At 72.6% G+C, this 54,114-nt stretch carries 57 protein-coding genes; 38 read left to right on the top strand and 19 right to left on the bottom strand.

Annotation, left to right across the window (positions count from 1 at the left end; genetic code table 11):
• The first annotated feature begins 215 nt into the window (after positions 1-215).
• Positions 216-674, top strand: coding sequence for an iron-sulfur cluster assembly scaffold protein (locus E1J50_RS06165; protein WP_132251463.1), 459 nt, complete (start codon positions 216-218; stop codon positions 672-674).
• Between the two features lie 5 nt (positions 675-679).
• Positions 680-1,033 carry a membrane protein insertion efficiency factor YidD gene (gene yidD / locus E1J50_RS06160; RefSeq protein ID WP_132251460.1) on the top strand — a complete coding sequence of 118 codons (354 nt, stop codon included), beginning with the start codon at positions 680-682 and terminating at the stop codon, positions 1,031-1,033.
• Here yidD and E1J50_RS06155 read toward each other — a convergent pair.
• Positions 1,005-1,493, bottom strand: a complete 489-nt coding sequence (locus E1J50_RS06155) for a PIN domain-containing protein (RefSeq protein WP_132251458.1) — start codon at positions 1,491-1,493, stop codon at positions 1,005-1,007. The two genes, yidD and E1J50_RS06155, sit on opposite strands and share 29 nt — an antisense overlap.
• Positions 1,494-1,496: 3 nt before the next feature.
• Complete coding sequence (locus E1J50_RS06150; RefSeq protein ID WP_132251455.1) at positions 1,497-1,766, bottom strand: UPF0175 family protein; 270 nt, start codon at positions 1,764-1,766, stop codon at positions 1,497-1,499.
• Positions 1,767-1,971: 205 nt separating this feature from the next.
• Here E1J50_RS06150 and thrS point away from each other — a divergent pair, with 205 nt between their 5' ends.
• Genes thrS through E1J50_RS06135 form a run of 3 tightly spaced genes read left to right on the top strand, consistent with a single transcriptional unit; the run spans position 1,972 to position 4,721 of the window.
• Entirely contained in the window at positions 1,972-3,999 is a 2,028-nt protein-coding gene (thrS, locus tag E1J50_RS06145) for a threonine--tRNA ligase (RefSeq protein ID WP_132251453.1), read from the top strand.
• Positions 4,000-4,047: 48 nt separating this feature from the next.
• Complete coding sequence (locus E1J50_RS06140) at positions 4,048-4,302, top strand: type II toxin-antitoxin system RelE family toxin (protein ID WP_132251451.1); 255 nt, start codon at positions 4,048-4,050, stop codon at positions 4,300-4,302.
• A gap of 44 nt (positions 4,303-4,346) precedes the next feature.
• Positions 4,347-4,721 carry a helix-turn-helix domain-containing protein gene (locus E1J50_RS06135; RefSeq protein ID WP_132251449.1) on the top strand — a complete coding sequence of 125 codons (375 nt, stop codon included), beginning with the start codon at positions 4,347-4,349 and terminating at the stop codon, positions 4,719-4,721.
• Positions 4,722-4,730: 9 nt separating this feature from the next.
• On the opposite strand, the gene E1J50_RS06130 is transcribed toward E1J50_RS06135, so the two are convergent.
• On the bottom strand, positions 4,731-6,125 hold the full coding sequence (locus E1J50_RS06130) for an aminotransferase-like domain-containing protein (protein WP_132251447.1): 1,395 nt from the start codon (positions 6,123-6,125) through the stop codon (positions 4,731-4,733).
• A gap of 108 nt (positions 6,126-6,233) precedes the next feature.
• Here E1J50_RS06130 and E1J50_RS28315 point away from each other — a divergent pair, with 108 nt between their 5' ends.
• Positions 6,234-6,368, top strand: coding sequence for a hypothetical protein (locus tag E1J50_RS28315; protein WP_281024547.1), 135 nt, complete (start codon positions 6,234-6,236; stop codon positions 6,366-6,368).
• Between the two features lie 199 nt (positions 6,369-6,567).
• Positions 6,568-7,548, top strand: coding sequence for a DMT family transporter (locus tag E1J50_RS06125; protein ID WP_132251445.1), 981 nt, complete (start codon positions 6,568-6,570; stop codon positions 7,546-7,548).
• Here E1J50_RS06125 and E1J50_RS06120 read toward each other — a convergent pair.
• Positions 7,496-8,401, bottom strand: a complete 906-nt coding sequence (locus tag E1J50_RS06120) for a hypothetical protein (protein WP_132251443.1) — start codon at positions 8,399-8,401, stop codon at positions 7,496-7,498. The two genes, E1J50_RS06125 and E1J50_RS06120, sit on opposite strands and share 53 nt — an antisense overlap.
• Before the next feature lie 194 nt (positions 8,402-8,595).
• On the opposite strand from E1J50_RS06120, the gene E1J50_RS06115 reads away from it, so the two are divergent.
• From E1J50_RS06115 to E1J50_RS06090, 6 genes are all read left to right on the top strand, one after another.
• Complete coding sequence (locus tag E1J50_RS06115) at positions 8,596-9,195, top strand: nitroreductase family protein (RefSeq protein ID WP_132251441.1); 600 nt, start codon at positions 8,596-8,598, stop codon at positions 9,193-9,195.
• A gap of 50 nt (positions 9,196-9,245) precedes the next feature.
• Complete coding sequence (locus E1J50_RS06110) at positions 9,246-9,668, top strand: DUF1801 domain-containing protein (RefSeq protein ID WP_132251439.1); 423 nt, start codon at positions 9,246-9,248, stop codon at positions 9,666-9,668.
• 96 nt (positions 9,669-9,764) lie between these two features.
• A complete protein-coding gene (locus tag E1J50_RS06105; protein ID WP_132251437.1) occupies positions 9,765-10,715 on the top strand; it encodes a diguanylate cyclase domain-containing protein in 951 nt (316 codons plus the stop codon).
• A gap of 57 nt (positions 10,716-10,772) precedes the next feature.
• The gene (locus tag E1J50_RS06100; RefSeq protein WP_132251435.1) at positions 10,773-11,375 is read left to right on the top strand and encodes a flavin reductase family protein; all 603 of its coding nucleotides are present in this window, start codon (positions 10,773-10,775) and stop codon (positions 11,373-11,375) included.
• A gap of 282 nt (positions 11,376-11,657) precedes the next feature.
• Entirely contained in the window at positions 11,658-12,806 is a 1,149-nt protein-coding gene (locus E1J50_RS06095) for a lytic transglycosylase domain-containing protein (RefSeq protein ID WP_132251433.1), read from the top strand.
• On the top strand, positions 12,803-14,419 hold the full coding sequence (locus E1J50_RS06090; protein WP_132251431.1) for a DUF2336 domain-containing protein: 1,617 nt from the start codon (positions 12,803-12,805) through the stop codon (positions 14,417-14,419). Before E1J50_RS06095 ends, E1J50_RS06090 begins: the two co-directional genes overlap by 4 nt.
• Positions 14,420-14,428: 9 nt before the next feature.
• Here the strand turns inward: E1J50_RS06090 and E1J50_RS06085 are convergent, their stop codons facing one another.
• Positions 14,429-15,199 (bottom strand): NAD kinase, encoded by a 771-nt coding sequence (locus tag E1J50_RS06085; protein WP_132251429.1) that lies wholly within the window; start codon positions 15,197-15,199, stop codon positions 14,429-14,431.
• 77 nt (positions 15,200-15,276) lie between these two features.
• Here E1J50_RS06085 and cutA point away from each other — a divergent pair, with 77 nt between their 5' ends.
• Entirely contained in the window at positions 15,277-15,606 is a 330-nt protein-coding gene (gene cutA / locus E1J50_RS06080; protein ID WP_132251427.1) for a divalent-cation tolerance protein CutA, read from the top strand.
• 5 nt (positions 15,607-15,611) lie between these two features.
• On the opposite strand, the gene E1J50_RS06075 is transcribed toward cutA, so the two are convergent.
• The 10 genes from E1J50_RS06075 to croR form a co-directional block, all read right to left on the bottom strand.
• The gene (locus E1J50_RS06075; protein WP_132251425.1) at positions 15,612-16,580 is read right to left on the bottom strand and encodes an MBL fold metallo-hydrolase; all 969 of its coding nucleotides are present in this window, start codon (positions 16,578-16,580) and stop codon (positions 15,612-15,614) included.
• A gap of 108 nt (positions 16,581-16,688) precedes the next feature.
• A complete protein-coding gene (locus tag E1J50_RS06070; protein WP_207919155.1) occupies positions 16,689-17,822 on the bottom strand; it encodes a glycosyltransferase family 2 protein in 1,134 nt (377 codons plus the stop codon).
• On the bottom strand, positions 17,819-18,574 hold the full coding sequence (locus E1J50_RS06065; RefSeq protein WP_132251506.1) for a lysophospholipid acyltransferase family protein: 756 nt from the start codon (positions 18,572-18,574) through the stop codon (positions 17,819-17,821). The genes E1J50_RS06070 and E1J50_RS06065 overlap by 4 nt, the downstream gene beginning before the upstream one ends.
• A gap of 156 nt (positions 18,575-18,730) precedes the next feature.
• On the bottom strand, positions 18,731-20,257 hold the full coding sequence (locus E1J50_RS06060; protein WP_132251423.1) for a phytoene desaturase family protein: 1,527 nt from the start codon (positions 20,255-20,257) through the stop codon (positions 18,731-18,733).
• Positions 20,258-20,356: 99 nt separating this feature from the next.
• On the bottom strand, positions 20,357-21,562 hold the full coding sequence (locus E1J50_RS06055) for an ABC transporter permease (RefSeq protein WP_132251421.1): 1,206 nt from the start codon (positions 21,560-21,562) through the stop codon (positions 20,357-20,359).
• Positions 21,559-22,587 carry an ABC transporter ATP-binding protein gene (locus E1J50_RS06050; protein ID WP_132251419.1) on the bottom strand — a complete coding sequence of 343 codons (1,029 nt, stop codon included), beginning with the start codon at positions 22,585-22,587 and terminating at the stop codon, positions 21,559-21,561. The genes E1J50_RS06055 and E1J50_RS06050 overlap by 4 nt, the downstream gene beginning before the upstream one ends.
• A gap of 8 nt (positions 22,588-22,595) precedes the next feature.
• Positions 22,596-23,021, bottom strand: coding sequence for a DUF2141 domain-containing protein (locus E1J50_RS06045; RefSeq protein ID WP_132251417.1), 426 nt, complete (start codon positions 23,019-23,021; stop codon positions 22,596-22,598).
• Positions 23,018-24,610 (bottom strand): phytoene desaturase family protein, encoded by a 1,593-nt coding sequence (gene crtI, locus E1J50_RS06040; protein ID WP_132251415.1) that lies wholly within the window; start codon positions 24,608-24,610, stop codon positions 23,018-23,020. Before crtI ends, E1J50_RS06045 begins: the two co-directional genes overlap by 4 nt.
• Positions 24,611-24,740: 130 nt before the next feature.
• The gene (locus E1J50_RS06035) at positions 24,741-25,520 is read right to left on the bottom strand and encodes a TrmH family RNA methyltransferase (RefSeq protein WP_425374913.1); all 780 of its coding nucleotides are present in this window, start codon (positions 25,518-25,520) and stop codon (positions 24,741-24,743) included.
• A gap of 139 nt (positions 25,521-25,659) precedes the next feature.
• Entirely contained in the window at positions 25,660-26,136 is a 477-nt protein-coding gene (gene croR, locus E1J50_RS06030; RefSeq protein WP_132251411.1) for a 3-hydroxybutyryl-CoA dehydratase, read from the bottom strand.
• A gap of 203 nt (positions 26,137-26,339) precedes the next feature.
• On the opposite strand from croR, the gene E1J50_RS06025 reads away from it, so the two are divergent.
• From E1J50_RS06025 to E1J50_RS06015, 3 genes are all read left to right on the top strand, one after another.
• Positions 26,340-26,942 (top strand): cation efflux transmembrane domain-containing protein, encoded by a 603-nt coding sequence (locus E1J50_RS06025; RefSeq protein WP_132251409.1) that lies wholly within the window; start codon positions 26,340-26,342, stop codon positions 26,940-26,942.
• Positions 26,943-26,959: 17 nt separating this feature from the next.
• Positions 26,960-27,805, top strand: a complete 846-nt coding sequence (locus E1J50_RS06020) for a metallophosphoesterase (protein ID WP_132251502.1) — start codon at positions 26,960-26,962, stop codon at positions 27,803-27,805.
• A gap of 71 nt (positions 27,806-27,876) precedes the next feature.
• The gene (locus tag E1J50_RS06015; protein ID WP_132251407.1) at positions 27,877-28,098 is read left to right on the top strand and encodes a hypothetical protein; all 222 of its coding nucleotides are present in this window, start codon (positions 27,877-27,879) and stop codon (positions 28,096-28,098) included.
• A 7-nt stretch (positions 28,099-28,105) separates the two neighbouring features.
• Here E1J50_RS06015 and E1J50_RS06010 read toward each other — a convergent pair whose 3' ends face one another.
• Positions 28,106-28,483, bottom strand: a complete 378-nt coding sequence (locus E1J50_RS06010; protein ID WP_132251405.1) for a 4a-hydroxytetrahydrobiopterin dehydratase — start codon at positions 28,481-28,483, stop codon at positions 28,106-28,108.
• Positions 28,484-28,782: 299 nt separating this feature from the next.
• On the opposite strand from E1J50_RS06010, the gene E1J50_RS06005 reads away from it, so the two are divergent.
• From E1J50_RS06005 to E1J50_RS05995, 3 genes are all read left to right on the top strand, one after another.
• Positions 28,783-29,775, top strand: coding sequence for an ABC transporter substrate-binding protein (locus E1J50_RS06005; RefSeq protein WP_132251403.1), 993 nt, complete (start codon positions 28,783-28,785; stop codon positions 29,773-29,775).
• Positions 29,776-29,859: 84 nt separating this feature from the next.
• Positions 29,860-30,594 carry an ABC transporter permease gene (locus E1J50_RS06000; RefSeq protein ID WP_132251401.1) on the top strand — a complete coding sequence of 245 codons (735 nt, stop codon included), beginning with the start codon at positions 29,860-29,862 and terminating at the stop codon, positions 30,592-30,594.
• The gene (locus E1J50_RS05995) at positions 30,575-31,333 is read left to right on the top strand and encodes an ABC transporter ATP-binding protein (protein ID WP_132251399.1); all 759 of its coding nucleotides are present in this window, start codon (positions 30,575-30,577) and stop codon (positions 31,331-31,333) included. Before E1J50_RS06000 ends, E1J50_RS05995 begins: the two co-directional genes overlap by 20 nt.
• A 6-nt stretch (positions 31,334-31,339) precedes the next feature.
• Here the strand turns inward: E1J50_RS05995 and E1J50_RS05990 are convergent, their stop codons facing one another.
• Together E1J50_RS05990 and E1J50_RS05985 are read right to left on the bottom strand one after the other, a co-directional pair.
• A complete protein-coding gene (locus E1J50_RS05990) occupies positions 31,340-33,256 on the bottom strand; it encodes a hypothetical protein (protein ID WP_132251396.1) in 1,917 nt (638 codons plus the stop codon).
• Between the two features lie 162 nt (positions 33,257-33,418).
• Positions 33,419-33,745, bottom strand: coding sequence for a HesB/IscA family protein (locus E1J50_RS05985; protein WP_132251394.1), 327 nt, complete (start codon positions 33,743-33,745; stop codon positions 33,419-33,421).
• A 162-nt stretch (positions 33,746-33,907) separates the two neighbouring features.
• On the opposite strand from E1J50_RS05985, the gene E1J50_RS05980 reads away from it, so the two are divergent.
• From E1J50_RS05980 to E1J50_RS05925, 12 genes are all read left to right on the top strand, one after another.
• Positions 33,908-35,155 (top strand): deoxyguanosinetriphosphate triphosphohydrolase, encoded by a 1,248-nt coding sequence (locus E1J50_RS05980; protein WP_132251392.1) that lies wholly within the window; start codon positions 33,908-33,910, stop codon positions 35,153-35,155.
• 2 nt (positions 35,156-35,157) lie between these two features.
• Positions 35,158-35,598 (top strand): acyl-CoA thioesterase, encoded by a 441-nt coding sequence (locus tag E1J50_RS05975; protein ID WP_132251389.1) that lies wholly within the window; start codon positions 35,158-35,160, stop codon positions 35,596-35,598.
• Positions 35,599-35,702: 104 nt separating this feature from the next.
• Positions 35,703-37,460: an arginine--tRNA ligase gene (gene argS, locus E1J50_RS05970; RefSeq protein WP_132251387.1), complete on the top strand. Its 1,758-nt coding sequence runs from the start codon at positions 35,703-35,705 to the stop codon at positions 37,458-37,460.
• Between the two features lie 30 nt (positions 37,461-37,490).
• Positions 37,491-38,930 carry an SPOR domain-containing protein gene (locus tag E1J50_RS05965; RefSeq protein ID WP_132251385.1) on the top strand — a complete coding sequence of 480 codons (1,440 nt, stop codon included), beginning with the start codon at positions 37,491-37,493 and terminating at the stop codon, positions 38,928-38,930.
• 199 nt (positions 38,931-39,129) lie between these two features.
• The gene (nagZ, locus tag E1J50_RS05960; RefSeq protein ID WP_132251383.1) at positions 39,130-40,137 is read left to right on the top strand and encodes a beta-N-acetylhexosaminidase; all 1,008 of its coding nucleotides are present in this window, start codon (positions 39,130-39,132) and stop codon (positions 40,135-40,137) included.
• A 133-nt stretch (positions 40,138-40,270) separates the two neighbouring features.
• Positions 40,271-40,564, top strand: coding sequence for a twin-arginine translocase TatA/TatE family subunit (locus E1J50_RS05955; protein WP_132251381.1), 294 nt, complete (start codon positions 40,271-40,273; stop codon positions 40,562-40,564).
• A gap of 125 nt (positions 40,565-40,689) precedes the next feature.
• Positions 40,690-41,163, top strand: coding sequence for a Sec-independent protein translocase protein TatB (gene tatB, locus E1J50_RS05950; RefSeq protein WP_132251379.1), 474 nt, complete (start codon positions 40,690-40,692; stop codon positions 41,161-41,163).
• Between the two features lie 3 nt (positions 41,164-41,166).
• On the top strand, positions 41,167-41,967 hold the full coding sequence (gene tatC, locus E1J50_RS05945) for a twin-arginine translocase subunit TatC (RefSeq protein WP_132251377.1): 801 nt from the start codon (positions 41,167-41,169) through the stop codon (positions 41,965-41,967).
• A gap of 117 nt (positions 41,968-42,084) precedes the next feature.
• Positions 42,085-43,368 carry a serine--tRNA ligase gene (gene serS, locus E1J50_RS05940; protein WP_132251375.1) on the top strand — a complete coding sequence of 428 codons (1,284 nt, stop codon included), beginning with the start codon at positions 42,085-42,087 and terminating at the stop codon, positions 43,366-43,368.
• On the top strand, positions 43,368-44,132 hold the full coding sequence (gene surE, locus E1J50_RS05935) for a 5'/3'-nucleotidase SurE (RefSeq protein WP_132251373.1): 765 nt from the start codon (positions 43,368-43,370) through the stop codon (positions 44,130-44,132). The genes serS and surE overlap by 1 nt, the downstream gene beginning before the upstream one ends.
• 74 nt (positions 44,133-44,206) lie before the next feature.
• A complete protein-coding gene (locus E1J50_RS05930; protein ID WP_132251371.1) occupies positions 44,207-44,884 on the top strand; it encodes a protein-L-isoaspartate O-methyltransferase family protein in 678 nt (225 codons plus the stop codon).
• Between the two features lie 255 nt (positions 44,885-45,139).
• Complete coding sequence (locus E1J50_RS05925; RefSeq protein ID WP_425374912.1) at positions 45,140-46,618, top strand: peptidoglycan DD-metalloendopeptidase family protein; 1,479 nt, start codon at positions 45,140-45,142, stop codon at positions 46,616-46,618.
• A gap of 70 nt (positions 46,619-46,688) precedes the next feature.
• On the opposite strand, the gene E1J50_RS05920 is transcribed toward E1J50_RS05925, so the two are convergent.
• Positions 46,689-47,564, bottom strand: coding sequence for an ATP-binding protein (locus E1J50_RS05920; RefSeq protein ID WP_132251367.1), 876 nt, complete (start codon positions 47,562-47,564; stop codon positions 46,689-46,691).
• Between the two features lie 251 nt (positions 47,565-47,815).
• On the opposite strand from E1J50_RS05920, the gene yajC reads away from it, so the two are divergent.
• The 6 genes from yajC (at position 47,816) to E1J50_RS05890 (ending at position 54,061) form a co-directional block, all read left to right on the top strand.
• A complete protein-coding gene (yajC, locus tag E1J50_RS05915) occupies positions 47,816-48,151 on the top strand; it encodes a preprotein translocase subunit YajC (RefSeq protein WP_132251365.1) in 336 nt (111 codons plus the stop codon).
• Between the two features lie 64 nt (positions 48,152-48,215).
• Positions 48,216-49,823 carry a protein translocase subunit SecD gene (gene secD / locus E1J50_RS05910; RefSeq protein WP_132251363.1) on the top strand — a complete coding sequence of 536 codons (1,608 nt, stop codon included), beginning with the start codon at positions 48,216-48,218 and terminating at the stop codon, positions 49,821-49,823.
• Between the two features lie 124 nt (positions 49,824-49,947).
• Complete coding sequence (gene secF, locus E1J50_RS05905; RefSeq protein ID WP_132251361.1) at positions 49,948-50,892, top strand: protein translocase subunit SecF; 945 nt, start codon at positions 49,948-49,950, stop codon at positions 50,890-50,892.
• Between the two features lie 15 nt (positions 50,893-50,907).
• On the top strand, positions 50,908-51,297 hold the full coding sequence (locus tag E1J50_RS05900; protein WP_132251359.1) for an Mth938-like domain-containing protein: 390 nt from the start codon (positions 50,908-50,910) through the stop codon (positions 51,295-51,297).
• A 10-nt stretch (positions 51,298-51,307) separates the two neighbouring features.
• Positions 51,308-52,189, top strand: a complete 882-nt coding sequence (locus tag E1J50_RS05895; protein WP_132251357.1) for a phytoene/squalene synthase family protein — start codon at positions 51,308-51,310, stop codon at positions 52,187-52,189.
• Between the two features lie 153 nt (positions 52,190-52,342).
• Positions 52,343-54,061 carry an L-lactate permease gene (locus E1J50_RS05890; protein WP_405029797.1) on the top strand — a complete coding sequence of 573 codons (1,719 nt, stop codon included), beginning with the start codon at positions 52,343-52,345 and terminating at the stop codon, positions 54,059-54,061.
• Positions 54,062-54,114 lie beyond the last annotated feature (53 nt).

Genomic DNA, 54,114 nt, shown 5'->3' with positions numbered 1-54,114 from the left:
CCAAACCAGCGCCCTGAGGGAGAACGGGTTCCGAAGCCGTGGGCGCGACCCGGGTCGACGGAGCCGCCTCCTCGCGAAACGGCACGATTGCGCCTATATCGTCGTTCTCGCCCGATCGCGCAATGCGCGGGCCGCGCATCTGACCACCGAGGCGAGCGTCCGCTCCCGCACGTTCCCGTCGCGGGCTCCGCGCAGCCCGGCAGGACCCCGCTCCCATGCTCGACGACATCTACAACCGCCGCATCCTCGAACTCGCCGCCGACATTCCCCGGCTCGGGCGCCTCGAATCGCCGGACGCGACGGCGAGCGCCCACTCGAAGCTCTGCGGCTCGACCGTGACGGTCGACCTCGCCCTCGCCCCCGACGGCACGGTGGCCGACTTCGCCCACGAGGTGCGGGCCTGCGCGCTCGGCCAGGCCTCCTCCTCGCTGATGGCCCGGCACGTGGTCGGCGCCAGCCCGGACGAGCTGCGGGCGATTCGCGCCACCATGCGCGCCATGCTCAAGGAGAACGGCCCCGTGCCCTCGGGCGCCTGGGCGGACCTCGCGGTGCTGGAGCCCGTGCGCGACTTCAAGGCGCGCCACGCCTCGACGCTCCTGACCTTCGACGCGGTGGTCGACGCCCTCGACCAGATCGCCGCCCGGGGGGCGGCCTCGCGCGAGGCGGCGGAGTAGGGCAGGTGCTGCGCCGCCTCGCCCATCTCGCGATCCGGGGCTACCAGCTCACCCTGTCGGGCCTCGCCGGCCGCCAATGCCGCCACTGGCCCTCCTGCTCGGCCTACACCGACGAGGCGATCCAGCGCCACGGGCTCTGGGCCGGGGGCTGGATGGGCCTGTCCCGGATCTGCCGCTGCGGCCCCTTCGGCACCCACGGCATCGACCTCGTGCCGGAGGCCCTGCCGCCGCGGGCCCGCCCCTGGACCCCCTGGGCCTACGGCCGCTGGCGCGGCGTCAACGCGCCCCCGTCGCCCTTCGCCTGCGAGGCGGTGGAGGAGGGGCCGGCCGTCACCCGACGCGCTGCCGGTGCCGGGTGAGCAGAGCATCCAGAAGCTCGGGGCGGCAGCGGAAATGAGTGGCGCGCAGACGCGCGACGGCCTCGGGCAGATCCATCAGGCCGCGGCCGCCCGCGAGTTCGATGAGGCCGAGCGTCCCGACGACCGCGAAGCCTTCGGCCCGGGCTGCCGCGACGCCGGCCCGATCGTCCATGATGATGAGGTCCGCGCAGAGGCTCCGTCCGAGGAGGATCGCCTCGCGTTCGCCTTCATCCAACGCCGGCAGGGCCGGCTCCTCGCCGACAGCCGCGTCCGGATGCACGCGGAGCCAGGGGGGCGCCGACGCGAGCCAGGCACGGACCATGTCGGGCGTTTCCGGCCGGTCGAGCTCCCGACGGACCGTCTCCGGCACGAGGACCGTGTCGAACAGGCTTGGCAGGATATCGATCCGGCCGATCAGGACGAGGTAGTTGAGCGGGCTCGTGTCGGCGACGACCGGCACCGCCTAAACTAAGCCGGCCCGCTCGAGGTCGCGCCGATCCTGCTCCAGGTCCTCGATTCCGTAATCGAGGAACACGCCGTGAGCCTTGAGGAAGCCGTCGAGGCCGTAGCGGGTCTCGATCCCGAGCATCCGGCGCAGTTCGGGCGCGGTCAGGCGGCCGGCCCTGAACTCTTCGAGGCCGAAGGCTTCGAGGGCACGCCGCGACAGTTGGCGCGCGTCGGATTCGGTCAGCTTCCGGGCGAGGTCGTCCGGGATCGGAAGAGTGATGTTCACGCCGTGCGCGCCGTTCCTTGTGGTGATGTCAGCATAGCACGGCGCCACGCCCCTGCGGAGGCTGCGCGACGGCGGAAACAGCGACCCTCTGCTTTTCCTGTCCCGCGAAATCGGTCTACACCCCCTCCGCCGCGCCACGCGCCGCCCATCACAACCCCCGCTTACCTGCCTCGTTCGCAGGAGTGAGCCAAGGAGACGCGACCCGATGCCCGTCCTGACCTTTCCCGATGGCAACACGCGCGCCTATGACGGCGCGGTGACCGGCCGCAGCGTCGTCGAGGGCATCGCCAAGTCGCTCGCCAAGCGCACCGTCGCCATGGCCCTCGATGGAGCCGTGCGCGACCTCGACGACAGCATCGAGGCCGACGCCCGGATCGAGTTCCTCGACCGAACCGATCCCCGCGCCCTGGAGCTGATCCGGCACGATTGCGCCCACGTCCTCGCCGAGGCCGTGCAGGCGCTCTGGCCGGAGACGCAGGTCACGATCGGCCCCGTCATCGAGAACGGCTTCTACTACGATTTCGCGCGGGCCGAGCCCTTCACGCCGGAGGACTTCCCGAAGATCGAGGCCAAGATGCGTGAGATCATCGCGCGCGACGCCCCCTTCACCAAGGAGGTCTGGACGCGCGACGACGTGCGCGCGCTCTTCGCCGACAGGGGCGAGGCCTTCAAGGTCGAGCTCGTCGACGCGATCCCGCCGGGCGAGGACCTGAAGGTCTACCGCCAGGGCGCGTGGTTCGACCTCTGCCGCGGCCCCCACATGACCTCGACCGGCAAGGTCGGGGCCGCCTTCAAGCTGATGAAGGTCGCGGGCGCCTACTGGCGGGGCGATTCGAACAACCCGATGCTGACGCGCATCTACGGCACCGCCTGGGCCTCGCAGGCCGATCTCGACGCCTACCTGCACCGGCTGGAGGAGGCCGAGCGGCGCGACCATCGCCGCCTGGGGCGCGAGATGGACCTGTTCCACTTCCAGGAGGAGGGGCCGGGCGTCGTCTTCTGGCACCCGAAGGGCTGGACGATCTTCCAGGAGCTGATCGCCTACATGCGCCGCCGCCTCAAGGGCGACTATTCGGAGGTGAACGCCCCCCAGATCCTCGACAAGGCGCTGTGGGAGACCTCGGGCCACTGGGGCTGGTACCGGGAGAACATGTTCGCGGCCCAATCCGCCGGCGAGGAGGCCGAGGACAAGCGCTGGTTCGCGCTCAAGCCCATGAACTGCCCGGGCCACGTGCAGATCTTCAAGCACGGCCTGAAATCCTACCGCGATCTGCCTCTGCGCATGGCGGAATTCGGCGTCGTGCACCGCTACGAGCCCTCCGGCGCCATGCACGGGCTGATGCGGGTGCGCGGCTTCACGCAGGACGACGCGCACATCTTCTGCACCGAGGACCAGCTCGCCGCCGAGTGCCTGAAGATCAACGACCTGATCCTCTCGACCTACGCGGATTTCGGCTTCGACGAGATCGTCGTGAAGCTCTCGACGCGCCCCGAGAAGCGGGTCGGCTCGGACGCGCTCTGGGACCACGCGGAAGCCGTGATGACGCGCGTCCTCGCCCAGATCGAGGAGCAGTCGGGCGGGCGCATCAGGACGTCGGTCAACCCGGGCGAGGGCGCCTTCTACGGGCCGAAATTCGAGTACGTGCTGCGCGACGCGATCGGCCGCGACTGGCAGTGCGGGACGACGCAGGTGGATTTCAACCTGCCCGAGCGGTTCGGCGCCTTCTACGTCGACGCCGACAGCCAGAAGAAGATTCCGGTGATGATCCACCGCGCCATCTGCGGCTCGATGGAGCGCTTCACCGGCATCCTGATCGAGCATTTCGCCGGCCATTTCCCGCTCTGGCTCGCGCCCGTGCAGGTGGTGGTCGCCACCATCACCGGCGAGGCCGACCCTTACGCGGCCGAGGTGGTGCGGGTGCTGGAGCGGGCGGGACTCCGGGTCGCGGCGGATCTGCGCAACGAGAAGATCAACTACAAGGTCCGCGAGCACTCGCTCGCCAAGGTGCCGGTGCTGCTGGCGCTCGGCCGGCGCGAGGCGGAGGAGCGCACGGTCTCGATCCGGCGCCTCGGCAGCCAGCAGACCCGCACCCTGCCCCTCGACGAGGCGCTGGCCGCGCTCGCCCGCGAGGCGACCTCGCCGGACCTCGCCCGGGCGGACGCCGTGGCCGAGACGCATCCGAGCACGGAGGCGGTGCTCGATTCCCACCATGGGGTGCAGCCGGCGCCGTAGAGCGAAGCGCTTGAGCCGAATATAGCGAAATGCTATATTCGGCTCGTCATGAGGGACATCACGTACAGCAGGGATGCCCTCAGGACGCTGCTGCGCCTGCCGGCGAACACCGCGGCCCTGATCCGATCGAAGATCGCGCTCTACGCCGCGGATTCCGGCGCGCTCGGCAACAACGTGAAGGCCTTGAAGGGGCAACCCGGCATCCGCCGGCTGCGCGTCGGCGACGGGCGCGTGATCCTGAGCGAGGACGGTGCCGTCGTCGCGATCATCCGGATCGCCGCGCGCGGAAATGCCTACGATTGAGGCTGCCGGGGCGGCGTTTCGCGCGGGCTAGGGAGGGTGGGCGCATGGGCGCGCAGGTGATCGTGAGTCCCTCGGGCGAACGCCTCGTGGTTCTGCCCGAGGCGGAGTACGCCGCCCTCGTCGAGGCCGCCGAGGACGCGGCCGACGGAGCCGCCGTCGAGACCTTCCGGCAGCGCCTCGCCCGGGGCGAGGAGGAGCTGGTGCCGGCTTCCGTGGTCGAACGCCTGCTCGCGGGCGAGAACCGCATCCGGGTCTGGCGCGAGCATCGCGGCCTCGGCGTCGGTGCCCTGGCGGAGCGGGCCGGGATCGCGCAGGCCTATCTCTCCCAGATCGAGGCGGGCCGGCGCGAGGGCCGGCTCGACACCCTGCGCCGGATCGCCGACGCCCTGTCGGTGACGCTCGACGATATCGCCGGCTGAGGGCCCGCCTCACCCCATCGCCCGGGCCAGCACCTCGAACACGCGCCGGTCGCCGCACTGGGCCACGTTGAAGCGCAGGCGGTCGGCGGCATCGCCCGAGGCGCTGAAGACGGGACCCGGCGCCAGCACCACGCCGGCCTGGAGCGCCCGCCGGGCCATCTCGGCCGCGTCGAGGCCGCCGGGCAGGCGGGCCCAGAGGAACATGCCCGCGGCCGGCACGTGCGGCACCGAGATCCCGAGCGCGGACAGCCGCTTCAGCGCCGCGCCCCGCGCCTCGGCGAGGCGGGCGCGCATCCCGTCGAGGTAGCGGCGGTAGGAGCCGTCGCTGAGGGTGCGGTGGACGAGGTCCGCCGCGAGGTTGCCGTTGCCGAGGCTCACCGCGAGCTTGAGGTCGACGAGCCGCTCGACCCAGTCCGGCCGCAGGGCGATCACGCCGGTCCGGGCCGCCGCCGACAGGGTCTTCGAGAAGCCGCCGATATGGATCACCCGCTCCAGCCCGTCGAAGCCGGCGAGCCGCGGGCCGGGCTCCGGCTCGAAATCGGCGTAGATGTCGTCCTCGACGATCAGGGTGTCGTGCGCCTCGGCGAGCTTGAGCACCCGGTGCACGGTGGCGGGGCCGACCGTGGCGCCCGTCGGATTGTGGAGGCCGGAATTCGTCAGGTAGAAGCGCGGCCGGTGCTCGGCGAGCGCGCGGGCGAGCGCCGTGAGGTCCGGCCCATTCGCCCCGAAGGGCACGCCGACGACGCGGACGCGGTGCGCCCGCAGCAGGGCGTGGAAGTTGAAGTAGCAGGGGTCGTCGACGAGCACGGCGTCGCCCGGCTCGACGAGGAAGCGGCAGATCAGGTCGAGGGCCTGGGTCGCCGAATCGGTCAGCACGAGCGCGTCCGGATGGGCCGGGATGCCCCGGTCGTTGAGCCGCCGGGCGACGAGCCCGCGCAAGCCCGCGTGCCCGAGCGGCGTGTCGTAGGAGGCGAGCCGATCGCCCGCGTCGCGGGCGAGCTGGCGCAGCGCCCGGCGCAGGCTCCCGTCCGGCATCCACTCGGCCGGCAGCCAGCCGCAGCCGGGCTTCAAGAGGGCGGGGCCGGTCTCCAGGGATTGCCGAGCGATCCAGAGCGGGTCCACCGCCCGGTCGAGCCGCGGCCCGATCGCCGCGAGGCTCAGGGGCTCGGGCCGGCCCGCGACGTAGAAGCCGGAGCCCGGCCGCGAGACGATGGCGCCTTCGGCACCCAGCCGCTCGTAGGCCTCCACGACGGTGGATTTCGAGACGCCCATCGTCTCGGCGAAGGCGCGGATCGAGGGCAGGCGGGCGCCCGGGCCGAGCACGCGGCCGGCGATCCGCCCCTCGATCGCCGCCATCACGGCGCCGACCCGGGTCCCGTCGATGTTCAGGCTTGCGTCCGCCATCCGTACTGCTCGCCATTCAGGACAGTTCGGTCCGATTGTACTGCTACCGTCCCTGTCGCGGAAGCCCGCGCCGACGCATCCTGCCCGAATGACGGTAAGGAGGCCGCGATGGCGGAGAGATGCTGCGACACGCCGCGGAGGCAAAGCCCGGAGGGGCGGGGCCTCGCGGGGAGGCTCAACGACCTCGCACTCGTGGCGGGCGCGCTCGGCCTCGCCCTGATCCTGATCCTTGTCGGCGCCTGAGCCCCTCCGGAGAGGGCGCACCCCTCACCCCGTCCCTCTCCCGAACGGGAGAGGGGGGCCGCGCACCCCGTCCTCTCCCGAACGGGAGAGGGGGCCCGCGCATCCCGTCCCTCTCCCGAACGGGAGAGGGGGCCCGCGCATCCTGCCCGATCCTACCCCCGGCCCCTCTCGCCAGGCCCCAAGAAGAATCCCCACTCCGATGTCCCAGAAGGCCACCACCCCTCGCACGGGCTCGCCCCGCGCCCTCGCGGACGGGCTGATCGGCGTCGCGATCTTCAGCGGCTCGCTGCCCGCGACCCGGCTCGCCATCGCCGATCTCGATCCCCTGTTCCTCACGGCCGCCCGCGCGGCGATCGCCGGAATCCTGGCCGCGGCGGCGCTCCTCCTGCTCCGGCAGAGCCGGCCCGGCCGCGCCGACCTCGCCGGCCTCGCCCTCGTCGCCCTCGGGGTGGTGATCGGCTTTCCCCTGCTCACCGCGCTGGCGCTGGCCCATGTCACGGCCGCGCATGCGGCGATCTTCGTCGGGCTGCTGCCGCTCGCCACCGCCCTGTTCGGCGCGTGGCGGGCGGGGGAGCGGCCGGCGCCGCTCTTCTGGCTGTTCTCCGGCCTCGGCAGCGCGGCCACGGTCGCCTTCGCGGCGAAGGGGGGTGCGGCGCCCTCCCTTGCCGGGGACGGGCTGATGCTCGCCGCGATCCTCGTCTGCGGCCTCGGCTACGCGGAGGGCGGGGTGCTGGCCCGGCGGCTCGGCGGCTGGCAGGTCATCGCCTGGGCCGCGCTCCTGTCGCTGCCCCTCACCCTGCCGCTGGCGCTGCTCTGGCGGCCCGCCGATCCCGGCGCGGTCGGGGCGCCGGCCTGGGCGGCGCTCGCCTACGTGGCGCTGTTCAGCATGCTGATCGGCTTCGTGTTTTGGTACCGGGCGCTGGCGCGGGGCGGCATCGCGGCGGTGAGCCAGCTGCAATTGCTGCAGCCCTTCCTCGGGCTCGGCCTCGCGGCCCTCCTCCTCGGCGAGGCGGTCGAGGAGCGGATGCTGGTCGCGGCCGCCGCGGTCGCCGCCTGCGTCGCGGGCGCCCGGCTCTTCGCCCGGCCCGGCGCGCCGCGCCTCAGGGACCGGCCCGGCGCGGCGCGCCTCAGGATTTGGCCAGAACCTCGACGTCCCGGTCCATCCCGCTCTCGACCTTGAACTCGCGGGTGTAGACCTGCCCGTCGTGGCGGGCGATCAGCACGTAGTCGCCCTCGGCGAGCGTGACCTGCGGGAAGGCGCCGATCGCCTCGCGGATCGTGTCGCCGCCCGGCGTCAGCACGCTGAAGGCGGTGCCGGCGAAGGCCTCGGCGCCCGCGCTCGCCACGAGCTTCAGGGTCACGGTGGCGGCCCGGTGGTTGAGGGTCGCGTCGGTGACGCGGCCGTTCTCGACCTTGAGGTCGGCCCGCTGGATCGCGTTCGATTCGCCGTAGGTCGAGACCACGTGGTAGGTGCCCTCGGGCAGGCGCAGCAGCTCGCCCGCCTTGACGCCGCTGCGCACGAGGCGCCCCTCCGAGTTCGTCCCGATCGGCACGAATACCGAGAAGGCGATCTGCCCCGGCGGGATCCGGGTGTCGCCGATGGCGCCGGAGAGCTTGAGCGCGCCCGCATTCACCCTGAGCCGCTCGGATTGCGGCTGGCCGGACATCACCACCTTCTTCGAGGCGCTGGCGAAGCCGTAGGTGACGGTGACGACGTAGGCGCCCGCCGGGAGGCGCAGGCTCGGCTCGGCCTCGCTCGAGCGGGCGACGATGGCCGGCTTCACGCCGTCGCTGCGGTCCTCGTAGACCCGCCAGGCGAGACCGGAGGCGAGCTTGCGCTCGCCGCCCCCGAGCACCGCCGAGAGCGCCAGCGCCGCCTCCTCGCCGCCGATCGACGGGCTCGGCAGGCCGGGCTCGGTGATCGAGGGGGAGGGCAGGTTCGGGCCGAGGCCGGGGCCGAACGGGCTCTGCGCCTGCGCAGGGACCGGCAGGAGCGCCGCCGCGACCGCGAGCCAGACCGTCCGACGCACCATTCCACCCACTCCCACATCCCGGGCCGGCCCGGGCACGCCGTCCGCGCCGATTGCCAAACGGCCGCGCGAAGGCCAGTTAGGGCTGCCTTGAACGCCGACCGTGGCGGCGTGATGGCCAGCCCGGACTCTCGCACGCCGCCGGCGCGGCCGTCGATGCCCCTGGCCGCCCCCCTTCACGCCCGTGATGAATGCCCATGCCCGAAACCTTGCCCGAAACCTTGCCCGAAACCTCGCCCGCAACCTTGGCCTTCCTCGGCGCCCGCCGCTCCGTCCCGCCGATCCGCCTCGAAGGGCCGGGACCGGACGCGGGGAGCCTCGACGCGATCCTGCGGATCGCCTCGCGGGTGCCCGACCACGGCAAGCTCGCACCCTGGCGCTTCATCGTCATCGAGGGGGAGGCGCGCGAGCGGATCGGCGCGGTGATCGAGGCGGCCTACCGGGCCGACCACCCGGAGGCGGAGGCCGACCGCCTCGCGCTGGAGCGCGGGCGCCTCGCCCAGGCCCCCCTCGTCGTCGCCGTGGTCTCCCGCGCCGGCCCCCACGCCAAGATCCCGGAATGGGAGCAGGTGCTCTCGGCGGGAGCGGCCACCATGAACCTCTGCCTCGCGGCCAACGCCTCGGGCTTCGCCACCGCCTGGCTCACCGAGTGGTACGCCTACGACCGACGGGTGCTCGACGCGCTCGGCCTCGACCCGCGCGAGCGCCTCGCCGGCTTCGTGCATGTCGGCCGCTCGACCGAGCGCCCGGCCGACCGGCCCCGGCCGGACCTCGCCGAGATCGTCACGCGGCTCTGAAGGGCGGCCGAACCCGGCGCGACGGAGCGTGAACCGAGCGGGGGAACCGGATGAACGAGGCTCGGACCGGGCTCGGGGCGGACGATCCCGCCCCCTTGATCGACGCGCGCATCGCCGCCCTCGGCGATTGGCGGGGCCCGCGGCTCGCCCGGATCCGGCACTGGATCCGGCAGGCCGACCCCGCGATCGCCGAGGCCGTGAAGTGGCGAAAGCCCTCGAACGCCATGCTGGGGGTGCCCGTCTGGGAGCGGGCCGGGCTCCTCTGCACCGGCGAGACCTACAAGACCTCCCTGAAGCTCACCTTCGCGAAGGGCGCCGCGCTCCCCGACCCGTCGGGCCTGTTCAATGCCGGCCTGGACGGCGGCACCCGGCGGGCCATCGACATCCGCGAGGCGGATGCGCTGGACGAGGCGGCCTTCACGGCCCTGATCCGCGCGGCCGTGGCGCTCAACCTGTCACGGGCGGGCGGCTAGGGCCGTCTTCCTCTCCGGCAACCGGCGCTTAACGGGGCGCGCGTAGCCTCCCCCACCACACAACCGGCCCACCGGCCGCCAGGATGGGATCACGGGATGGGGCAGGATCCGGTCTCCGCCGTGGCGCTCAGCCCGGACCCGCTCCGGGCGCGGCTGCACGCCGAGGCCGCGCGGCTCGCCCGGCTCGGCGCCTGGGAATGCGACCTCGCCACCGAGCGGCTGACCTGGACGGAGGGCGTCTACGACCTGTTCGGCCTGGGGGCGGGCGCGCCCCTGCGGCGGCCCGAGATCGTCGGGCTCTACGAGGAGGCCTCGCGGGGCGCGATGGAGCGCCTGCGCGCCGAGGCGATCCGGACGGGGCGGGGCTTCGTGCTCGACGCCCTGATCCGCCCGCGGCGGGGCGAGGAGCGCTGGATCCGGATCGGGGCCGAGCTCGCCCGCGACGCCGAGGGCCGCCCCGAGCGCCTCTACGGCTACAAGCAGGACGTCACCGCCGAGCGGGAGGCGCTGGAGCGGCTGCGGCACCGGGCCGAGCGCGACCACCTGACCGGGCTCGCCAACCGCGCGGCGTTCGACGCGCGCTGCCGGGCGGCGGCCGCGGGCCCGGATCGCGGCGTCGCCGGCCTCGTCCTGATCGACCTCGACCGCTTCAAGGCGATCAACGACGGGCTCGGCCACGCGGCCGGGGATGCCTGCCTGCGCGCCGCTTCGGAGCGGCTGCGCCACGCCTTCGCCGACGCCGCGCTCGTCGCGCGGATCGGCGGGGACGAGTTCGCCGTGCTGCTGCGCGCGCCGCTCGGCCGGCGCCGGATCCTGCGGATGCTCGCCCGCGCCTCCGCCGCCCTGTGCCGGCCCGTCCCCTGGAACGGGACGGCCCTCGCGGTCAGCGCCTCGATCGGGGCGCGGATCCTCGATCCGGGGCGGGACCGGGCGCCCGGCGCGGAGCTGTTCGCCGAGGCCGACGCCGCCCTCTACGCGGCCAAGGCCGCGGGCCGCAACGCGGTGCGGATCTTCGGCGAGGCCGAGATCCGCGCCGCCTCGGGCTGACGGCGGGCGCGCGGCGGCCTATCTGAGCGTCGGACGATCCCGCGACGCGGCGAGCCCATGCATTACGATTCCGAGACCCGCACCCTGCCGCACAACCCGCTGAAGGCGCTCGTGGCGCCGCGGCCGATCGGCTGGATCAGCGCCATGAGCCGCGAGGGCGCGCTCAACCTCGCGCCCTACTCGTTCTTCAACGCGGTGGCCGACGACATGGTGGCCTTCTCCTCCTCGGGCCGGAAGGACGCCATGACGTTCGCGGAGGAGGGGGGCGAGTTCGTCTGCAACCTCGCGAGCTTCGACCTGCGCGAGGCGGTCAACGCCACCTCGGCGCCGCTCCCCCGCGGCGAGAGCGAGTTCGCCTTCGCCGGGCTCGCCACCGCCCCGTCGCGCAAGGTGCGCCCGCCGCGGGTGGCGGCAGCACCCGCGGCGATCGAGTGCCGCTGGCTGCAGACCGTGCCGCTGGTGCCGCTCGGCGGGGGCGAGCCCGCGAACTTCCTGGTGATCGGGCAGGTCGTCTCGATCTACATCGACGACCGCTTCGTGGCGGAGGGCCGCGTCGACACCGGCGCCATGCGCCCGATCATGCGGGCCGGCTACTTCGACTATTTCACCGCGACACCCGAGACCCGCTTCGAGATGCGCCGGCCGAAGGGCGGGGGGTAGGGGACCCCGGCACGGCGCGCGGCGCCCCCTCTCCCGTTCGGGAGAGGGCCGGGGTGAGGGGTGCGGCTTCCCCGGACAACCCTGAACCCCTCACCCGGTCGGCTGGCGCCGACTCGACCTCTCCCGAACGGGAGAGGTGCGACCGAACCGGGACCTGTCTCCGTGCGCCGCATTCAATCTTCCTTTACCATGACGGCAACAGGATCAGGCTCCTAGGGGAGCGCGTTCCGGCTCCTTCGCGCCGCGCCCGCCAGACTTCCGGCGCGCCCCGATCGGGTCCTCATGTTCCTGTTCACCACCCCCCCGGCCAGCACCCGCGAGACCGCCCCGGCGCCCGCGACGGCTGCGCGGGGCGCCGGATCCGCCGAGGTCGTGGCGGCGATCCGCGACGGAGCGCAGAGCACCGGCGTCGGCTTCGACTACCTGCTCGCCACGGCCCAGCGGGAATCCGCCCTCGACCCCTCGGCCAAGGCCGGCACCTCGACGGCGACCGGGCTGTTCCAGTTCATCGAGCAGACCTGGCTCGGAGTGATGAAGAATGCGGGGCCCGGCCTCGGCCTCGGGACCTATGCCGACGCCATCACGGCCAAGTCCGACGGCACCTACACGGTGGCCGACGGGCAGGCGCGCCAGGCCATCCTCGACCTGCGGCGCGACCCGAAGGTCGCCGCCACGCTCGCCGGCGCGCTGACGCAGAAGAACCGCGAGGCGCTCGGCAGCGCGCTCGGCCGCGAGCCGACCTCGGGCGACCTCTACGCCGCCCACGTCCTCGGCGCCCGGGGCGCGGCGACGCTGATCGGCAACGCCCACACCTTCCCGGCGCGGGCCGCCGCCCTCGACCTGCCGGAGGCGGCCGCCGCCAACCGGGGCCTGTTCTACGACCGGACGGGCCGGGCGCGCAGTTCCTCCGAGCTCTACGCCGTGCTCGCCTCGGGGCCTGCCGCGGCCCAGGGCACCGCGGCGCAGGCCGCCGCGAAGGCGCCGGCCGCCAGCGACCTCACCGCCCTGCCGCAGGGGGCCACCGCCTACGCCTCCCTCGACGGCGGGGGCCTGCGCAGCCTGTTCCAGACCGACCGGCGCCAGGGCGCGATCTCGGAGGGCGTCGCCCGGCTCTGGCAGGAGCGGGCGGGGGGAGACCCGGAGCGCAAGGCCCCGACCTACTTCCCGCGCTCCGATGCGGGCGCCGACGCGATGATCGCGAACAACGCGGGCGGGTCCCGAGAGGTGATCGCATCGGTGCCCGCCGAGATCGCGATCACGGGCACGATCCCGGGGGCGATTCCCGGCGCGATCACCGTGCCGCTGCCGCCGCGCCGGCCGGCCGAATTCTCCGGCCCGGCTGCCGGCCAAGCCACTGCCCAAGCCGCCGCCAAGCCGCGGGCGAAGCCCCCCCTCGACCTCTCCCTGTTCATGATCCGGAGCGGCCCATGATGATCCGCCAGTTCCTGGCCTGGACGCAGCACGATTCCGCCGGCCGCCGGGCCGAGGCCGCCTCGGCGCTGGCCCGGGCCTACCTCTACGGCAATCTCGGCCCCGACGCGGCCTGGGAGGCCAAGACCGCGATCCTGGCCCTCCTCGACGACGCCTCCCCCCTGGTCCGCCGGGCGCTGGCCGAGGCCTGCGCCGCCTCGGCACGGGCGCCGCGCCCCCTCGTGGTGACGCTCGCCGCCGACCAGCCCGAGATCGCCGCCCTCGTCCTCGCCCGCTCGCCCATCCTCACCGACGCCGACCTCGTCGACGCCGCCGCCATGGGCTGCGAGGCGGTCCGCTGCGTCATCGCCGGCCGCCACCACCTCACCCACGCGGTGGCGGGGGCGCTGGCCGAGATCGGCGGCCCGGAGACGCTCGCCCGGCTCGCCGCCAACCCCACCGCCCGGATCACCACCGGCCGGCTGCTGCGCATGGTCGCCCGCCACGGCGACGACGCCACCCTCCGGGAGGCGCTGCTCGCCCGGGCCGACCTGCCGCTCGAGGTCCGCCACGCGGTGGCGGGGCGGCTCGCCGAGACGCTGTCCGGCTTCGTCACGGCCTGCGGCTGGCTCTCGCCGGAGCGGGGCGAGCGGATGACCCGGGAGGCCCGCGAGCGCGCGCTGCTCGAACTCTGCGCCGGCGCGGGCGCGGCGGCCCTCGCCCGCGTCGTCCAGCACCTGCGCGCCAGCGGCCAGCTCAATGCCGGTCTCGTCCTGCGCGCCGTCCTGTCCGGTCAGATGGCCTTCGCGGAGACCGCGCTCGCCGACCTCGCCGGGCTCGACCGGGCCCGCGTGGCGGGCCTCGTGCGCAGCGCCCGGGGCTATGGCGGCCTCCATCTCCGGGCCGGGCTGCCGGAGGCCCTGCTGCCCGCCTTCTCCGCCGCCCTCTCGGCGTGGCGCGAGGCGGAGACGGGGGCGACCTCCCTGAGCGGGGCCGGCCTGTCCCGCCGCATGATCGAGCGGGCGCTGACCGCCTGCGAGGACATGCCCTTCTCCGAGATGCAGGCCGTCACGGCGCTGCTCGCCCGCTACGAGGCCGAGGCCGCCCGCGACGAGGCCCGCGCGGTCGCCCGCGCCATCGCCGAGCAGGCCGAGGCCCGCGAGGCGTCCCGCCTGGAAGCCGCCCGCGTCGAGGCGGAATGGCAGGAGGCCCAAGCCAGGGTGTCGGAAGCCAGGGTATCGGAAGCCGGTGTGTCGGAAACCAGGGCGACGCACGCCGAGGCGGTGGACCCCGCCGCCATCCCCCCGCTGCCCGAGCCGGCCCGCGTGTCGGCCGACACGATCGAGATCCGCGCCGCCGCCCTCGGGGCGGAGCCCATCGCGGCCGCGTCCGGGGACGACCTCAGTCCCGCCGAGGCGGCTTCGGCGGCCGCGCTGCCCGAGGCGGTCAGCGCCATCCTCGACGCCCTGCCCGACGCCATCCTGTCGAGCTTCCGCGAGGAGCAGGCCCGCACGGCGGAGGCCCGCGACCGCGAGACGGCCGAGGCCGCGGCGGAGGCCGTGCTGGAGACGATCCCCGCCGCCCTCATCGCGAGCTACCGCGAGGACCGCGCGCGGATGAAGCTCGCGGCCTGAGGGAGGCCCTCAGCCGAACTGCTCGCGCAGGATGCGCTCGTCGAGGCTGTGGCCGGGATCGTGCAGGAGGACGAGGTCGGTGGCCTGGTCGAGCCAAGTCTCCACCGTGCAGACCCGGCGGAACTCGGTGTGGTCGGCCACCGCCGCGACGGGACGGTGCTCGGCATCCAGCACCTCGACGCGGATGCGGGCGTAGTTCGGCAGGAGCGCCCCGCTCCAGCGCCGGGGGCGGAAGGCGGAGATCGGCGTCAGCGCCAGGAGCTGGGCGTCGAGGGGCAGGATCGGCCCGCCGACCGAGAGGTTGTAGGCGGTCGAGCCGGCCGGCGTCGCCACCAGCACCCCGTCGGCGATCAGCTCCGGCAGGCGCACCTGGCCGTCCACGGCGATCTTCAGCTTGGCCGTCTGGTGCGTCTGGCGCAACATCGAGACCTCGTTGATCGCCCGCGCCTGGTGGCTGCGCCCCTCGGTGTCCCGCGTCTCCATCAGGAGCGGATGGATCACGCTGCGCTCGGCCCGCTCCAGCCGCTCCAGGAGGCCGTCCTCCCGGAACTCGTTCATCAGGAAGCCGACCGTGCCCCGGTTCATGCCGTAGATCGGCTTGGCCGAATCCATGAAGCGGTGCAGCACCTGCAGGGTCAGGCCGTCGCCGCCGAGCGCCACCACGACGTCGGCATCCTCCGGCGTCACGTGGTCGTAGCGCCGCATCAGGGCCGCGGCGGCGGCCCGCGCATCGGGCGTGGGGCTCGCGACGAAGGCGATGCGGTGGAAACGCCGCGACATGCCGATCACCATTCGCCCGGTTGACGCAGGAGCCCGGCGCGCGCCTCATCGCGGCACCAATGCGGGAGAGCCATAGCATGGAGCGTGCGCACCTCGTCTACTCCACCTTCCCCGATGCCGAGACGGCGCTCCGGGTCGGCGAGGAGCTGGTGCGCGCCCGCCTCGCCGCCTGCGTGAACGTGATCCCGGGGATGCGCTCGGTCTACGCCTGGAAGGGCGCGGTGGAGCGGGGCGAGGAGGCCGTCGCCGTCCTGAAGACCCGCAGCGGCCTCCGGGACGCGTTGGCCGAGGCCCTGAAGGCGCGCCATCCCTACGAGACGCCGATCGTCCTGCATCTCGAGGTGGCGGAGGCCGATTCCGGGACGCTGGCCTGGATCCTCGGGGAGACCGGGCTGGCCGCGGGCTGAGCGCCTCAGGTCGGCGCGCCCCATTGCACGGGCACGAGTTCGTAGCCCTCGCCGCTCCTCGCGACGTGTCCCGTGGCCGGGAAGGGCGCGTGGTAGAAGGCGACCTGCACCCGGTCCGCGGCCGCGCGGTCGAGCAGGCGATGCCGGGTGGCGCGGGCCTGATCGGCATCCATGTCGAACACCGCCGACCAGTCGGGATGGCGCACGAACAGCGCCGGGTGGTTCGTCACGTCCGACATCAGCATCAGGCGGCCGGGGCCGGATTCGAGCAGGAAGACCGTGTGGCCCGGCGTGTGGCCCGGGGCGGGCAGGGCGGTGAGGCCGGGGCGGATCTCCTTGTCCCACGCGTACTGCGTCATCCGCGGGCCGCCGGGGCCGAAGATCCGGGTCACCGCCTGGACGTTCGGGCGCAGGCGCTCGGGCGCGCGGGCGGCCATGCCCTCGTCCATCCAGAAGGCCCATTCGGGCGTGGGCACCAGCACCTCGGCGTTGGGGTAGGTGAGGCTGCCGTCCTTGAGGCGCAGGCCGAGCACGTGGTCGAGGTGGAAGTGGCTCATCACCACGGTGTCGATCGAGGCCCGGTCGATCCCCGCCGCCGCGAGGCCCCGCAGCGTGCCCCCCGTCCCGGGCGGCCCGTTATCGGCAAATCCGGTGTCGACGAGGATGCGGTGGCCCCCGGCCTCGATCAGGAGCGTCGTGAAGGTGATGTCGAGCCGGTCCGGCGGCATGAAGGCCCGCGCCATCGCGGCCCGCACCGCCTCGACCGGCGCGTTGGGGATGAAGGTCGCATCGAGCGGGCGCGCGAGCGTGCCCTCGTGGAGCGCCGTCACCGTGGCCTCGCCGAGCTGGTAGCGATAGACGCCGGGGATCGTGCCGGCCTCCTGGGCGGGGGCGGCCGCGGGGGCGGCGCCCGCGCCGGAGCCGGCGAGGAGCAGGGGCGCGGCCCCCAGGACGGTGCGGCGGTCGATCGGCATGGCGCGGTCCTTCGGGCGTGCGGCAGCGGAGCCTGAGCTATCGCGGGCGGGCACGGGATCAAGGTCGGGGCAGGGACCGCCCCGGCGCGGGAGGCCGGCGCCGAAGGCTCACGGCGCGCCCCCGATCGTGTAGCGGCGCCCCTTCCAAGATGCCGCCCCGGCGCGCTCCCGCCGCAGGAGCACGTTCCACTGGATGGCGAGCGCGACCAGCACGGCGGCCGGGTGCAGCGGGATCGTCGCCATGGGCTCGTGCGCGATCAGCGTGATCGCCGCGCGGGTGGCGAGGGACACGACGAGGGCGGCGAGGGCGACGGCGAGCACCGTGCCGGGCACGAGGCCGACGAGGCCCGCCAGAACGAGGAGCCAGGGCAGCACCTGCCCGCCGAACAGGAGCAGGGTCCAGACGGGCAGGGCGCGGGGCGTCGCCATGCCCTCGTGCGCGTTCTTCGAGAAGCCGGCCCAGGCCTCCACGAAGCCCCGGTACATCCGGCAGGTGGCGAGCGCGTGGCCGGCTACGATATCGGTGCGGTGGCCGGCCCGCCGGAGCAGGCGGGGCAGCGTCACGCCGTCGTGCAGGCTCCAGCGGATGGCGCCGTGCCCGCCCGCCGACAGGTAGGCCGCGCGCGCGACGAGGACGAGCTGGCCGCAGGCCGCGCCGAGGGCGGGGCGGAGCGAGGCGCGCATCATCGCCACCGGGAGGTAGCCGACGAGCAGGAAGTTGATCATGGGCACGGTCAGCCGCTCGCCGAGGCTCTCCATGCGCTGGCGCGGCACGCCGCTGACGAGCGCCGAGCCCGTGGCCCGCGCCTGCGCGGCGAGCGCCGCCGCGGCGTCGGGCTCCAGGCGCACGTCGGCGTCGATGAAGAGGAGGTGCTCGCCCCGGGCCCGTTCGGCGAGGTGCGCGCAGGCGTGGTTCTTGCCGGTCCAGCCCTCGGGCAGGGCGGGAACGGGCAGGAGGCGCAGGCGCGGATCGCCCGCCGCGATGGCCTGCACCAGCGCGGCGGTGCCGTCGGTCGAGTGGTCGTCGCCGACGAGAACCTCGACGGGCACCTCCGTGCTCGCGAGCGCCGCCCGCACGGTCTGCTCGATATTGCCCTCCTCGTTGCGGGCGGGGATCAGGATCGAGACGAGACCAGTTCCCGCCTCGGGATCCGGCGTGCGCAGGAGGGTGAGGTTCGCCGCCGCGAGGGCTGCCGGGAGCAGCGCGAGGGCGAGGGCGACCAGAGCGAGCGCGAGCATCATGGGCGTTTCGCCTCGCCGGCCGCCCGGTGGGCCGCGTCGAAGCGGCGCCCGGCCATCAGCGCCCTGAGGCGGCGCCAGGAATCGTAGACGCCGCCGACGCCCTTGGCACCGGAGACGAGGCCGACGAAGCGCCCGGGCTCGCGGGCGATCACGTCGGCGCTCAGGCGGTCGAGGGTCGCGCCGAGATCGGCCTCGAGCCGGGCGAGGCGCGCGGGCCGAGGCAGGGCGAGGAGGTCGGCGGCCGGGATCGGCGTCCCGAAGGCCGCGAAGGCCTCGGCCCCCCGCTCCTCCCAGAAGGCGTATTCGAGGGCGAGCGGCAGGACGAGGGCGTCGGGCGCGATCTCGGGCAGGCGCGCCACGCCGGGACGGAGGCCGAGCGGCCGGGCCCGGACATCGGCGAAGCGCCCCTGCGCCGTGATCCACAGCATCCGCCCGGGCCGGCCGAGGATGGCCCGGGAGGCACGGAGGAATTGCGCGGCGCCGCGGCGCGAGTCGAGATCGACGCCGAAGGCGCCCATGCGGCGGAAGACGGCGTAGCGCTCCAGCGCATCCGCATCGAACGGGGCGTGGTGGATGCGCCCCGGGAAGAGGCGGGCGCCCAGCAGGATCAGGGTGACCGCGTCCCACCAAGCGGGATGGTTGCAGTAGACGACGATCGGGCCGGGATGCGCCGCGCCGTCCGGCCGCCCCCAGCGGGCAAGGCGGACGGCGTTGAGGTGACGGCGCAGGAACCGGTCGAAATACGCGACCATGAACCGCCACAGGAGCGGTGAGACCGGCCCCGGCTCGGGGACGCCGCGGCGCGCGGGCTTCCAGGACTCGTTCGACGCGTCGGGCACGCTCTCGCCTCGGGGCTTTCCGCCGCCCTCCGGGTCAACCGGCCGGGGGCGGGCGGGTTCACGGACGGCTCAGGCGGATTTCCGGACCTCGCCGCGGGCATCCGCGTCGTGCGCGTCGGCGGCGATCCAGCCCGACATCATCACCATGGGCATGCCCGGCCCCGGATGGGCCGCGCCGCCGGCGAGATAGAGGCCGCGCACCTGCCGCGAGCGGTTGCCGGGCTTGAAGGCGCCCATCACCCGGCCGTGGCTGGCGAGCCCGTAGATCGCGCCGTTCAGGACCTTGTAGCGCTCGTGGATGTCCTGGGGTGTGAGGTGGCGCTCGACCACGATCCGCTCCTCCAGGTCCGGCATGTGCGCGGTGCGTTTGAGCTTGTCGAGGATGGTGCGGCGGTAGGCCGGGAACATCTTCGACCAGTCGTGGTGCGGCCGCAGGTAGGGCGTGTGCACGAGGACGTAGAGCGCCTCGCCGCCGTCGGGCGCCACCGAGGGATCGGTGGAGGAGGGGGCCGCGAGGTAGGCGGTCGGGTCGGGGGCGGGCTCGCCCTTGTTGTAGATGAAGTCGAACTCCTCCTCGGGGTCGCGGGAGAAGACGAAATCGTGGTGGTTCAGGTGCTCGTAGCGCTTGTTCAGGCCGAGATAGAGCACCACGCCCGAGCAGGCGGGCTCGAAGCCCTTCTTCTCGTAGGATCGGCCGACCTCGCCGCCGACGAGTTCCCGGTAGGTGCGCACCGAATCCATGTTCGAGATCACGGCGTCGAAGGGGGCGTGGCCCTCCTCGGTGCGGAGGCCCGTGACGGCCCCGTTCTCGACGGCGAGCCCCGTCACCTCGGTGGCGGGCTTCAGCGTCGCGCCGAGCTCGCCCGCGAGCTTGGCCAGCGCCTCGGCCACCGCGCGGGTGCCGCCCATCGGGTACCAGACGCCTTCGGCCGTCTGCATGTGGGCGATGGCGCAGAGGACGGCCGGCGCACCGTAGGGCGAGGAGCCGACATATTGCACGAAATGGTCGAGCATCTGGGCGAGGCGCGCGTCCTTCACCTTGCCGCGGATGGTGCTCGCGACCGAGGCGTGCATGCGAAGGCTCAGAACGTCGCGCAGGGTGCCCGGGTTGAGGTTCGCCCGGAGGTTGATCGTGTCGAACAGGTCCTCCACCGGCTTCCAGAAGAAGAACCGGTTCGAGACGTCGTGCAGATGCTCGGAGATGCCGATGAAGCGCTTGTAGCCCTCGCCGGCGCCGGCGCCCGGCACGAAGCGGTCCATGTCGGCGGCCATCCGCTCGACGTCCTGCATCAGGTCGATGCGGGTGCCGTCGTCGAAGAAGCAGCGCCATTGCGGGTCGAGGCGGCGCAGGTCGAGATAGTCGTGCAGGTTGCGGCCGGCCTCGGCGAAGATGCGCTCCAGCACGCGGGGCACGGTGAGGATGGTCGGCCCCATGTCGAACCGGAACCCGCCCTCGTGCAGCACCGCGGCCTTGCCGCCGAGCCAGTCGTTCTTGTCGTAGAGGGTGACGCGGTGGCCGCGGGCGGCGCTCACGCAGGCGGCGGCGAGCCCGCCGAGACCCGAGCCGATGACGGCGACCGAGGAACCGGACTTCATGTCGTTGTCACTCCCCGGGACACGGCGTGGGCCGCGTCCCCGTTGCAAAGCTAGTCGGAGGGCGGGATCGGTCAACGCGGTGGCGGGTCGCGCACGTCCTCATGCGGCGGTCTTTCGCGAGACCAGCAGAAGTGCGAGCCCGAGCCCCGCCGCCGCCACCCCGCCCAGCACGCCCCAGGCCGGCAGGGCCGCGCGGGCGCCCTCGCCGAGGGCGCCCTGGTAGGCCTCGATCGCCCAGGCGTTCGGGGTGAACCAGCCGGCCTGCTGCAGCCAGGGCGGCATCAGGAAGCGGGGGACCATGCTGCCGCCGACCGCCGAGAGGAGGAGGACGCCGAAGGTCGCGGCGAGATGCGCCTGCTGGCGGGTCGCGGCGGCCGCGCAGGCGGCGAGGGCGAGGCCCGCCGCCATCGCCGAGACGAGGAGCGAGGTCAGCGTCCATTCGGGCCAGTGCGGGCCGATCTCGACGCCGTAGAGGAGGACGGCGGCGGCGAAGATCAGCCCCGCCTGCGCGAGGCCCTGGAGGGTCAGGAAGCCGAACTTGCCGAGCACGATCACGGGGAGCCCGCCGGGCGCGGCCGTCAGACGGTCGGCGAGTCCGGATTGGCGCTCCTCGACGAGGGTCATCGCCCCCTGCATCGCGGCAAAGAGCAGGAACACGGCGGTGATGGCGCCCGCGTAATAGGCGACGCGCTCGTTCGCCCGGCCCGAGGCCGTGCTCTGCCGCTCGACGAGAGTGGCGAAGGAGAACGGCTCCTTCCTCGCGCGCTGCTCGGCGAAGGCCTGATCGAGGAAGGCGCGCTCGTCCGCGCCGATCTTGCCCGTGCGCTCCACGTCCGCGACGATCCGGGAGAGCACGACGTCCGGCAGGGCGTCGTTCAGGACGCGCTGGAGCTGGCCGAGGGCGATCGGCGTCGCGAGGGCCTTCGACGGGTTCTCGACCAGCACCACGGGCTGCCCGGGCGAGGTGCCGCCGGAGGGGGGTGCGGCGAGGTCGCCGCGCAGCACCAGGGCGACGTCGACCGTGCCCCGGCGCACGGCGGCCACCGCCTCCCCGACGCTGGCGGCGGGCAAGCGCTCCACCCGCAGGCTCGGGTCGGCCGCGAGCGCGGCGACCAAGCGCTCGGTCGTCGCCGTATGGGCGAGGTCGGCGAGGCCGAGATGGATGCGGATGCGGTCGCCGATGGCGCCGGAGAAGATCGCGGCGAAGATCGTGAAGATCACGGTCGGCAGGACGAAGGCCATGACGAGCGCGGCGCGGTCGCGCAGCAGGCTCAGCGCCATGACGCGGAAGGCCGCGCCGATCATCGGGCGCCCCCCGCGATGCGGGACAGGCTCGCCGCAGGACCGGCCGCCGCAGGCGCCAGGGCCTCGCGGTAGAGCGCCTCGAGCCCGGGCGCCCGCACCCGCACCTCGCCGGCCGGCACGCCCTGGGCCCTCAGGCTGCCGAGGAGCGCGGCTCCGTCGAGTCCGGAGACGGTGCGCCCCGCCGCCCGCCAGACGAGCCCCGGGCCCCCCTCCGCGATCTCCGCCTCCACCGGGACGAAGCCTGCGCGCCGCAGCGCCGCCTCGGCGGCTCGATCGGGCGTGTGGTCGAGCGCCACCTCCTGCTCGGGCGGCCCGGAGCGGATCCGGGCCAGCATCGCGGCGAGCGCACCCTCCCGCACGATCCGGCCGCCCCCGACGAAGGCGACGCGGTCGGCGAGCCGCTCGGCCTCGCCGAAATCATGGGTGGCGATGAGGATGCCGGCGCCCTCGGCCCGTAGGCGCCCGAGGAGCGCGTGGATCGCGGCGCGGGCGGAGAGATCGACTCCCTGCGTCGGCTCGTCGAGGAGGATGAGGCGGGGCTCGCCGAGGAGGCTCGCCGCGATGTTGACCCGGCGCTGGTAGCCGCCGGAGAGCTGGCCGACCAGCCGGTGTGCCACCTCGATGGTGCCGGTCCTGTCGAGGGCGCGCGCCACGGAGGCGGCCCGCGCGCGACGGGGAAGGCCGATCAGTTCGGCGAAGACGCCGAGATTCTCGGCGACCGTCAGGCGGGGATAGAGCGCGATCTCCTGGGGCACCCAACCGATGGCGCGCCGGGCCGCGCCGCGGCGGAACGGGTCTGCGCCGCCGACGCGCACCCTCCCCGAATCGGGCGCGAGGCGCCCGGCCACGAGCCGCATCAGCGAGGATTTGCCGGCGCCGTTCGAGCCGAGCAGCGCCAGCGTCTCGCCGGCCCGAAGCGCGAGGTCGACGCTGTCGAGGATCTGCCGTCCGCCGAGGGCGAGCGTCGCGCCCGCGACCTCCACGAGGGGGGCGCCCCCCTCGGGACGCGGCTCGGGCGCCGGCATGGGGCGTCTCAGCGCGCGGGCAGGGCGCGCATGAGGCGCACCCGGAGCGCGAGGCCGGGCTCGCGCAGGGAGAAGGCGGCGCGGGCGAAGTCCGGGCGCACGTTTCGCCCCGCCTCGCCGGAGAAGCCGTAGGGCTCGAGCGGCAGGCCGAGGGGGGTCCGGTCGAGGCGGCCGTTGCCGTTCAGGTCCTGGAAGGCGGCGAGCGCGTAGGTGCCCGGCGGGACGTCGCGCAGCACGAGGCGCTGACGCGGGCCCGTTGCCCGCGCCGTCTCCCCGTCACGGCAGGCGGCCTCCGACAGGCCGCCCTGGCAGAGCGCGACGTAGACGGAACCGGAGCCCGCCTCGATCCCGTCGACCTCGACCTCGACGGTCGCGGCGCGGGCCGGCGTCGCGGCGGCGAGGCAGCCTGCGAGGAGGAGGGCTGCGCGGCTCACGTGGCCTCGCCGCCGGCCGCGAGCGGAGCCGTTTCCGGCAGTCCCGCCTCGCCGGTGGGCAGGCGGGCCCCGGCGAGTTCCTCGATGAGGAGGCGGGCGGAGATGCGCGCGCCCTCGTAGATCACGGGAAGCCCCGAGCCCGGATGGGTGCCGCCGCCGACGAGATAGAGGCTCGGCCCGAAGCGGTTGTGGGGCCGGAAGTAGAGCATCTGCATCAGGTCGTGGGCGAGGTTGAAGGTGGCACCCTCGTGGACCGCGAAATCGTCCCGCCAGCCGGTCGGGTCGACGATGCGCTCGTAGCGGATGCGCGATTCGAGATCGTCGAGGCCGAGGAGCTTCAGCCGCTCCAGCACCAGTTGCCGGTAGCGCGGCCGCACCGCCTCCCAGTCGATTCCCGCCTTCAGGTTCGGCACCGGCACCAGCACGTAGAGGGCGGTGTGCCCGGGGGGCGCCATGCCCCCGTCCGTGAATCCCGCGTGCTGGACGTAGATCGACGGCTCCAGCGGCAGGACGCCCTCCGAGACCTCGCGGATGTTGCGGGCATAGTCCTTGGCGAGCAGGATCGTGTGATGCCCGAGGCCCGCGGGCATCCGCCCCTCGATCCCGAGATAGAGCATGAAGGTCGAGCAGGAGAGGCGGGCCTTGGCGACCTTCGCGTCGCGCCAGCGCGGTCTGTGCGCCTCCGGCACCAGGGCCGGCACGGCGCGGGCGAAGTCGCCGTTGATGACCACCGCGTCGGCCCGCAGCGTCTCGCCCCCCGCCACGACGCCGCAGGCGCGCTTGCCCTCGAACAGGACCCGGTCGACGCCGGTGCCGAGGCGAATGTCGACGCCCATGCGGCGGGCGAGCCCCGCCATCGCCTCCGAGACCGCGCCGCAGCCGCCGACGGGGTGGTAGACCCCATGCTCGTACTCGAGGAAGGAGAGGATCGTGAACAGGCTCGGGCAGCGGAAGGGCGACATCCCGAGGTACTTGGTCTGGAACGAGAAGGCGAGGCGCACCCGCGGGTCGGCGAAGTAGCGCTGAAGGTCGCGGTCGACGCTCCGGCCGGGATGCAGGTAGGGGAGGGCCGCGAGCATGGCGGGCGAGGCCATGCTGCGGAAGCGGTGGAAGGCCTGCTCCAGGACCGGCTTGAAGAACTTCAGCTTGGTCCGGTTGTCGGCGAAGAAGCGGCGGACGTTCTTCGCGTCGTCCGGCGCGATCCGGGCGATCTCGGCCTCCAGCCGGTCCATGTCGGCGGTGGCGCGGATCTCGCCCGAGAGGCCGCCCTCGCCCTCGAAGGCGAGGTGGTATTGCGGGTCGAGGCGCTCGAGCCGGACATGGTCCTCCAGCCGCTCGCCGCAGGAGGCGAAGATGTCGGCGAGGATCTGGGGATAGAGGAAGAAGGTGGGGCCGATGTCGAAGCGGTAGCCGCCGGGCGCCTCGACGGTCCGGGTACGCCCGCCGACCGCCTCGTCCTTCTCGAAGAGCGTGACGTGGATCCCGGCGCGGGCCAGCAGAAGTGCTGTCGCCAGCCCACCGGGACCGGCACCGACGATGACCACCCGACGTCCGGACAAAGTCCGGAGGCCGTCCCGTGACTGCAGCAACGCTCGAACCTCCCGCCGGTGCGGATCCACGATCCTGCCCGGATCTCCGCCACCTGTGAACAGGCGCCACGCGCGGTTTCCGGCCAAGCTAGACTGTACAAGCTAGGAGAGCGGTGCGTTCGGGCAATTGTCACTCTTTGTCGCGCGCAACCTCTGCCGATGATGCGCGCAGGTGATGGAGCGCGATGGCCCCCGCGGTCGCGACGTTGAGCGAATCGAAGCCGGGAGCCATCGGGATGCGCACGCCGCGGGCCCGCGCGATGGTCTCGGCCGGCAGGCCCGGCCCCTCGGTCCCGAGGAGGAGGGCCCTGGGGAGGGCGGGCAGGTCCGAGAGAGCCTCCGCCCCGCCGGGCGAGAGGGCGAGCGGCGTCAGGCCGAGGCGTGCGGCCAGGGCGAGCCAGCCCTCGCCGGGTCCGAGCCGCGCGAAGGGCACGGTCAGCGCGGCGCCCGCCGAGACGCGGATCGCCTTGCGATAGAGCGGGTCGCAGGTCGCGGCATCGAGGAGCACCGCGTCGGCGCCGAAGGCGGCGGCGTTGCGGAACAGGCCGCCGACATTGTCGTGATTGGTCAGGCCGCAGAGCCCCAGCACCAGGGCCGGCGCCGGATCGGGCGGCACGAGACCGGCCGCGCACGGCTCCGCGCCGCGGAGTCCGACCGCGAGGACGCCGCGATGGATCGGGAAGCCCGTCACCGCGCTCATCACGGGCCGGGCGGCGAGGTAGACCGGGGGCGGGGCGGGGAGCCGCGCGGCGTGGGCGGCGAGCGCCTCGGCAAGGCCCGGCAGGCGCTCGGGCGCGAGCAGGATCGATTCGGCCTGGAACCGCGCCTGCCCCGAGAGCAGGAGGCGCAGGGTTACCTCGCCCTCGACGATGAAGCGGCCTGCGCGCCCGACGAGGTCGCGCTCGCGCATCGCCGCGTAGGGGGCGAGGCGCGGATCGCCGGGATCGTCGAGGGGGATTGTCTCGATCACGGCGCCCGGCTCGCTAGGCTCCGCCCCCCGCGCGACGCGGAACTCCGCGCCCGCACGCTGGCGGGACGCGGTGCGGCCGTCACGCCTCCGGCCGGCCGCCCATGCGGATGGCGAGCGGATCCGCCTCCTCCTTCTTCGGCACCTTCACCAGCGCCTCGCCGTCGAGCACCACCTCGCCCGCCACCGAGCAGGTGCAGGTGAGCCGCGCGCGGCGCCGCTCCGGCACGAGTTCGGCCACGGTCACGGTCACGTCGACGGTATCGCCGATGCGCACGGGCGCGCGGACATTGAGGGTCTGGCTGATGTAGACCGCGCCGGGGCCGGGCAGGCGGGTGCCGAGCACCGCCGAGATCAGGCCCGCCGTGTAGAGGCCGTGCGCGATGCGGGTGCCGAAGGGCGTGCGCGCGGCGAAGTGCTCGGAGAGGTGGATCGGGTTGCGGTCGCCGGTGATCTCGGCGAAGCCGACCACGTCGGAGGAGGCGATGACCTTGGTCAGCGTCTCGGAGAGCCCGACCTCCAGGTCCTCGAAATACAGAACGCGCAGCTCGGGCAACATCCTCGGCCTCCCGCTTGTCTCGTTGTCGCCGCGCGATACGGCGCAGGTCCGGTTGTCGCCTCGCACAGGCGCGCCACGGAATCCAGTATCGGACTTGCGAAAATTTCGGCCTCGACAGGGGGCCCGCGGCCGCGCCATGTGCAGCCCGAGCCGCCCGCAAGCCCGAAGCCTCCCGCGAACATCGTCTGCCCGTGACACCTGCCGTGCCATCTCCCGCCCCACCCTCCCTGCGCCCCGTCGTCGTTCGCGTCGCGGGGCTGAACCTCGCCTATTTCGGGGTCGAGATCGCGGTCGCCCTCGCGATCGGCTCGGTCGCGCTCATCGCCGACAGCCTCGATTTCCTGGAGGATGCGGCGCTCAACCTCCTCATCTTCGCCGGGCTCGGCTGGAGCCTGCGCAACCGGGCGCGGCTCGGCACCGTGATGGCCGGCATCCTGCTCGTGCCGGCCCTCGCCACGGCCTACGCGGCCTACGAGAAGTTCTCCGACCTCGCCCCTCCGGCGCCCCTGCCGCTGACGCTGACCGGCCTCGGAGCGCTCGCCGTCAACGTGACCTGCGCGATGATGCTCGCCCGCCACCGGCACGGGGCGGGCAGCCTGACGCGGGCGGCCTATCTCTCGGCGCGCAACGATGCGGCGGCGAACCTCGCGATCATCGCGGCGGGCCTCGTCACCGCCCTCTGGGCTTCCCCCTGGCCGGACCTCGCGGCGGCGGCCGGCATCGCCGTCCTCAATGCGGATTCCGCCCACGACATTCTCAAGGCGGCCCGGGCCGAGCGCCGCGCCGCTCGGGCCGCAGAGGCCTGAGACCCGTGCAAGCGACGATGCGCCTGTTCCCGATCTCCGACCTGCACCTCGAGCGCCGCCGGGCCGACCTGATCCCGCGGCCGAGCGCACCCTTCGACGTCCTCGTCTGCGCGGGCGATCTCTACGAGGGGCACCCGGAGCGCGGCCTCGCCGTGCTCTGCGACATCGCGGGCGGGCGGCCGATCGTGCTGGTGCCCGGCAATCACGAGCACTACGCGCCCACCGGCGATCCGCGCACGGCGCCGGACCTCCTCGCCGCCCTCGGCCGCGAGGTCGCGCGGCTGAACGAGGCCGGGGCCGACATCCGCCTGCTTCAGGGGGGCGCCGCCACCGAGATCGCGGGCGTGCGCTTCGTCGGCACGACGCTCTGGAGCGACTGGTCGCTCGCCGGGCGCTGGCTCCCCGAGGCGAGCCCGGACCGGCCGGCGGACCCGGTGGCCTTCGCGGCCGACCGCATGACAGACCCCGTCACCGGCTCGCGGGAATATCGCGGCTCGATCCGCAAGGCGGACGGCACGCCCTGGCAGCCCGCCGACGCGATGGCCGCGCACGCGGCGGAGCGGTCGGCGCTCCTCGCACAGCTGCGCGGGCGCCACGACGGCCCGACCGTCGCCGTCACCCACCACCCGGCGAGCCCGCTCGCGGCCGACGCCTACCGCGACGCGCCGGGCGTGCCCTGGTGGGTGCCGGCCTTCTACGCGACGACGGTGCTCGACGATCTTGCCGACGCGGAGCGGCCCGCGATCTGGATCTCGGGCCATTTCCACGCCGGGCACGACTTGCGGATCGGGCGCTGCCGCTGGCTGGCGAACCCGGTGGAGGACCGAAACTTCGATCCCGGCCTGATCGTAGAGGTGCCTTGAGGGCCGGGCGGCGCGCCCCATGATGGGAGGCAGCCCGCGCCCGGCGAGCCCGCACGGAGGAGAGGCCCCGCATGAACACCTTCATCGCTGTCGTCCTGGTCTGCGCGAGCGGCCTGCCCCAGGAATCCTGCACGGACGACAAGGCGGTCGAGGTGCGGAAGGTTCGGGTCGCCAACGAGCTCGGCTGCGCCAGCGGCTGGCAGGAGATCATCGCCCGCACCGACCTCAGCGAGGAGGTGGGCAAGACGACCTACCTCAAGACCGAGTGCCGGCGGGTGAAGGAGCCGGGCTGAACCCGGCTCAGTGATCGTACTTGATGTAGGCGAAGCGCTGGTCCGTGGGCGTGCCCTCGAGGGCGCCCCCCTCGGCGCCGGGCTGCCAGGCCACGACCTCCTCGATCTTGCGGGCGAGGGCGAAGTCCTTCTCGGTCACGCCCTTGGCGGCGTGGTTCATCAGCCGCACCTCGACCCAGGCGTAGGAGGCCGTGAGGTCGGGATGATGCCAGGCGGCTTCCGCCAAGTGGCCCACCGTGTTGATGACCATCAGCGTGCTCTTCCAGCTCGCGGTCTTGTAGGTCCGGCGGATCCAGCCGTCCTCGTAGCGCCAGTGCGGCAGCTCGGCCTTCAGCCGCTCGGCGATCACGTCATCGTCAAGAACACCTTCGCGCCGCTCGGTCATCGCCGCCTCCCCATCGTTGCCCGCGACTATCCCAACTCCGCGTGCCCAACTCCGCGCGAACCTGCGCCCGCAGGGCTGCCGGCGCAAGGGTGTCGCCACGGACGTCGCGGGAGGCGCCGCCGGGAGTGGCGCCCGCTGCGCCGGGAGCCCGGCTCCCGGGCCCTCGCGGCTCGGTCAAAAGCACTCAGGCGGCCCCTGTGGACGGGCGGTTCGCGAGGCCGTAAGGACTTGGACCAACAGGATTGCCGATCCGTTCCGCGGAGGCAGGTATTTCCGGCACGACACGGGGAGAAGGCGCCATGCTGTCTCGGCGCGCATTGCTCGCGACGGCGGCGCTCTGGCCCCTGCCCGCGATCCTCACAAGGCCGGCCCGCGCCGCGGGCGAGACCATCCGCATCGGGGTGCTGCCCTTCGGCACGGCCTCGTGGGAGGCCGCCATCATCAAGGATCGCGGCCTCGACGCGGCGAACGGCTTCACCCTGGAGACGGTCAAGCTCGCGGGAAACGACGCCGCGCGCATCGCCTTCCAGGGGCGCCAGCTCGACACGATCGTCGGCGACCTGATCTGGGCCGCGCGGCTGCGCAACGAGGGGCGCGGCGTCAAGTTCGTGCCCTACTCGACCACCGAGGGCGCGCTGATGGTCCCGCCCGACAGCCCGATCAAGGGCATCGCGGACCTCTCGGGCAAGCGCCTCGGCGTGGCGGGCGGCGCCCTCGACAAGAACTGGGTGCTGCTGCGCGCCCAGGCGCGCGAGGCGGGCAACCTCGACCTCGAGACCGCGTCCCAGCTCGCCTACGGCGCGCCGCCGCTCCTGATGCAGAAGCTCGAATCCCGCGAGCTGGACGCGGCGCTGCTCTACTGGACCTACTGCGCGCGGCTCGAAGCCAAGGGCTATCGCCGGCTGATCAGCGCCGACGACATCATGCGGGCCTTCGGCGCCAAGGGACCGGTGGCGCTGATCGGCTACCTGTTCGAGGGCGAGACGGTGCGGGCGAAGCTCGCCGCCGTCGAGGGCTTCGCCCGCGCCTCCGCCGCGGCCAAGGAGGTGCTCGCGAGCGATGCCGCCGCCTGGGCCCTGGTGCGGCCGCTGATGGCGGCGGAGGACGACGCGACCTTCGAGGCCCTCAAGCGCAACTTCCTGGCCGGCACGCCGCGCCGGCCGCTCGCGACCGAGCGCAGCGACGCCGAGACCATCTACGCGACGCTGGCACGCCTCGGCGGCGAGCGCCTCGTCGGCGATGCCAAGGCCCTGCCGCCGGACCTCTACCTCGACGGCGCCCGCAATGGGTGAGGGATCCGTGTCCGTCCGAGGCTGCCGCACCCGCTCTCTCCCGCGCGGGAGAGGGGGCTCGGCCCGTTCCTGACGAACCGCCTCATGGCCCTCGCCGCGCGCCTCGCCTCGCTGCTGATCCTGCTCGCCCTCTGGCAGCTCGCGGCGGCCCTCGCCGACGCGCGGACCCTGCCGGCGCCGAGCGCGGTCGCAGCCTTCGTCCTGCGCGAGATCCAGACCGGCGGCATGCTCTTCAACGTCGGCGTGACGCTGGCGCGGGTCGCCGTCTCCTTCGTGATCGCCATGAGCCTCGGGCTGGTGCTCGGCGTGCTGCTCGGCCGCTCGAAGCTCGCGGACCGCACCCTCGACACGCCGCTCCTCGTGGTGCTCAACACGCCGGCCCTCGTCATCACGGTGCTCGCCTATGTCTGGCTCGGGCTCACCGAGACCGCGGCGATCGTCGCGGTGGCGCTGAACAAGCTCCCGAACGTCGCCGTGATCATGCGGGAGGGGGCCCGCGGCCTCGATCCGGGCCTCGAGGAGATGGCCCGCACCTACCGGTTCGACCGGCGCACTTGGATCGCCCACGTGCTGGTGCCGCAACTCCAGCCCTTCGCGGTGGCGGCCGCGCGCTCCGGCATCTCGCTCGCGTGGAAGATCGTGCTCGTGGTCGAGCTGATCGGCCGGCCGAACGGGGTCGGCTTCGCGATCAACTACTATTTCCAGCTCTTCGACGTCACCGCGGTCATCGGCTACAGCCTCGTCTTCATGACGGTGATGCTCGCCATCGACACCCTCGTCCTGCAGCCCCTCGATGCGCATGTCCGACGCTGGCGCTGAGGCCACCGGCCCGGTCCTCGCCGCGCGGATCGCGCGCAAGGTCTATCGCTCCGCCCGCAACGAGCCGGTGGAGGCGGTGCGCGACCTCGCCTTCGCGATCGCGCCCGGCGAGGTGGTCTGCCTGATCGGCCCCTCGGGCGCGGGCAAGACCACCACCCTGCGCATCCTGCTCGGGCTCGACCGGGACTACGAGGGCGAGGTCAGGCCCGATCCCCGCAAGGATTCCGCCGGGATCGGCATGGTGTTCCAGGATCCCCGCCTCCTGCCGTGGCGGACGGTGGAGCAGAACGTCCGCCTCGCCCTGCCGCGGGAGCGGCGCGGGCGCGATCTCGACGCCCTGTTCGAGCATCTCGCCCTCACCCCCTGGCGCGGGCGCTACCCCGGAGCCCTGTCGCTCGGCATGCAGCGGCGGGTGGCGCTCGCCCGCGCGCTCGCCGACGATCCGCGCCTCCTCATCCTCGACGAGCCCTTCGTCTCCCTCGACGATGCGGCGGCCGCCTCCTTGCGCGGGCTCGTCGTCGACACGGTCGACCGGCTCGGCATGAGCGTGCTGATGGTCACGCACAACGTGGCGGAGGCGCTTGAGATCGCCGACCGGCTGCTCCTGCTCTCGCCGCGGCCCGCGAGCCTGATCGCCGCTGTGCCCCTCACGCTGCCCCGGCCGGAGCGCCGACGCGCCTTCGTCGAGGCGACGCGGCGCGATCTCGCCGCGCGCTATCCCGGTGTGATCGCGGATTGAGGTTTCTCAGTTCGCCCTGGCGTCGACGTCGAGCTTGTCGAGCACCGCGCCGGGGGAACCGGCCGTGCTGAAATCGGCCACCCCCACGCCCGTGCCGTCCTTCGCCTTGGCGGTCACCGAGAGACGGCCGGGCTTCGTCACGAACTGGCCCATCGCGGCACCGATCGCCTTGGCGGCCGGCGAGTTGCCGAGGATGACGGGCACGCCGAGCACGCTGGCGGTCACGTATTCCTGGCGCAGCTCGTCGGGCTTGAGGCTCAGCACCTTCGACTGGGCGTTGATGAAGCGCTCGAACAGGCCCGTATTCTCGATCGTGAGATCGAGCGCCTTGGCGGTGGCGGAGAGCATGGCGAGGCCCGAGACGCCCGCGTCCGGATCGAAGATCTCCGGCCCGATCCCGCCGAGCGTGCCCGTGAGGCGCAGCGTGCCCATGTCCTTGCCCGAGACCGAGACCTCGCGCACGGAGAGCTCCCGCCGACCCTCGTCCCAGGCCGTATCGGCGACGACGTTGAGGTCGAGATCCTGGTAGCCGTAGGCCGTGAGCGAGCCGAGCCCGGGCACGCCGGCCACCGTCGAGGCCGGAAGCGTCAGGCCGGTCAGGCTGAGGCGGCTCGCGGTCGGCACCCCGTCCCGTGGCGGCCCGAAGGTGATGGCGGCGTTGCGCAGGCCCACGTGGAGCGGCGTCTCGGCCGGTGCGGACTTGACCGTCGGGGGCTTCGCTCCGAGCGCTTGGCGCGCCGCGTTCTCGAAGGGATCGCCCGCGGAATCGCGGGCCGGCGCCTTGGGGGCGGGAGCGGGTGCGGCCTTGCCGGCCTCGGGGGGCAGGTCGAGGCTGATGTCCTGCATCGCGAGCGTGCCGATCACCGGGGTGAGGCGGCGCAAGGCGTCGTCCGTGGCCTCGGCCTTCGGGTCCGAGAGACGGCGCAGGGCCTCGACCGTCGGCGCCAGAGAGAAGCCGGTGAGGGTGAGCTTGCCGACGCGCGAGCGCACGCCCTTCTGCGCGAAGGCGAGGTCCTCGAGGTTCATCCCCGCCTCGGGACCCTGGCCCGCATAGGCCATGCGGCCGATCTCGAGGAGGAGGGGCTCCGCAGACTTGCTCTCGCTGATGCTGAGCCCGCGCGCCTCCAAGCCGCCGACCGAGACGGCCTCGACGAGGTCGGCGGCCGCCGCCGTGACCCTGGCGCGGTCCGCCGGGCTCGCCTTGTCGAGGTCGAGCCCCGCGAAGGCGTCGAGGGCGCCGGTCCAGCCGCCGGGAATCTGGCGGCCGCCGAGGTCGCGCCCCTCGACGCGGGCGAGCTTCACGGTGGTGCCGCGATCGTCGGTGTAGACCACGTCGGCGATAGAGACGGACGCGTAGACCCGCTGCACCGGCCCCTTGCCGTCGCCCGCGACGGCGTAGAGCCGGGCCAGGGCGGCGAGGTCGATGTCGGTGGCACCGATGCGGCCGTAGGTGCCCGAGCCCGTCTCGGGGCCGCCCGCGACCGTCACGGCTGCGCCGGCCGCCGAGAGTTCGGCCGCCTTGCCCGCCCGCACGTCGCGGGCCGCGACGTCGCGGTAGACAACGGTCTGGCGCGAGGCCCCGGGCCCCGCATGGACCGAGCGCAATTCCGGTATCGTCAGGCTCGCCGCATCGAGGCGGGCGAGGCGCGTGGCCCAGGGCTCGGGCGAATCGGCCTTCAGGATCGCCAGGAGATCGTCCTTCGAGAGCCGGGTGCCGCTCACCGTGATGCGCGGCATCGTCAGCACCGTGGACCCGAACGGCAGGACGACGTCCTGCAGCGTCACGTCCTGGACGGCGGAGGCGGCCTCCTGCGCCCATGCCGCCTGCGGGACGACGAGCGGCGCGGGGGAGAGGAGGGCGAGGGCGCAGACGGAGGCGCGGGCGGCCCGGCCGAGGCGGGCGCGGCCTGTCACGTGGGTCATGGGCTTGTCCGGATCGCTGACGGAGGCGCGGGTCTCAAGGCTTGTGGAAAACGTCGAGGCGCATCCGTGCCGCAGAATGCCGGGCGAGGCACTCGGGGCCCGACGCCGCGCCCGCTGCGGACGGATGGCCCGCCGTCACCTGTCGTTCCGGCGCAACGACGATCAGAGCGAGAAGGAGGTGCCGCAGCCGCAGGAGGCGGTCGCCTGCGGATTCTCGATCTTGAAGGACTGGCCGATCAGATCGTTGACGAAGTCGATGGTCGAGCCCGCCATGTACTCGAGCGACACCGCATCGACGAGCACGGTCGCGCCGTCCCGCTCGATCACGATGTCATCGGTCTCTCGGCCCTGGGCCACGTCGAAGGCGTAGGAGAAGCCGGAGCAGCCGCCGCCATTCACGCTGATGCGCAGCGACGAGCCGGGAGGCTCGGCGCCCATGATCTCGTTGATGCGCTTGGCGGCGCGGGGCGTCAGGGTGATCTCGGCCATGGTTGCTCGCGAATCTCGTGGCGACGCCCGGACGTCTCGGCCCGGATCGCCTGGGGACACGGGCGGCAGCGGATTGCCAGACGGGCGCCCGGCCACAAGATATGGGCATGATCCCGTCGCCGCAACGCGGCCGGCCGGATCCCGGATGTTTGAGGAGCGGCCTTGCGGCAGAACGGAGAGCGCTGGCGCGCGCCCTACGCCACGGACCCGGCCGCGTGCCGGGGCCGCCTGATCGCGGAAGCCGCCTCGCCGACCCGCAGCGATTTCCAGCGCGACCGGGACCGCATCGTCCACTCCACCGCCTTCCGGCGCCTGAAGCACAAGACGCAGGTCTTCGTGCACCACGAGGGCGACCATTACCGCACCCGGCTCACGCACACCCTGGAGGTGAGCCAGATCGCCCGGGCTCTCGCCCGCGCGCTCGGCCTCGACGAGGATCTGGCGGAGGCTTTGGCCCTCTCGCACGACCTCGGCCACACCTGCTTCGGCCACACGGGCGAGGACGCCCTCGACGCCTGCATGGCCGAGCACGGCGGCTTCGATCACAATGCCCAGGCCCTGCGCATCGTGACGCGGCTGGAGCGGCGCTACGCGGGCTTCGACGGCCTGAACCTCGCCTGGGAGACGCTGGAGGGCCTCGTCAAGCACAACGGCCCGCTGCTGACTCCGGACGGCCGCCCGACCCCGCGCTACGCCGCCGCCGGCATCCCGGCCGCGATCCTCGAGTACAATTCCGTCAACGACCTGGAGCTGTCGCGCTTCGCCGGGCCGGAAGCGCAGGGCGCCGCGCTGGCCGACGACATCGCCTACGACAGCCACGACCTCGACGACGGCCTTCGCGCCGGCCTGTTCGACCTCGCCGACCTCGCCGAGGTGCCCTTCCTGAAGGGTCTTCTCGACGAGATCGAGCGCTTGCACCCGGGGCTCGAAACCTCGCGGCGCGTGCACGAACTCGCCCGCCGCGTCATCACGCGCTTCGTCGAGGACGTCATCGCGGAGAGCGGACGCCGCCTGGAGGCCCTCGCCCCCGCGAGCGTCGCCGACATCCGGGGCGCGGGCGCGTCCGTCATCGCCTTCTCGGAGCCGATCGCCGAGGCCGACGCCGCCATCAAGCGCTTCCTCTACGCGCGCATGTACCGGCATCCCGGCGTGATGGCGGTACGCGCCCGCGCCGCGCAGATCGTCGCCGACCTGTTCGCGGCCTTCTGCGCCGACCCCGCCCGCATGCCCGAGGAGTGGAGCGCGGGTCTCGCGGGAGCGGAGGAGGGGCGGGTGCGCCGCCGGATCGCCGACTACATCGCCGGCATGACCGACACCTACGCGGTGCTCGCCCACCGGAAGCTCTTCCCGGAAACGCCGGACCTGCACTGGAGCCCGGAGAGCCTCGGCCTGCCGCTGGCGGAGCCGTGAGGATGGGCGAGCCCGCACGCCCCGCGCCCGAGACCCGGGACGCCTATCGCCGCCGGATCGCCCTCGGAACGCGCTGGGGCGACAACGACGTCTACGGGCACGTCAACAATGTCGTCTATTACGCCTTCTTCGACACGGCGGTGAACGGCTGCCTGATCGAGGCCGGCGTGCTCGACATCGCGAACAGCCCCGTCATCGGCCTCGTGGTCGAGACGGGCTGCCGCTACTTCTCGGGCGTCGCCTTCCCCGACCGGATCACGGCGGGCCTGCGGGTCGCCCATCTCGGCCGCTCCAGCGTGCGCTACGAGATCGCGCTCTTCCGCGAGGACGAGGAGCGCGCCTCGGCGCAGGGACATTTCGTGCACGTCTACGTTGATCGCGAGACCCGCCGGCCGGTGCCGCTGCCGGATGGGATGCGGGCGGAACTCGCGGGGTGGATGTGAGCCCCCGTCCGTGACACCACCCGCCCCCCTTGCTATGCGGCCGGCCTGAACCTTCGGCCGCGGCGTCCCCGACACCGCGGCCGCGCGAGCGGGCGTTTCGAGACATGAACATCTTTGCGATCTTCGAGGCGCGGGTGCGCGAGGCCCTCGAGAGCCTCACCCGCGCCGGGCAGCTCCCGGCGGGTCTCGACCTCTCGCGCGTCGTCGTCGAGCCGCCGCGGGACCCGAGCCACGGCGACCTCGCCACCAACGCCGCCCTCGTGCTCGCCAAGGAGGCGCGGACGAACCCGAAGGCGCTCGGCGAGGCGCTGGCGGCCGAGCTACGCTCGGATCCGCGCGTCGTCGAGGCCGGGGTGGCGGGCCCCGGCTTCATCAACCTGCGCCTCGACCCGTCCGTCTTCCACGACGTGGTGCGGTCCGTGCTGGCCGCCCCGGAGAGGTACGTGCGCGCCGAGTTGCCGGGCGGCAAGGTCAACATCGAGTACGTCTCGGCCAACCCCACCGGACCGATGCATGTCGGGCACGGTCGCGGCGCGGTGTTCGGCGACGCGCTCGCGAACCTCCTCGTGGCGGCCGGCCGCGACGTCACGCGCGAGTACTACATCAACGACGCAGGCGCGCAGGTCGACGTGCTCGCCCGCTCCGCCTTCCTGCGCTACCGCGAGGCGCTCGGCGAGGAGGTGGGCCCGGTGCCCGAAGGGCTCTACCCGGGCGACTACCTCAAGCCTGTCGGCGCGGCGCTCGCGCGCGAGCACGGACGCGCACTGCTCAGCAAGCCCGAGGCGGAATGGCTGCCCCTCGTCCGCGAGACCGCGATCGCCATGATGATGGACATGATCCGGGCGGACCTCGCCGCGATCGGCATCCACCACGACGTGTTCTTCTCCGAGCGGACGCTTCACGGCGAGGGGGCGGGGTCGGTCTCGGCGCTGCTCGCCGACCTGCGCGCCCGCGGCCTCGTCTACGAGGGCCGCCTGCCGCCGCCGAAGGGGCAGGTGCCGGAGGATTGGGAGGACCGGGAGCAGACCCTGTTCCGCACCCGGGAGTTCGGCGACGACACCGACCGGCCGCTCCTCAAGTCGGACGGCTCCTTCACCTACTTCGCCTCCGACATCGCCTATCACCGGGACAAGTTCCTGCGCGGCGCCACCGACATGATCGACGTGCTCGGCGCCGACCACGGCGGCTACGTCAAGCGCATGCAGGCGGCGGTGACGGCGGTCACGGGCGGGGAGGCGAGCCTCGACGTGAAGCTCTGCCAGCTGGTGCGGCTGCTGCGGGCGGGCGAGCCCGTGAAGATGTCCAAGCGGGCGGGCGAGTTCATCACCCTGCGGGAGGTGATCGACGAGGTCGGGCGCGACGCGATCCGCTTCATGATGCTCTACCGCAAGAACGACGCGACGCTCGATTTCGACCTCGCCAAGGTCGTGGAGCAATCCAAGGACAATCCCGTTTTCTACGTGCAGTACGCCCATGCCCGCTGCCACTCGGTTTTCCGGCAGGCGCGCGAGGCGATGCCGGACGAGGATCTGTCGGCGCAAGCCCTTGCGCAGGCGGATCTTTCGATCCTTGCCGATGCCGGGGAGGGGGAGATGATGCGCCTCGTCGCGCAAGTTCCGCGGGTGCTCGAATCAGCCGCCATGGCCCACGAGCCGCACCGGATCGCCTTCCATCTCTACGAAGTCGCAAGTTCGCTTCATAGTTTCTGGAACAAGGGCAAAGACTTGCCGCAATTACGGTTTGTTAATCCAACCGACCGAAAGTCCACACGGGCGAGGTTGGCCCTCGTCGAGGCCGTCCGAGGCGTTCTCGCCTCCGGTCTCGCCATCCTGGGTGTCACCGCGCCGAGCGAAATGCGGTGAGGTGAGTCGGCGTTAGATGAGGATGCTGCCATGACCAACGCATCGCGGGCGCAGATCGATTTCGAGGCCTTCGCGCGCGACCTGCAGCACCCTCAGCCGAGTCACCCGCGCCCGACGGCGGTTCCGGGTGGCGGCCGGGCCGAGCCGCGGATCGAATCGCGACCTGAGACGAAGTCCGACCCGCTGGCCGAGCTTGCCCGCATCGTGGGCCAGGACGACCCCTTCCGGGCGCTGTTGGAGGCTCGCGACGGCCGCCGCGGCGGCGAGAGCGTGCCGGCCCGGCGCGTCGAGCCGAGCTTCGTCACGGAGCAGGTGCCGGCCCATCAGGCCTCCGCCCATTCCGCGGCGGCGCAAGGAACGAGCCCAGCCGACGCCTTCGACCAGTACCTTGCCACCGTCGACCGCGAATACCCGGCCGGGCCCGGCTACGACGGGCACGAGACGGATGTTTCGGGAATGGAGGCCCAGGCCGCCTATGGCGGACGCGCCCTGAAGCGGGCCCCGCGGCGGCGGCGCCTCGTCTCGGTCGGCGCCGGCATCGCGGTCGTCGCGATCTCGGTCACGGGTGCGCTGACGTGGCGCAGCCTGCATTCCGGCCGGATCGGCGGCGGCGTGCCCCTCATCCAGGCCGACACGGCCCCCCTCAAGATCGCGCCGAAGACCGCGGACGGCGTCGAGATCCCGGACCAGAACAAGCAGATCTACGAGCCCAAGGCCAAGGACGGCCAGATCCGCATCGTCAACCGCGAGGAGCAGCCCCTCGACGTGGCCCAGGCCGCGCGGGCGGCGCAGGGCGCTTCCGGTCTCTCGCAGGGCGGGCAGGGCACGAGCGAGTCCGGCACGACCCCGGGCGGCCTCACGGACGCCTTCGGGGAGCCGCGCCGCGTCCGCACGGTCTCGGTCAAGCCGGACACGCCGCCCCCGCCGCCCGCCCAGCGCGAGGCGGCCGCGGCCGAGACGGCGACACCCTCCGTAATCCCGACCATGACCCTGCCGGGCTCCGAGGAAGCGGCCCCCGCCAGGCCGCGTCCCTCCCGTCAGGCGTCCGCGCTGCCGACGCCGGCCCCCACGCCCACCGCACCGCCCCCGGCGGCCGAGAGCACGCCCGTCGTGGCGGCGCCCGCGCCGACGCGACCCAAGGCGCCCCAGCGGGTCGCCTCGGTGGCTCCGGAGACGGCGGCTCCCGTCGAGGCTCCGACCACGACGGCGGCCACCACCGCCGCTCCCGTCGGCGGATTCTCGGTGCAGCTCGGGGTGCGCACCAGCGCCGCCGAGGCGCAAACCGCCTTCCGGCAGATGCAGGGCAAGTACGCCCAGCTTGCCGGCCAGCCCGAACTGATCCGGCAGGCCGAGGTGAACGGCAAGACGATCTGGCGCGTGCGCGTCGGGCCGCTCGGCAAGAACGAGGCGACGAGCCTCTGCAGCCAGCTGCAGGCCGCAGGCGGCCAGTGCTTCGTCGCCAAGAACTGAGAGCGGGCTGAGCGGGCCCGGCACTCTGCCGGGTCCGAGCCACATCGTCCGGTACGCGTCCGATACCCGGATGCAACAGTGGGGTGCCGCTCGCCCGGAACCCCGCCGGTCTCCCCGATTTCGCCTTGTCGCGGGCCGAGAGCCCGCCCGACGCTGATCCCGCGATTCGCCGCAGAGCCCTCCGCGAGCCTGAAACCCGATGACCTCCCGTGCACTCATCCTCGGCTGCGCCGGCCGGACCCTCGCTCCGGAGGAAGCCGATTTCTTCCGGGCGGTCCGGCCCTGGGGCTTCATCCTGTTCAAGCGCAACATCGGCACGCCCGACGAGGTGCGGGCCCTGACCGGGGCGCTGCGCGCGGCCGTCGAGCGGGAGGACGCACCCATCCTGATCGATCAGGAGGGGGGGCGCGTGCAACGGATGGGCCCGCCCCACTGGCCCGCCTACCCGGCCGGGCGGCGCTTCGGCCGCCTCGACGGTTCGGCCGCGGCCATGGCTCGGCTCGGCGCGCGCCTGATGGCGCACGATCTTGCCAGCGTCGGCATCAACGTCGATTGCGCCCCGGTGCTCGACGTGCCGGTGGAGGGCAGCCACGACATCATCGGCGACCGCGCCTACGGCACGAGCCCGTCCGCCGTCGCCGAGATCGGCCGGGCGGTCGCCGAGGGCCTGATGGCGGGCGGCGTGCTGCCGGTGATGAAGCACATCCCCGGCCACGGCCGCGCCGCCTGCGACAGCCACCATGGGCTGCCCGTCGTCGGAGCCTCCCGCGACAGCCTCGCCGCCCAGGATTTCCAGCCCTTCCGCACGCTCGCCGACCTGCCGCTCGCCATGAGCGCGCACGTCGTCTTCACGGCGCTCGATCCCGAACGGCCCGCGACGCAATCGCCGATCGTGGTGCGCGAGATCATCCGCGGCGCGATCGGCTTCGACGGCCTGCTGATGACCGACGATCTCTCGATGCACGCGCTGACCGGCCCGTTCCGGACCCGCGCCGAGGCTGCCTTCGCGGCCGGCATCGACGTCGCCCTCCACTGCAACGGCGACCAGGCGGAGATGGAGGCCGTGGCCGAAGGGTCGCCCGAGCTCTCCGGGGACGCCCTGCGCCGGGCCGAGGCCGCGCTTGCCCGGCTGCGGCCCGAGAGCGACGGCTTCGACGTCCGCGAGGCCCGGGCCCGCTTCGAGGCGGGACTCTCCGCCGCGGCCTGAGCCTGCGCATCCGGCCTCTTGGACGGAAGGCCGCGGACGCCTTGTGTTCGCGGGGTGCGATCCTTAGTTTCGCGCCAACCCGACCACGTAGGACGGCGTCGCCCGGCAGCGGCTCGCGGCGCAGGAGGTTGCCATGGGCAGCATGAGTATCTGGCACTGGATCATCGTCGCCGCGATCGTGATGCTGCTGTTCGGCCGCGGCAAGATCTCGGACCTGATGGGCGACGTCGCCAAGGGCATCAAGGCGTTCAAGAAGGGCATGGCGGACGACGAGGCGCCGCCCCAGGGCACGCCGGCCCAGGCTCCGCCGGTCTCCGCGAACGAACCCGTCCGCACGATTCCGCACGCCGGCCAGCCCGCGAGCGAGCCGAGCCCCGGCACGGCGATCCCGGCGAGCCACCTGCCCGCCCGCGACAAGACCGTCTGAGGGTGTTGCCCGGAGCGGCTGGCACGCAAGCCGCGTTGGTGTAAGGGCTCTTCCCGCGCCTCGCCGGGTCCCGTCCGCCCTGCCCGGGACTGTACGGCTCGCGGGAGCCCAGGAACGTCGACGACATGCTGGACATGAGTTGGGGCGAGGTGATGCTGATCGGCGGCGTCGCCCTCATCGTGATCGGGCCGAAGGACCTGCCGAAGGCCTTGCGCACCGTCGGGCAGATCACGGGCAAGCTGCGCCGCATGGCCGGCGAGTTCCAGATGCAGTTCAACGAGGCGATCCGCGAGGCCGAGCTCGACGAGGTGCGCCGCGAGGTCGATGGGATCAAGCGCACGGTCGGGTCCGGCACGCAGGGCTTCAACCCGGTCCAGACGATCCGCGACGAGCTCAAAGGTGCGATCGAGGCCCGCGAGGGACGCACTGCACCGCAGCCCGGTTCGGGCACCCTCGCTGAGGCGACCGCGCAATTGCGGGCGGAGACGGGATATGGCGGCCAGGGGGGCAGCTACGACGTGCCGCGTCCTCCGCTGCCGGACGCCTCGGCCGTCGATCCGATCGCTTCCGATCAACCCGCCAGACCGCCGGGCGCCTGAGCCATGATCAACGAGGCGGATGAGGCCGAGATCGAGGCCTCGCGGGCCCCGCTCATCGAGCACCTGATCGAGCTGCGCTCGCGGCTGATCAAGTCGCTCGTCGCGTTCGTGGTGATGTTCTTCGGGTGCTTCTTCTTCGCGAAGGACATCTACAACATCCTCGTCCACCCCTACGTCTCGGTGGTCGGCGCGGAGAACGCGAAGCTCATCGCGACGCACTTCCTCGAGCAGGTCTTCACCAACATCAAGCTCTCGGTGTTCGGGGCGGCCTTCCTCGCCTTCCCGGTGATCGCGACGCAGATCTACGCCTTCGTGGCGCCCGGCCTCTACCGCAACGAGCGCAAGGCCTTCCTGCCCTACCTCGTCGCGACGCCGATCTTCTTCGTTCTCGGCGCGCTGGTGGTGTTCTTCCTCGCCATGCCGCTGCTCATCAAGTTCTCGGTGAGCCTGCAGCAGGTCGGCGTGGCGGGCGAGCCGACGATCGCGCTCCTGCCGAAGGTCGACGAGTACCTCTCGCTGATCATGACCCTGATCTTCGCCTTCGGCATCGCCTTCCAGCTGCCCGTGATCCTGACGCTGCTCGGCCAGATCGGCGTAATCGACTCGGCCTTCCTGAGGGAGAAGCGCCGCTACGCCATCGTCCTCGTCTTCGTGGCTGCGGCGATCCTGACCCCGCCCGACGTGATCTCGCAGCTCTCCCTCGCGATCCCGATGCTGCTGCTCTACGAGGCCTCGGTCCTGTCGGTCTCCCGCATGGAGAAGCTGCGCGCGGCGCGCCGCATCGCCGAGGGGCTGGAGCCTTAGGGCGCATCCCGGTCGGCCTTCCGCTCGGCGGCAGGCCCGGTTCGTCGATGCGCCTCCGGCCTTGTCCCGCGGGGAGCGATGCTGCAAAGCGTCTGCGCCCAGGATCAGAGCCGTCCCATGCACGACATCCGCGCCATCCGCGAGAACCCGTCCGCGTTCGATCACGACCTGCAGCGGCGCGGGCTCCCGCCCCTCTCCGCCGAGTTGATCGCGCTCGACGAGGCCCGCCGCGGCGCCGTCTCGGCGGCGCAGGGAAACCAGGAGCGGCGCAATGCGCTCGCCAAGGAGATCGGCGCGTCCAAGAAGGCGCGGGACGAGGCGCGGGCGCAGGAGCTGATGGCGGAGGTCGCCCGGCTCAAGGAGGAGGCGCCTGCCCTCGACGCGGCGCAAGCGCAGGCCGCCACGGCGCTCGACGAGCGCCTCGCCGCGATCCCGAACCGGCCGAAGGCGGATGTTCCGGAGGGGGCGGACGAGCACGGCAACGTCGAGTACAGCCGCTTCGAGCCGACCCATCCCTGGCTGGAGACGGGCCGTCAGCATTTCGAGATCGGCGAGGCCGCCGGGCTGATGGATTTCGAGGCGGCCGCCAGACTCTCCGGCTCCCGTTTCGTGGTGCTTAAGGGTCAACTCGCGCGGCTGGAACGCGCCCTCGGCCAGTTCATGCTGAACCTGCACACGGAGGAGCACGGCTACACCGAGGTGGCGCCACCGATCCTCGTGCGCGACGAGGCGATGTTCGGCACGGCGCAATTGCCGAAATTCCGGGACGACCAATTCGCGGCGGGCGACGGCTACTGGCTGATTCCCACGGCGGAAGTCCCCCTGACCAACCTCGTGCGCGAGAGCATCCTGTCCGAGGACGAGTTGCCGCTGCGCTTCACCGCCCTCACGCCCTGCTTCCGGGCGGAGGCCGGTGCGGCGGGGCGCGACACCCGCGGCATGCTGCGCCAGCACCAGTTCAACAAGGTCGAGCTCGTCTCGATCACGGCACCCGAAAAGTCGGCCGAAGAGCACGAGCGCATGCTCGCCTGCGCCGAGGCCGTGCTGAAGGCGCTCGAACTGCCCTTCCGGGTCATGACCCTGTGCACGGGCGACATGGGATTTGCATCGCAGAAGACCTACGACATCGAGGTCTGGATGCCCGGCCAGGAAACCTACCGCGAGATCTCCTCCTGCTCCGTCTGCGGCGAATTCCAGGCGCGGCGGATGAACGCGCGCTATCGCCCGAAGGACGGCAAGCCCGTTTATCTCCACACCCTGAACGGCTCGGGCGTCGCGGTCGGCCGCGCCCTCATCGCCGTCATGGAGAATTACCAGAACCCGGACGGCAGCGTCACGATCCCGTCCGCGCTCCAGCCCTATATGGGCGGCCTCAACCGGATCGAGGGACCGAAGATCTGATGCGCATTCTCGTCACGAACGACGACGGCATCCACGCGCCGGGGCTGGAGACGCTGGAGACCATCGCCCGCCACCTCTCCGACGACGTCTGGGTGGTGGCGCCGGAGACCGACCAGTCCGGCGTCTCGCACTCGCTCTCGCTCAACGATCCCCTGCGCCTGCGCCAGGTCTCCGAGAAGCGCTTCGCCGTGAAGGGCACGCCGTCCGACTGCGTGATCATGGGCGTGCGTCACATCCTGCAGGAGCGGGGGCCCGACCTCGTCCTCTCGGGCGTCAACCGGGGCCAGAACGTCGCGGAGGACGTGACCTATTCGGGCACGATCGCGGGCGCGATGGAGGGCACGATCCTGAACGTGAGGTCGATCGCGCTGAGCCAGGCCTACGGCGTGGGCGGGCGCGGGGCGATCAAGTGGCATTGCGCGGCCCATCACGGGCCGACGGTGATCGCGAAGATCCTGGAGACCGGCATCGAGCCCGGCATCCTCGTCAACGTGAACTTCCCCGATTGCGAGCCGGAGGAGGTCGTGGGCATCGCCGTGGCGGCGCAGGGGCAGCGCAACCAAGCCCTGCTCGCCATCGACGCGCGCATGGACGGGCGCGGCAATCCCTATTTCTGGCTCGCCTTCGCCAAGGCCCGCTTCGAGCCCGGCCGCGGCACCGACCTCAAGGCCATCGCCGAGAACCGGATCTCGGTGACCCCGCTGCGCCTCGACCTGACCGACGAGCCGACGCTGACGCGCTTCGCGCAGGCCTTCGCCGAGTAGCCGGAACGCGAAGCGGCGCCTTTCACGCTCCCCGCCTCTGGCTCAGACCGTCGCTTCCGTGCGAGCCTGCCCCGGTGACGAGCGCAGACCCGACATCCCTTCCCGACGACGCCGGTAGCCCCGTCGAGAACGCCGCCTTCGTGCTGGCCCTGCGGGAGCGGGGCGTTCGCGACACGGGCATCCTGCGCGCGATGGAGCGCGTGCCCCGGGAGCGCTTCGCACCGGCGGCCCACCGGGAGCTGGCCCGGCGTGACCTCGCCCTGCCGCTGCCCTGCGGCGCCACCATGACGGCGCCGACGACGGTCGCGGCCATGCTGGTCGCGCTCAACCTCGCGCCGGGCCAGCGGGTGCTGGAGATCGGCACCGGCTCCGGCTACGCCACCGCCCTGCTGCTGCAGCTCGGCGCCGCCGCCGTGACGAGCCTCGAACTCTATGCCGGCCTCGCGGCCGCCGCCCGCGAGCGGCTGGGGCCGGGAGAGGGCCTGCGCGTCCTGCGGGCGGACGGGCTCACGGCGAGGGGGGAGGGGGCTTACGACCGCATCCTGATCAACGGCTCGGTGCCGAGCCTGCCGGAGGGCTTGATCGCGGCGCTGGCGCCCGGCGGCCGGCTCGTCGCCGGCCTCGCCGCGACGGGCCGGGGCGGGATCGGCCGCCTCGTCACGGTGCTGCGGGGGGAGGAGGGGGTGTCCGAATCCCTCGGAGCGCCCCTGCGCCTCGTGCCCCTGCAACCGGGACGCGCCGCGCACGCCTGAGACGGTCCCCTCTCAGGCTCCGAGAGATCCGTTGGAACCGTACCTCGGCGTCCGGACGGGGCCGAAGGGCTCTCGCGAGGCCCCTCTCCGCCCGCTGTGCCCGGATTGCAACCCAAGGGTCGGCAAAGGTTCCGTCACCTCGCGAAACAGGGTGAACGGGAACGGTTGCTTAACCTGAATCCGATTTGAATGACGGCATCAAGTTGCGTCAGGCAAACGGGTGCGTCGATGCGGGTTCGCGGGGCTGGTCGGGGGATGCGGACGCTGTCGCGCTTCGCCCTCATCGGAGTGATCGGTGGCGGCGCTGCCGCCTGTTCCTCGGACGCCTCGCGGCTCGGGGATCCCTTCGTCAATCCGTTCGCCTCGAACCTGTCGAGCGAGCCCTCCGCCACGGGCAGCCTGCCCGAGAACGAGGCGGCGCCCGCCCCCGCGATCCGCACGGGCCGCATCCAGTCCGAGGCGCTCGGCGCACCGGCGAGCGCGCCTCTCAGCCCGGCCGCGCCGCGGCCCGCCCTCTCGCGGCCGGCGCAGCCCCCAGCCCAGAGCACCCGAGTCGCGGCGACCGGCGCCGCCGGCTGGAACGCGCAGGGCGGCACCCGGATCACCGTCGCGCAGGGCGACAGCCTGAACCAGATGTCGACCCGTTACGGCGTACCGGCCTCGGCCATCCTCTCGGCCAATGGCCTGACCAGCGCCGCGCAGGTGACGCCGGGCCGCCAGATCGTGATCCCGGTCTACACCGCCTCCGGCATGAACCCCGACGCGATGACGGCCCGCACCGTGCCGGCCGCGCCGCAGGAGCGCCTGCAATTCTCGAAGGGCCCGAAGCCCGCCGACAAGGCCACGGACGCCAAGGCCGCGGACGTCAAGGCCGCGGACGTCAAGGCGCAGGCCGAGAAGGCCCAGGCGGAGAAGCTGCAGGCCGACAAGGACGCGAAGCGCCGGGCCGAGAAGCTGGCCGAGGCCAAGCTCGAAGCCAAGCGCGAGACGGAGCGCAAGGAGGCCGAGGCCCGCAAGCTCGCCGAGGAGAAGGCCCGCAAGGAGGCCGCCCAGAAGGAAGCGGCGAAGAAGCACGTTCGCCCCGGCCAGACCGCGAAGGTCGAGCCGAAGGCTGAGGTGAAGGCTGAGATGAAGCCCGATCCGAAGGCGGAGGCCGCCGCGAAGGCGAAGATCGAGGCCGCGCGGGATGCGGCCAGGAAGCTCGCCGAGGCCAAGGCCGCCAAGGAAGGCGCCGAGAAGGCCGCGAAGGAGGCGAAGGAGGCGAAGGAAGCGGAGAAGGCCGCCAAGGTCGCGGCCGCCAAGCCCGCTCCGGCCCCCGAGAAGACGGAGCCGTCCGCGACGGGTTCGGTTGCCGCGGCCGCGCCCGACCAATCCTTCCGCTGGCCGGCCAAGGGCCGGGTGATCGCGGGCTACGGCTCCAGCGGCAATGAGGGCATCAATATCGCGGTGCCCGAGGGCACGGCGGTGAAGGCCGCCGAGGACGGCACGGTCGCCTATGCCGGCTCCGACGTGAAGGGCTACGGCAAGCTCGTGCTGGTGCGCCACACGAACGGCTACGTCTCGGCCTACGCCCATAACGGCGAGATCGACGTGAAGCCCGGCGAGAAGGTGAAGCGCGGCCAGACGATCGCCAAGTCGGGCGCCTCGGGCAACGTCACCTCGCCCCAGCTCCACTTCGAGATCCGCAAGGGCGGCTCGCCCATCGACCCGATGTCGCAGCTCGCCAGCAACTGACGCGGGCCGTCTCGGACGCAGAATCGCGAAGGGGCGGTCCCGCCGGGGCCGCCCCTTCGCGTTCCGGGCCTCAGCCGAGGCGCTGGCCGAGCCGCCCGGCGAGGTCCTGGATGAACTGGAAGGCGGTGCGGCCGGAGCGCGAGCCGCGGGTCACGGCCCATTCGAGGGCTTCCGCCCGGACCCGCTCGGGCTCGGCCGTCAGGCCGTAGCGCTCCACGTAGGCGCGGATCATGGCGAGGTACTCGTCCTGGCTGCACTTGTGGAAGCCGAGCCAGAGGCCGAACCGATCGGACAGGGAGACCTTCTCCTCCACCGCCTCGCCGGGATTGATGGCGGTCGAGCGCTCGTTCTCGACCATCTCGCGCGCGAGGAGATGCCGCCGGTTGGAGGTGGCGTAGAACAGCACGTTCTCAGGCCGCCCCTCGATGCCGCCGTCGAGCGCCGTCTTCAACGACTTGTAGGAAGTGTCGTCGGCGTCGAAGGAGAGGTCGTCGCAGAACACGATCCAGCGGTGCGGGTCGGCCCGCAGCGTCGCCATCAGGTCGGGCAGCGCCTCGATGTCCTCCCGGTGGATCTCGACGAGCTTCATCGGCAGCGCGCCCTCGGGGGCCTTCGCGTTCGTCTCCGCGTGCACCGCCTTGACGAGGGACGACTTGCCCATGCCGCGCGCGCCCCACAGGAGCGCGTTGTTGGCGGGCAGGCCCCGGGCGAAGCGCTCCGTGTTCTCGGCCAGCGTGTCGCGGGCGCGGTCGATCCCGGTGAGCAGGCCCATCTCGACGCGGTTGACCCGCGGCACCGGGATCAGCCGACGCTCCGGTCCCCACAGGAACGCGTCGGCCGCGCCGAGGTCCGGGGGGGCGGGCTCGCGGGGGGCGGCGCGCTCCAGCGCCGTCGCGATCCGCTCCAGGAGCGGCAGGAGCGTGTCGAGGGTCGTGGGGCTCGTCATGGGAAACGCCGCTTCGCGCCTGTTTCGGGAAGGATGGGCCGCTGTTTAGGAGGATCGAGGCTGGAAATCACCGCCCCCGCGCGACGGAAGTTCCGTCATTGGCGCGGCCGCGGCCGGGGAAGTCCGATTCGCCTCACCCATACGGCGTTGCTTTCACTTAGGCCGTGGCTATAGTCCGCGCGCTTTTCGGCCCGGCCCGGGCAGGCCCAGCAGGCCGTCGGGCAGCCGACGCTTTTTGAGGAGTCACGCGCTTGATCACCCCCGCCTTCGCGCAAGGGGCCGGCACCGCTTCCAGTGGGGCGGACATCGCCTTCCAGCTGGTGCCGTTCGTCCTCATCTTCGTGATCATGTACTTCCTGATCCTGCGGCCGCAGCAGAAGCGGGTCCGGGACCATCAGTCCATGGTCAAGAACGTGCGCCGCGACGACACCATCGTCACGAATGGCGGTCTCGTCGGCCGCGTCGTCAAGGTGACGGACGAGTCGTCCGAGATCGAGGTCGAGATCGCGCCGAACGTCCGCGTCAAGGTCGTGCGGTCCATGATCTCCGAGGTCCGCGTCAAGGGCGGCCCCGTCAAGGCGGCCTGAGCGCCGCTCACGGTGCCGGCCTGATCCCATCCCCGGCACGCAAACGACACAGCAGGACCGGCGGATGTTGCGCTTCTCCCGAACCAAGATCATCGCGACGCTCGCCGTCATCCTGATCGGCCTGAGCCTGGCCGTGCCGAGCTTCTTCCCGGCCGACAGCCGCAAGGCGTTCATGGCCGCGCTGCCGGGCTGGTTCCCGAGCTGGATCATCCCGCAGCGGGCGATCGTGCTCGGGCTCGATCTCCAGGGCGGCTCGCAGCTCCTGCTCGAGGTCGACCAGAACGAGCTGATCGCCTCCCAGGCCAAGGCGCTCCGCGACGACGTGCGCCGCATCCTGCAGCAGGAATCGGTCCGCGCCGAGGGCGGCATCCAGCTCCTGCAGCGCGGCGTTCAGCTGCGCGTGCCCGACGCGGCGGCCCGCGCCAAGGTGCTGCCGAAGCTCCAGGAACTGTCGCAGCCGATCTCGAACCCCCTCGTCGGCCAGACCGGCGGGCGCACCGTCGAGATCGTCGACCAGCCCGACGGGCCGATCCGCCTCACCCTCACCGATGCCGGCGTCAACGAGCGCACCCGCCGCGCCGTGAGCCAGGGCATCGAGGTCATCCGCCGCCGCCTCGACTCGACCGGCACGACCGAGCCCTCGATTCAGCAGCAGGGCGCCGACCGAATCCTGATCCAGGTGCCGGGCGAGCAGAATCCGGAGCGGCTCGAGAAGCTCCTCGGCTCCACCGCCAAGCTCGAGTTCCGGATGCTCGCCGACAGCCCGTCCGGCGACGTCGACCTCCTGCCCTCGAAGGACGAGAAGGGCGCCAAGGTGCCCGTGGAGCGCCGCGTCATGGCCGATGGCGGCGACCTCACCGACGCCCAGCCCGCCTTCGACCAGCAGACGCACGAGCCGATGGTGAGCTTCAAGTTCAACCTGAAGGGCGCGCAGCGCTTCGGGCAGGCGACCTCGGAGAATGTCGGTCGGCGCATGGCGATCGTGCTCGACAACGAGGTGGTCTCGGCCCCCGTGATCCGCTCCGCCATCACCGGCGGCAACGGCCAGATCACCGGCAACTTCACGGTTCAGCAGGCCAACGACCTCTCCGTGCTGCTGCGCGCCGGCGCGCTGCCCGCGAAGTTCACCGTGGTCGAGCGCCGCGTCGTCGGTCCCGGCCTCGGGCGCGACTCGATCGAGGCCGGCAAGCTCGCGACGCTCGTCGCGGCCGTCCTCGTGATCGGCTTCATGTTCCTGACCTACGGAACCTTCGGCTTCATCGCGAACATCGCCCTCATCGTCCATGTCGGCCTCATCCTCGGCCTGATGTCGGTGCTCGAGGCGACGATGACGCTGCCGGGCATCGCCGGCATCGTGCTCACCATCGGCACGGCGGTCGACTCGAACGTGCTCATCTACGAGCGCATGCGGGAGGAGTCGCGGGCCGGGCGCTCCCTGATCTCGGCGCTCCAGGCCGGCTTCGACCGGGCCTTCGCCACGATCATCGACTCGAACTCGACCATGGCGATCGCGGCGCTGATCCTGTTCTTCCTCGGCTCGGGCCCGGTGAAGGGCTTCGCCGTGGTCTTCATCCTCGGCATCCTCACCACGGTCATCACGGCGGTGACGCTGACCCGCATGATGATCGCCGTGTGGTACACTACGTTCCGCCCGAAAGCCCTGCCGTTCTGACGGCGGTGCCTTCGCCGTCGGCCCCTTGGCCGCGCCGCTCGCGACGGCGCGCCGGCCGACCTCAAGATTGACGGGCCAGGAGCCGCTTCCCCGAGCGGCACCGGCCCAGAACCCGAGACCGATCATGCGTCTGCTCCGCCTCTGGCCCGACGAGTCGCACTTCGACTTCATGCGCTACCGGCGCTTCAGCTTCCCGCTCTCGGCGCTGATGTCGGTGGCGACCGTCGTCCTGTTCCTCACGATCGGGCTGAACTTCGGCATCGACTTCAAGGGCGGCACCCTCGTCGAGCTGCAGGCGAAATCCGGCACGGCGGACGTCGCCGCGGTGCGCCACACCGCCAACGGCTTCGGCTTCGGCGAGTCGGAGGTGCAGGAGCTCGGCGGCCAGGGCAACATCCTGGTGCGCTTCCCCCTCCAGGCCGGCGAGCAGGGCCAGACCCAGGTGATGCAGAAGGCGCACGCCGCCTTCGACGCGGATTACGAGTTCCGCCGCACGGAGACGGTGGGCCCCCGCGTCTCGGGCGAGCTCGTGCAATCGGGCACGCTCGGCGTCGTCCTCTCGGTCGTCGCGGTGCTGCTCTACCTCTGGTTCCGCTTCGAGCGGGAACTGGCGCTCGGCGCCATCGTCGGCACGCTGCACGACATCGTGCTCACCGTCGGCATCTTCATCCTCACCCGCATCGAGTTCAACATGACCTCGATCGCGGCGATCCTGACCATCGTCGGCTATTCCCTCAACGAGACGGTCGTGGTGTTCGACCGGACCCGAGAGCTGATGCGCCGCTACAAGACGATTCCGACGGTCGAGCTCCTGAACCTCTCGATCAACTCCACCATGTCGCGCACCGTGATGACCTCGATCTCCACCGCCCTGTCGCTCCTGGCGCTGGTCCTGTTCGGCGGCGAGGCGATCAAGGGCTTCGCGGTGGTGATGCTGTGCGGCGTCGTGATCTGCACCTACTCGGCGATCTTCATCTCGACGCCGGTGCTGATCTATCTCGGGCTGATGCTGTCGGGCACCCGTGCCCAGGCCCGCGACCGGGCCGACCTCGCCCAGGCGGCGGAGTAGGGACGGGCGCGCCGGATGAGCGAGCCCCGCCGTCTCAACGACGGATTCGTCCCCGGACGCCACCTGATCGACGCCTATGGCGGCGGCGGATTCCGCTTCGCGGAGATGAGCCATCGCGGCTCGATCCTGGCGCTGCCCTCCGGCGTCCGCGCCTGGGAGGTGACGGAGGCCTCGACGATCGGCCGCGACGCCCTGCGCCCGGTCCAGGCGGAGGCGGGGGCGATCGACCTTCTCCTCGTCGGCACCGGCTTGGACATCGTGCCGTTGCCGGCCCCCTTGCGCGCCTGGCTCAAGGAGAACGGCATCGGCCTCGACGTGATGCAGACGGGTGCGGCCGCCCGCACCTACAACATCCTCGTGGCGGAGAACCGCAAGGTCGCCGCCGCCCTGATCGCCGTCGCATGAGCGGGATTGCGTGAGCGAGACCGAGACCAGCACCAGCACCGGCAACGGGCTCCCCTTCGCCTTCCAGCACTGCGAGGCCCTGGTGCGGGAGGGTGATGCGGACCGCTACTTCGCGACCCTGTTCGCCCCGGCGCAGGCGCGGCCCCACCTCTTCGCCCTCTACGCCTTCAGCCTGACGATCGCCCGCGTGCGCGAGGCGGCCTCGAACCCGATGGCCGGCGAGATCCGCCTGCAATGGTGGCGCGACGCGCTCCAGGGCGAGGCGCGCGGCGACGTGCGCGCCAATCCCGTCGCGGCAGCCCTGGAGGACGCCATCGTCCGGCGCCGGCTCGGCCGCCAGCCCTTCGTCGACTTGATCGATGCCCGCGTCTTCGACCTCTACGACGACCCGATGCCCCGGGTGAACGACCTCGAGGGCTATTGCGGCGAGACGGCCTCCTCCCTGTTCCGCCTCGCGAGCCTCGTCCTCAGCGACGGGGCGGAGCCCGGCGGCGCGGCGGCGGCCGGCCATGCCGGAGTCGCCTACGGCATCACCGGCCTTCTTCGGGCGCTGCCCTGGCACGCGCGCGCGGGTCAGGTCTACCTGCCGGCCGACATCCTGCGCGAACACGGGGTCACCCGCGAGGACATCGTCACCGGCCGCGGCGGCCCCGGCCTCGCCGGCGCGGCCCGGGACCTGCGGGCGCTCGCCCGCCGGCATCTCGCGGCCTACGAGGCGGCCCGGCCTACGATCGCGCCGGCCGCGCAGGCCGCCTTCCTGCCGGTCGCCCTCGTGGAGCCCTACCTCGCGGCGATGGACCGGCCGGGCTACGACCCGCTGAACACGCCCGTCGACATGTCCCGCTGGCGCCGGCTCTGGCGGCTCTGGCGGGCCGCGCGGCGGATCCGCTGAAGCCGGTGGGCCGTCCGGAGTGACAGAGGCGCGTGTTCCTCTGCAACACTCTCTGAATACATGATTAATCCGCGTTGAGCCGCCTCACCGGCTCTGCTAGCAACGCTGGACGGCCCGGCCAGAAGATCGGGCGTACGGAGGAGCGTGACGCCCGTGGAAACCTGGAATCAAGTCTACGACCCGTTCGGGAACGCGTGGCTCTCGACGCTCGCGGCCGCCCTTCCGGTCGTCGCGCTGCTCGGCATGATCGCGAGCGGCAAGGTCAAGGCCCATATCGCGGCCGTCCTGTCCCTCGTCATCGCGCTCCTCGTCGCGATCGTGGCCTTCGGCATGCCGACGGGCCTCGCGCTGCGCGCCTCCGCCTACGGCGTGGCGCTCGGCCTGTTCCCGATCGGCTGGATCATCCTCAACGTCATCTTCCTCTACCGCCTGACGGTGGAGAAGGGCTGGTTCGCCACCCTCCAGCAATCGGTCGCGGGCATCACGACGGACCGGCGCATCCAGCTCCTTCTGGTCGCCTTCGCCTTCGGCGCCTTCTTCGAGGGCGCGGGCGGCTTCGGCACCCCGGTGGCGGTGACCGGCGCGATCCTGATCGGCCTCGGCTTCTCGCCGCTCGCGGCCTCGGGCCTCTCGCTCATCGCCAACACCGCGCCCGTCGCCTACGGCGCGCTCGGCGCACCGATCCAGGGCCTCGCCTCGGTCACGGGCTACGACCCCTACATCCTCGGCGCCATGATCGGCCGGCAGCTCCCGTTCTTCTCGGTGATCGTGCCCTTCTGGCTGATCTGGGTCTTCGCGGGCTTCCGCGGCATGATCGCGATCTGGCCGCCCATCGCCGTCTGCGGCATCTCCTTCGCGCTCGCGCAGTTCCTGATCTCGAACTACATCAACCCCTGGATCGTCGACATCGGCGCCTCGCTCGTCTCGATGGGCGCCCTGGTCCTGTTCCTGAAGGTCTGGCGGCCGGCGCAGGTCTGGACCTCGCCGGCCCTGCGCGGCCACGATCCGTCCATCGGCTACGGCACCGAGCCGCGTCCCGTCGCCCTCGGCGCGGGCGTGCCCGGCGACCTGCCGCGCGTGCATACCGGCGCCCGCACCGCCACCTCGAGCGAGATCGCCTGGGCCTGGGTGCCGTGGATCATCCTGTCGGTCGTCGTCGCGATCTGGGGCACCGGCTGGTTCAAGAGCCTCGTGAACCCGATCTTCACGATCAAGTACGAGGTCCCGGGCCTGCACAACGTGATCATGAAGGTGCCCCCGGTCGTCGCCAAGGCGCATCCGGAGGCGGCGGTCTTCGCCTTCACCTACATGTCCTACACGGGCACGGGCGTGCTCATCGCCGCGATCATCTCCGGCCTGATCATGCGCTTCTCGCCCTGGCGCCTCGTCACCGCCTATCTCGAGACGATCTGGGTGCTGCGCTACTCGCTCATCACCATCGCGGCGATGCTCGCGCTCGGCGTGCTCACCCGCTACGGCGGCGTCGACGCGACGCTCGGCCTCGCCTTCGCCGGCACGGGCATCCTCTACCCGTTCTTCGGCACCCTGCTCGGCTGGCTCGGCGTGGCGCTGACGGGCTCGGACACGGCCTCGAACGTGCTCTTCGGCGGCTTGCAGAAGATCACCTCGGAGCAGCTCGGCCTGTCGGGCATCCTGATGGCCTCGGCGAACTCGTCGGGCGGCGTGATGGGCAAGATGATCGACGCGCAGTCGATCGTCGTGGCCTCCACCGCCACCGGCTATTTCGGCCAGGAGGGCAAGATCCTGCGCTTCGTGTTCTGGCACTCGATCGTGCTCGCCTGCATGGTCGGCGGCCTCGTGATGCTGCAGGCCTACGTGTACCCGTTCAACGCGATGGTCATCCACCCGTAGGGTCGGCCGCACCGGCCATGCTGCAACCCGCTCCGGCCCTCGGCCGGGGCGGG

The organism is Methylobacterium segetis, assembly GCF_004348265.1.
GTDB classification, from domain to species: domain Bacteria; phylum Pseudomonadota; class Alphaproteobacteria; order Rhizobiales; family Beijerinckiaceae; genus Methylobacterium; species Methylobacterium segetis.
The sequence above is the reverse complement of the archived record's forward strand: the minus strand, read 5'-3'. Positions and strand labels throughout refer to the sequence as shown.

Excerpts from the sequence above, each read along its gene's own strand:
- serS (WP_132251375.1), top strand. The coding sequence starts at position 42,085 with ATGCACGACATCCGCGCCATCCGCGAGAACCCGTCCGCGTTCGATCAC.
- E1J50_RS06060 (WP_132251423.1), bottom strand. The coding sequence starts at position 20,257 with ATGAAGTCCGGTTCCTCGGTCGCCGTCATCGGCTCGGGTCTCGGCGGG.
- E1J50_RS06115 (WP_132251441.1), top strand. The coding sequence starts at position 8,596 with ATGCCCGAAACCTTGCCCGAAACCTTGCCCGAAACCTCGCCCGCAACC.
- E1J50_RS05900 (WP_132251359.1), top strand. The coding sequence starts at position 50,908 with ATGAGCGAGCCCCGCCGTCTCAACGACGGATTCGTCCCCGGACGCCAC.
- E1J50_RS05920 (WP_132251367.1), bottom strand. The coding sequence starts at position 47,564 with ATGACGAGCCCCACGACCCTCGACACGCTCCTGCCGCTCCTGGAGCGG.
- tatC (WP_132251377.1), top strand. The coding sequence starts at position 41,167 with ATGATCAACGAGGCGGATGAGGCCGAGATCGAGGCCTCGCGGGCCCCG.
- E1J50_RS05995 (WP_132251399.1), top strand. The coding sequence starts at position 30,575 with ATGTCCGACGCTGGCGCTGAGGCCACCGGCCCGGTCCTCGCCGCGCGG.
- E1J50_RS06110 (WP_132251439.1), top strand. The coding sequence starts at position 9,246 with ATGAACGAGGCTCGGACCGGGCTCGGGGCGGACGATCCCGCCCCCTTG.
- E1J50_RS06070 (WP_207919155.1), bottom strand. The coding sequence starts at position 17,822 with ATGATGCTCGCGCTCGCTCTGGTCGCCCTCGCCCTCGCGCTGCTCCCG.
- E1J50_RS06035 (WP_425374913.1), bottom strand. The coding sequence starts at position 25,520 with ATGCGCGAGCGCGACCTCGTCGGGCGCGCAGGCCGCTTCATCGTCGAG.
- argS (WP_132251387.1), top strand. The coding sequence starts at position 35,703 with ATGAACATCTTTGCGATCTTCGAGGCGCGGGTGCGCGAGGCCCTCGAG.
- E1J50_RS05925 (WP_425374912.1), top strand. The coding sequence starts at position 45,140 with ATGCGGACGCTGTCGCGCTTCGCCCTCATCGGAGTGATCGGTGGCGGC.
- nagZ (WP_132251383.1), top strand. The coding sequence starts at position 39,130 with ATGACCTCCCGTGCACTCATCCTCGGCTGCGCCGGCCGGACCCTCGCT.
- E1J50_RS06075 (WP_132251425.1), bottom strand. The coding sequence starts at position 16,580 with ATGCCGATCGACCGCCGCACCGTCCTGGGGGCCGCGCCCCTGCTCCTC.
- E1J50_RS06105 (WP_132251437.1), top strand. The coding sequence starts at position 9,765 with ATGGGGCAGGATCCGGTCTCCGCCGTGGCGCTCAGCCCGGACCCGCTC.
- E1J50_RS06055 (WP_132251421.1), bottom strand. The coding sequence starts at position 21,562 with ATGATCGGCGCGGCCTTCCGCGTCATGGCGCTGAGCCTGCTGCGCGAC.
- secF (WP_132251361.1), top strand. The coding sequence starts at position 49,948 with ATGCGTCTGCTCCGCCTCTGGCCCGACGAGTCGCACTTCGACTTCATG.
- secD (WP_132251363.1), top strand. The coding sequence starts at position 48,216 with ATGTTGCGCTTCTCCCGAACCAAGATCATCGCGACGCTCGCCGTCATC.
- E1J50_RS06130 (WP_132251447.1), bottom strand. The coding sequence starts at position 6,125 with ATGGCGGACGCAAGCCTGAACATCGACGGGACCCGGGTCGGCGCCGTG.
- surE (WP_132251373.1), top strand. The coding sequence starts at position 43,368 with ATGCGCATTCTCGTCACGAACGACGACGGCATCCACGCGCCGGGGCTG.
- E1J50_RS28315 (WP_281024547.1), top strand. The coding sequence starts at position 6,234 with ATGGCGGAGAGATGCTGCGACACGCCGCGGAGGCAAAGCCCGGAGGGG.
- E1J50_RS06135 (WP_132251449.1), top strand. The coding sequence starts at position 4,347 with ATGGGCGCGCAGGTGATCGTGAGTCCCTCGGGCGAACGCCTCGTGGTT.
- cutA (WP_132251427.1), top strand. The coding sequence starts at position 15,277 with ATGGAGCGTGCGCACCTCGTCTACTCCACCTTCCCCGATGCCGAGACG.
- E1J50_RS05975 (WP_132251389.1), top strand. The coding sequence starts at position 35,158 with ATGGGCGAGCCCGCACGCCCCGCGCCCGAGACCCGGGACGCCTATCGC.
- thrS (WP_132251453.1), top strand. The coding sequence starts at position 1,972 with ATGCCCGTCCTGACCTTTCCCGATGGCAACACGCGCGCCTATGACGGC.
- E1J50_RS06000 (WP_132251401.1), top strand. The coding sequence starts at position 29,860 with ATGGCCCTCGCCGCGCGCCTCGCCTCGCTGCTGATCCTGCTCGCCCTC.
- E1J50_RS06140 (WP_132251451.1), top strand. The coding sequence starts at position 4,048 with ATGAGGGACATCACGTACAGCAGGGATGCCCTCAGGACGCTGCTGCGC.
- E1J50_RS06050 (WP_132251419.1), bottom strand. The coding sequence starts at position 22,587 with ATGCCGGCGCCCGAGCCGCGTCCCGAGGGGGGCGCCCCCCTCGTGGAG.
- E1J50_RS05955 (WP_132251381.1), top strand. The coding sequence starts at position 40,271 with ATGGGCAGCATGAGTATCTGGCACTGGATCATCGTCGCCGCGATCGTG.
- E1J50_RS06100 (WP_132251435.1), top strand. The coding sequence starts at position 10,773 with ATGCATTACGATTCCGAGACCCGCACCCTGCCGCACAACCCGCTGAAG.
- E1J50_RS06120 (WP_132251443.1), bottom strand. The coding sequence starts at position 8,401 with ATGGTGCGTCGGACGGTCTGGCTCGCGGTCGCGGCGGCGCTCCTGCCG.
- E1J50_RS06065 (WP_132251506.1), bottom strand. The coding sequence starts at position 18,574 with ATGGTCGCGTATTTCGACCGGTTCCTGCGCCGTCACCTCAACGCCGTC.
- E1J50_RS06015 (WP_132251407.1), top strand. The coding sequence starts at position 27,877 with ATGAACACCTTCATCGCTGTCGTCCTGGTCTGCGCGAGCGGCCTGCCC.
- E1J50_RS06020 (WP_132251502.1), top strand. The coding sequence starts at position 26,960 with ATGCGCCTGTTCCCGATCTCCGACCTGCACCTCGAGCGCCGCCGGGCC.
- croR (WP_132251411.1), bottom strand. The coding sequence starts at position 26,136 with ATGTTGCCCGAGCTGCGCGTTCTGTATTTCGAGGACCTGGAGGTCGGG.
- E1J50_RS05965 (WP_132251385.1), top strand. The coding sequence starts at position 37,491 with ATGACCAACGCATCGCGGGCGCAGATCGATTTCGAGGCCTTCGCGCGC.
- E1J50_RS06085 (WP_132251429.1), bottom strand. The coding sequence starts at position 15,199 with ATGTCGCGGCGTTTCCACCGCATCGCCTTCGTCGCGAGCCCCACGCCC.
- E1J50_RS05990 (WP_132251396.1), bottom strand. The coding sequence starts at position 33,256 with ATGACCCACGTGACAGGCCGCGCCCGCCTCGGCCGGGCCGCCCGCGCC.
- E1J50_RS06005 (WP_132251403.1), top strand. The coding sequence starts at position 28,783 with ATGCTGTCTCGGCGCGCATTGCTCGCGACGGCGGCGCTCTGGCCCCTG.
- E1J50_RS06165 (WP_132251463.1), top strand. The coding sequence starts at position 216 with ATGCTCGACGACATCTACAACCGCCGCATCCTCGAACTCGCCGCCGAC.
- E1J50_RS06095 (WP_132251433.1), top strand. The coding sequence starts at position 11,658 with ATGTTCCTGTTCACCACCCCCCCGGCCAGCACCCGCGAGACCGCCCCG.
- tatB (WP_132251379.1), top strand. The coding sequence starts at position 40,690 with ATGCTGGACATGAGTTGGGGCGAGGTGATGCTGATCGGCGGCGTCGCC.
- E1J50_RS06010 (WP_132251405.1), bottom strand. The coding sequence starts at position 28,483 with ATGACCGAGCGGCGCGAAGGTGTTCTTGACGATGACGTGATCGCCGAG.
- E1J50_RS05985 (WP_132251394.1), bottom strand. The coding sequence starts at position 33,745 with ATGGCCGAGATCACCCTGACGCCCCGCGCCGCCAAGCGCATCAACGAG.
- E1J50_RS06090 (WP_132251431.1), top strand. The coding sequence starts at position 12,803 with ATGATGATCCGCCAGTTCCTGGCCTGGACGCAGCACGATTCCGCCGGC.
- E1J50_RS06125 (WP_132251445.1), top strand. The coding sequence starts at position 6,568 with ATGTCCCAGAAGGCCACCACCCCTCGCACGGGCTCGCCCCGCGCCCTC.